General features: G+C 49.5%; 56 protein-coding genes (2 of these 56 running past the window's edge). 14 read left to right on the top strand and 42 right to left on the bottom strand.

Annotation, left to right across the window (positions count from 1 at the left end; translation table 11 throughout):
* The 26 genes from surE to rpsB form a co-directional block, all read right to left on the bottom strand.
* Window positions 1-566, bottom strand: partial view of a 5'/3'-nucleotidase SurE gene (gene surE / locus BTA35_RS03790; protein ID WP_077243063.1) — the 5' portion only. 205 nt of this gene lie to the left of the window's left edge; the window shows 566 of its 771 coding nt (coding positions 1-566); its start codon is at window positions 564-566; its stop codon lies off the left edge, out of view.
* Between the two features lie 88 nt (window positions 567-654).
* Complete coding sequence (truD, locus tag BTA35_RS03795; protein ID WP_077243064.1) at window positions 655-1797, bottom strand: tRNA pseudouridine(13) synthase TruD; 1143 nt, start codon at window positions 1795-1797, stop codon at window positions 655-657.
* 80 nt (window positions 1798-1877) lie between these two features.
* A complete protein-coding gene (gene ispF, locus BTA35_RS03800) occupies window positions 1878-2354 on the bottom strand; it encodes a 2-C-methyl-D-erythritol 2,4-cyclodiphosphate synthase (RefSeq protein ID WP_077243065.1) in 477 nt (158 codons plus the stop codon).
* Window positions 2355-2383: 29 nt separating this feature from the next.
* Entirely contained in the window at window positions 2384-3130 is a 747-nt protein-coding gene (gene ispD, locus BTA35_RS03805; protein ID WP_202931161.1) for a 2-C-methyl-D-erythritol 4-phosphate cytidylyltransferase, read from the bottom strand.
* Window positions 3131-3172: 42 nt separating this feature from the next.
* Entirely contained in the window at window positions 3173-3496 is a 324-nt protein-coding gene (gene ftsB, locus BTA35_RS03810; RefSeq protein WP_077243066.1) for a cell division protein FtsB, read from the bottom strand.
* Window positions 3497-3666: 170 nt separating this feature from the next.
* On the bottom strand, window positions 3667-4962 hold the full coding sequence (gene eno, locus BTA35_RS03815) for a phosphopyruvate hydratase (protein WP_077243067.1): 1296 nt from the start codon (window positions 4960-4962) through the stop codon (window positions 3667-3669).
* Between the two features lie 187 nt (window positions 4963-5149).
* A complete protein-coding gene (gene kdsA, locus BTA35_RS03820) occupies window positions 5150-6025 on the bottom strand; it encodes a 3-deoxy-8-phosphooctulonate synthase (protein ID WP_077243068.1) in 876 nt (291 codons plus the stop codon).
* A 120-nt stretch (window positions 6026-6145) separates the two neighbouring features.
* On the bottom strand, window positions 6146-7783 hold the full coding sequence (gene pyrG / locus BTA35_RS03825) for a CTP synthase (protein ID WP_077243069.1): 1638 nt from the start codon (window positions 7781-7783) through the stop codon (window positions 6146-6148).
* Between the two features lie 269 nt (window positions 7784-8052).
* Window positions 8053-9540 (bottom strand): tRNA lysidine(34) synthetase TilS, encoded by a 1488-nt coding sequence (gene tilS, locus BTA35_RS03830; protein WP_077243070.1) that lies wholly within the window; start codon window positions 9538-9540, stop codon window positions 8053-8055.
* 120 nt (window positions 9541-9660) lie between these two features.
* Window positions 9661-10632, bottom strand: coding sequence for an acetyl-CoA carboxylase carboxyl transferase subunit alpha (gene accA, locus BTA35_RS03835; RefSeq protein WP_077243071.1), 972 nt, complete (start codon window positions 10630-10632; stop codon window positions 9661-9663).
* Window positions 10633-11072: 440 nt separating this feature from the next.
* Window positions 11073-14555, bottom strand: coding sequence for a DNA polymerase III subunit alpha (dnaE, locus tag BTA35_RS03840; RefSeq protein ID WP_077243072.1), 3483 nt, complete (start codon window positions 14553-14555; stop codon window positions 11073-11075).
* 118 nt (window positions 14556-14673) lie between these two features.
* A complete protein-coding gene (gene rnhB, locus BTA35_RS03845) occupies window positions 14674-15279 on the bottom strand; it encodes a ribonuclease HII (RefSeq protein WP_077243073.1) in 606 nt (201 codons plus the stop codon).
* 7 nt (window positions 15280-15286) lie between these two features.
* On the bottom strand, window positions 15287-16498 hold the full coding sequence (gene lpxB / locus BTA35_RS03850) for a lipid-A-disaccharide synthase (RefSeq protein ID WP_077243074.1): 1212 nt from the start codon (window positions 16496-16498) through the stop codon (window positions 15287-15289).
* A gap of 102 nt (window positions 16499-16600) precedes the next feature.
* Window positions 16601-17368, bottom strand: a complete 768-nt coding sequence (gene lpxA / locus BTA35_RS03855) for an acyl-ACP--UDP-N-acetylglucosamine O-acyltransferase (RefSeq protein WP_077243378.1) — start codon at window positions 17366-17368, stop codon at window positions 16601-16603.
* A 2-nt stretch (window positions 17369-17370) separates the two neighbouring features.
* On the bottom strand, window positions 17371-17814 hold the full coding sequence (fabZ, locus tag BTA35_RS03860; RefSeq protein ID WP_077243075.1) for a 3-hydroxyacyl-ACP dehydratase FabZ: 444 nt from the start codon (window positions 17812-17814) through the stop codon (window positions 17371-17373).
* Window positions 17815-17883: 69 nt separating this feature from the next.
* On the bottom strand, window positions 17884-18954 hold the full coding sequence (gene lpxD / locus BTA35_RS03865; protein ID WP_077243076.1) for a UDP-3-O-(3-hydroxymyristoyl)glucosamine N-acyltransferase: 1071 nt from the start codon (window positions 18952-18954) through the stop codon (window positions 17884-17886).
* Between the two features lie 64 nt (window positions 18955-19018).
* Window positions 19019-19561 (bottom strand): OmpH/Skp family outer membrane protein, encoded by a 543-nt coding sequence (locus BTA35_RS03870; protein WP_077243077.1) that lies wholly within the window; start codon window positions 19559-19561, stop codon window positions 19019-19021.
* 25 nt (window positions 19562-19586) lie between these two features.
* Entirely contained in the window at window positions 19587-21899 is a 2313-nt protein-coding gene (gene bamA / locus BTA35_RS03875) for an outer membrane protein assembly factor BamA (RefSeq protein ID WP_103989710.1), read from the bottom strand.
* Window positions 21900-22031: 132 nt separating this feature from the next.
* Window positions 22032-23387, bottom strand: coding sequence for a sigma E protease regulator RseP (gene rseP, locus BTA35_RS03880; protein ID WP_077243078.1), 1356 nt, complete (start codon window positions 23385-23387; stop codon window positions 22032-22034).
* Between the two features lie 19 nt (window positions 23388-23406).
* Window positions 23407-24627, bottom strand: coding sequence for a 1-deoxy-D-xylulose-5-phosphate reductoisomerase (ispC, locus tag BTA35_RS03885; protein WP_077243079.1), 1221 nt, complete (start codon window positions 24625-24627; stop codon window positions 23407-23409).
* A complete protein-coding gene (locus tag BTA35_RS03890; RefSeq protein WP_077243080.1) occupies window positions 24624-25439 on the bottom strand; it encodes a phosphatidate cytidylyltransferase in 816 nt (271 codons plus the stop codon). Before BTA35_RS03890 ends, ispC begins: the two co-directional genes overlap by 4 nt.
* Window positions 25432-26178, bottom strand: a complete 747-nt coding sequence (gene uppS / locus BTA35_RS03895) for an undecaprenyl pyrophosphate synthase (RefSeq protein ID WP_077243081.1) — start codon at window positions 26176-26178, stop codon at window positions 25432-25434. The genes BTA35_RS03890 and uppS overlap by 8 nt, the downstream gene beginning before the upstream one ends.
* A gap of 49 nt (window positions 26179-26227) precedes the next feature.
* Complete coding sequence (frr, locus tag BTA35_RS03900; protein ID WP_077243380.1) at window positions 26228-26785, bottom strand: ribosome recycling factor; 558 nt, start codon at window positions 26783-26785, stop codon at window positions 26228-26230.
* A gap of 10 nt (window positions 26786-26795) precedes the next feature.
* Window positions 26796-27521 (bottom strand): UMP kinase, encoded by a 726-nt coding sequence (gene pyrH / locus BTA35_RS03905; protein ID WP_077243082.1) that lies wholly within the window; start codon window positions 27519-27521, stop codon window positions 26796-26798.
* Between the two features lie 106 nt (window positions 27522-27627).
* On the bottom strand, window positions 27628-28491 hold the full coding sequence (gene tsf, locus BTA35_RS03910) for a translation elongation factor Ts (protein ID WP_077243083.1): 864 nt from the start codon (window positions 28489-28491) through the stop codon (window positions 27628-27630).
* 138 nt (window positions 28492-28629) lie between these two features.
* Window positions 28630-29361: a 30S ribosomal protein S2 gene (rpsB, locus tag BTA35_RS03915; RefSeq protein ID WP_077243084.1), complete on the bottom strand. Its 732-nt coding sequence runs from the start codon at window positions 29359-29361 to the stop codon at window positions 28630-28632.
* A gap of 429 nt (window positions 29362-29790) precedes the next feature.
* Between rpsB and map the strand changes: the two genes are divergently transcribed.
* From map to BTA35_RS03960, 8 genes are all read left to right on the top strand, one after another.
* Window positions 29791-30564 carry a type I methionyl aminopeptidase gene (map, locus tag BTA35_RS03920; RefSeq protein ID WP_077243085.1) on the top strand — a complete coding sequence of 258 codons (774 nt, stop codon included), beginning with the start codon at window positions 29791-29793 and terminating at the stop codon, window positions 30562-30564.
* Between the two features lie 15 nt (window positions 30565-30579).
* The gene (locus BTA35_RS03925; RefSeq protein ID WP_077243086.1) at window positions 30580-33273 is read left to right on the top strand and encodes a [protein-PII] uridylyltransferase; all 2694 of its coding nucleotides are present in this window, start codon (window positions 30580-30582) and stop codon (window positions 33271-33273) included.
* Window positions 33274-33471: 198 nt separating this feature from the next.
* Entirely contained in the window at window positions 33472-34668 is a 1197-nt protein-coding gene (gene dapC, locus BTA35_RS03930; protein WP_077243087.1) for a succinyldiaminopimelate transaminase, read from the top strand.
* An 86-nt stretch (window positions 34669-34754) separates the two neighbouring features.
* Window positions 34755-35105, top strand: a complete 351-nt coding sequence (locus tag BTA35_RS03935) for an ArsC family reductase (RefSeq protein WP_077243088.1) — start codon at window positions 34755-34757, stop codon at window positions 35103-35105.
* A gap of 111 nt (window positions 35106-35216) precedes the next feature.
* Window positions 35217-36257: a 2,3,4,5-tetrahydropyridine-2,6-dicarboxylate N-succinyltransferase gene (dapD, locus tag BTA35_RS03940; protein WP_077243089.1), complete on the top strand. Its 1041-nt coding sequence runs from the start codon at window positions 35217-35219 to the stop codon at window positions 36255-36257.
* A gap of 443 nt (window positions 36258-36700) precedes the next feature.
* On the top strand, window positions 36701-37849 hold the full coding sequence (gene dapE / locus BTA35_RS03950; protein ID WP_077243091.1) for a succinyl-diaminopimelate desuccinylase: 1149 nt from the start codon (window positions 36701-36703) through the stop codon (window positions 37847-37849).
* Window positions 37850-37876: 27 nt separating this feature from the next.
* Window positions 37877-38188, top strand: a complete 312-nt coding sequence (locus BTA35_RS03955) for a hypothetical protein (protein ID WP_077243092.1) — start codon at window positions 37877-37879, stop codon at window positions 38186-38188.
* Window positions 38175-38564 (top strand): hypothetical protein, encoded by a 390-nt coding sequence (locus tag BTA35_RS03960; RefSeq protein WP_139363609.1) that lies wholly within the window; start codon window positions 38175-38177, stop codon window positions 38562-38564. Before BTA35_RS03955 ends, BTA35_RS03960 begins: the two co-directional genes overlap by 14 nt.
* A gap of 144 nt (window positions 38565-38708) precedes the next feature.
* On the opposite strand, the gene BTA35_RS03965 is transcribed toward BTA35_RS03960, so the two are convergent.
* Window positions 38709-39122: a hypothetical protein gene (locus BTA35_RS03965; RefSeq protein ID WP_202931162.1), complete on the bottom strand. Its 414-nt coding sequence runs from the start codon at window positions 39120-39122 to the stop codon at window positions 38709-38711.
* A gap of 140 nt (window positions 39123-39262) precedes the next feature.
* Window positions 39263-39694, bottom strand: a complete 432-nt coding sequence (locus BTA35_RS18670) for a cold-shock protein (protein WP_077243095.1) — start codon at window positions 39692-39694, stop codon at window positions 39263-39265.
* A gap of 257 nt (window positions 39695-39951) precedes the next feature.
* Here BTA35_RS18670 and BTA35_RS03975 point away from each other — a divergent pair, with 257 nt between their 5' ends.
* Entirely contained in the window at window positions 39952-40170 is a 219-nt protein-coding gene (locus tag BTA35_RS03975; RefSeq protein ID WP_077243096.1) for a SlyX family protein, read from the top strand.
* A 2-nt stretch (window positions 40171-40172) separates the two neighbouring features.
* On the opposite strand, the gene BTA35_RS03980 is transcribed toward BTA35_RS03975, so the two are convergent.
* The 4 genes from BTA35_RS03980 to BTA35_RS03995 all read right to left on the bottom strand — a co-directional run bounded on the left by BTA35_RS03980 (window position 40173) and on the right by BTA35_RS03995 (window position 45515).
* On the bottom strand, window positions 40173-40490 hold the full coding sequence (locus BTA35_RS03980; RefSeq protein WP_077243097.1) for a BolA family protein: 318 nt from the start codon (window positions 40488-40490) through the stop codon (window positions 40173-40175).
* Between the two features lie 149 nt (window positions 40491-40639).
* A complete protein-coding gene (locus BTA35_RS03985) occupies window positions 40640-42127 on the bottom strand; it encodes a DUF3422 family protein (protein WP_160055105.1) in 1488 nt (495 codons plus the stop codon).
* A gap of 90 nt (window positions 42128-42217) precedes the next feature.
* On the bottom strand, window positions 42218-44767 hold the full coding sequence (locus BTA35_RS03990) for an ABC transporter permease (protein WP_160055102.1): 2550 nt from the start codon (window positions 44765-44767) through the stop codon (window positions 42218-42220).
* Window position 44768: 1 nt separating this feature from the next.
* A complete protein-coding gene (locus tag BTA35_RS03995; RefSeq protein WP_238377475.1) occupies window positions 44769-45515 on the bottom strand; it encodes an ABC transporter ATP-binding protein in 747 nt (248 codons plus the stop codon).
* On the opposite strand from BTA35_RS03995, the gene BTA35_RS04000 reads away from it, so the two are divergent.
* Window positions 45514-46251 carry an arylesterase gene (locus tag BTA35_RS04000; RefSeq protein ID WP_077243100.1) on the top strand — a complete coding sequence of 246 codons (738 nt, stop codon included), beginning with the start codon at window positions 45514-45516 and terminating at the stop codon, window positions 46249-46251. The two genes, BTA35_RS03995 and BTA35_RS04000, sit on opposite strands and share 2 nt — an antisense overlap.
* 73 nt (window positions 46252-46324) lie before the next feature.
* Here BTA35_RS04000 and BTA35_RS04005 read toward each other — a convergent pair whose 3' ends face one another.
* On the bottom strand, window positions 46325-46579 hold the full coding sequence (locus tag BTA35_RS04005) for a DUF1653 domain-containing protein (protein ID WP_077243382.1): 255 nt from the start codon (window positions 46577-46579) through the stop codon (window positions 46325-46327).
* Window positions 46580-46616: 37 nt separating this feature from the next.
* Window positions 46617-47543 (bottom strand): DMT family transporter, encoded by a 927-nt coding sequence (locus BTA35_RS04010; RefSeq protein ID WP_077243101.1) that lies wholly within the window; start codon window positions 47541-47543, stop codon window positions 46617-46619.
* Window positions 47544-47708: 165 nt separating this feature from the next.
* Between BTA35_RS04010 and BTA35_RS04015 the strand changes: the two genes are divergently transcribed.
* The gene (locus BTA35_RS04015; protein WP_077243102.1) at window positions 47709-48227 is read left to right on the top strand and encodes a HugZ family pyridoxamine 5'-phosphate oxidase; all 519 of its coding nucleotides are present in this window, start codon (window positions 47709-47711) and stop codon (window positions 48225-48227) included.
* On the opposite strand, the gene BTA35_RS04020 is transcribed toward BTA35_RS04015, so the two are convergent.
* The 3 genes from BTA35_RS04020 to BTA35_RS04030 form a co-directional block, all read right to left on the bottom strand.
* Complete coding sequence (locus tag BTA35_RS04020; protein ID WP_202931163.1) at window positions 48224-48535, bottom strand: Rdx family protein; 312 nt, start codon at window positions 48533-48535, stop codon at window positions 48224-48226. The two genes, BTA35_RS04015 and BTA35_RS04020, sit on opposite strands and share 4 nt — an antisense overlap.
* A 150-nt stretch (window positions 48536-48685) precedes the next feature.
* Window positions 48686-49618: a DHH family phosphoesterase gene (locus tag BTA35_RS04025; RefSeq protein ID WP_077243103.1), complete on the bottom strand. Its 933-nt coding sequence runs from the start codon at window positions 49616-49618 to the stop codon at window positions 48686-48688.
* A gap of 236 nt (window positions 49619-49854) precedes the next feature.
* Window positions 49855-51021, bottom strand: coding sequence for an MFS transporter (locus BTA35_RS04030; protein ID WP_077243104.1), 1167 nt, complete (start codon window positions 51019-51021; stop codon window positions 49855-49857).
* A 227-nt stretch (window positions 51022-51248) separates the two neighbouring features.
* Here BTA35_RS04030 and BTA35_RS04035 point away from each other — a divergent pair, with 227 nt between their 5' ends.
* Window positions 51249-51719 (top strand): RrF2 family transcriptional regulator, encoded by a 471-nt coding sequence (locus BTA35_RS04035; RefSeq protein ID WP_077243105.1) that lies wholly within the window; start codon window positions 51249-51251, stop codon window positions 51717-51719.
* A 78-nt stretch (window positions 51720-51797) separates the two neighbouring features.
* On the opposite strand, the gene BTA35_RS04040 is transcribed toward BTA35_RS04035, so the two are convergent.
* Complete coding sequence (locus BTA35_RS04040; RefSeq protein ID WP_202931164.1) at window positions 51798-53057, bottom strand: MgtC/SapB family protein; 1260 nt, start codon at window positions 53055-53057, stop codon at window positions 51798-51800.
* Between the two features lie 281 nt (window positions 53058-53338).
* Here BTA35_RS04040 and BTA35_RS04045 point away from each other — a divergent pair, with 281 nt between their 5' ends.
* Together BTA35_RS04045 and BTA35_RS04050 are read left to right on the top strand one after the other, a co-directional pair.
* Window positions 53339-54151 carry a hypothetical protein gene (locus tag BTA35_RS04045; protein WP_077243107.1) on the top strand — a complete coding sequence of 271 codons (813 nt, stop codon included), beginning with the start codon at window positions 53339-53341 and terminating at the stop codon, window positions 54149-54151.
* Between the two features lie 156 nt (window positions 54152-54307).
* Window positions 54308-54517: a PA3496 family putative envelope integrity protein gene (locus BTA35_RS04050; protein ID WP_077243108.1), complete on the top strand. Its 210-nt coding sequence runs from the start codon at window positions 54308-54310 to the stop codon at window positions 54515-54517.
* A gap of 93 nt (window positions 54518-54610) precedes the next feature.
* Here BTA35_RS04050 and BTA35_RS04055 read toward each other — a convergent pair whose 3' ends face one another.
* The 4 genes from BTA35_RS04055 to lysS form a co-directional block, all read right to left on the bottom strand.
* Window positions 54611-55465: a potassium channel family protein gene (locus BTA35_RS04055; RefSeq protein ID WP_077243109.1), complete on the bottom strand. Its 855-nt coding sequence runs from the start codon at window positions 55463-55465 to the stop codon at window positions 54611-54613.
* Between the two features lie 8 nt (window positions 55466-55473).
* Window positions 55474-56364, bottom strand: coding sequence for a bile acid:sodium symporter family protein (locus BTA35_RS04060; RefSeq protein WP_077243110.1), 891 nt, complete (start codon window positions 56362-56364; stop codon window positions 55474-55476).
* 31 nt (window positions 56365-56395) lie between these two features.
* Complete coding sequence (locus tag BTA35_RS04065; protein WP_077243111.1) at window positions 56396-56764, bottom strand: hypothetical protein; 369 nt, start codon at window positions 56762-56764, stop codon at window positions 56396-56398.
* A 197-nt stretch (window positions 56765-56961) separates the two neighbouring features.
* On the bottom strand, window positions 56962-57671 hold the final stretch of the coding sequence (gene lysS / locus BTA35_RS04070; RefSeq protein WP_077243112.1) for a lysine--tRNA ligase. The gene runs 817 nt beyond the window's last position; 710 of the gene's 1527 nt are visible here — the last part of the coding sequence; the start codon falls outside the window, past its right edge; it ends in the stop codon at window positions 56962-56964.

Here is a 57671-nt window from a genome sequence, read left to right on the forward strand (position 1 = left end):
CAAACGGGCACAGGCTCACCAGCAGGATGGCGCTTTCCCAAACGGGTCAGACGAATACCCTTAACCTGATCATAGGGGAGATCAGGTACGTTAATATTAAGGATACTCCCCTCCGGTAAATCCAGCGTGTAGTAACCGCCTAATAACCGGGCAACAAATTCTGCCGCCGTTGCGAAGTATTTTTTTCCAGCCAGAGAAACGGCTATAGAGGGCACCCCCAGAAAACGGCCCTCCGTTGCAGCAGCTACAGTGCCGGAATAAAGCACATCATCACCCAGGTTTGCACCGTGATTAATGCCAGCAATAACCAGGTCGGCCTCAGACTGAAACAGTTGCGACAATCCCATATAGACACAATCCGTTGGTGTACCATCAATGCTGTGAAATCCACTTTCCATCGTCTCCGGGCAAAGAGGGTGGCTCAGGGTCAGTGAATTACTGGCACCGCTGCGATCACGGTCCGGTGCAACAACGGTAACCTTCTCAACATCGTGCTGCAGACGTTCTGCCAAAACCCGCAGGCCTTCAGCACGAACACCATCATCATTTGATAGCAGTAACTTCATTAGGTTATAGACCTCATCTGTGTACCGTTCTTTTTCAACACGGTACTGTCATTATACGGGGGTTACCTTAATCATTTTCAGATCAGACTCAGCGATCCTCTGCTTCTGTAAAATGGCTATCCCAGCGTGCCACTTCACGTAACATAGATGTTGCAAAGGTGCCCACCGGCAATAAAAAGCTCAGGAGCAGATCTGTTTGTCCCACTTCACGCTCGGTTTCCCAGTCCCAGTGCAGCTGCTCAGGTATCAGTCGCAGAGCTCGTCGCTCAGGGCTCAAGCCGGCACTTTCAATACCTTCTGCCAGAGCGGTATAGCGTCCGGCCACGTCTGCTTCAAGCTTACGGGCTACGGCTGTCACTTTCGGCTCTCCTGCTCCCCAAAGAGGGCCTGTCGGATGAATAACCCCATCCTGAAGCCGCTGCTGAATATCTGCATCACCAGGCTCAATCGCAAACTGGCTGCGACTACCCGAGAAAGTTGCCACATCACCTTCAAGCCAGGTTTGCCAGTTATTCTGTTCAATACGCTCAGCCAGTATTCGGTTAAATAACCAACTACGCAGGGCAGACAACATCATGGCGTGACCATCTTTATCACGTTTACTGAGTTTCAGAGGCTGTCCGGCTTCCACCCGGGCAACGGCTTTAGTCAGATTGTTCCCATTTCGGCCAAAACGCTGTTCGCCAAAATAATTCGGTACGCCCTGGGTGGCAATTTTATCCAGCAGGCTTTCTGCCGTTTGCTGATCCCCTCTGAAGCCTCTCAAACGAATTGAAAATTTGTTAGCCCGATGAACGCCTCGCTTGAGTTTTTTGCGGTGACGGATCGCCTTAAGAATCTCAACGCCCTCAACACAGAATGCGCTCCAGTCCGGTGATTCCAGCCCTGGAATGTGCACACTGAACCATTGCAGTGTCACCGCATGACGGTCTTTCATACCGGAATAAGAAACTGCGTTAAAACCAACATTGGCAAAGCGCGCCAGCTGACGGGCAACCCAGTCCGTATTATTGCCACGCTTGCGAATCCAGAGAAAGTGGTGCTCCCCTTCGCCTTCTGGCTCGAAGCCCAGAATCTCCTCCACCTGAAAATCTTCAGGCTCTGCGCGGAGCTGTGCTGTTGCTACAGGACCACCCCAGGCATAGGGAAACTCAAGTGATAACGGACACTTCAAAGTATCATCGTTGTAAAGATTACTTTCATTTGCTGATACGGGCACAGATTCAGACATTCAGGAAGTTCCAGTTAACAAGTTCACAATATTACAGTGGCATAAAGCAGTTTTCCGACAGAGTCTGGCCAGAAAAGCTATTAACCAACAGGCTGTAAAAGCACCACCGCATGGGCTGAAATACCCTCTTTGCGGCCGGTGAAGCCAAGCTTTTCTGTCGTCGTTGCTTTAACATTGACTGCCGATATATCAACATTCAGATCCTCGGCCAGATTCTTACGCATCACTGCAATATGCGGGGCCATCTTAGGGGCCTGGGCCACGAGAGTACTATCGATATTTCCGACAACCCAGCCTTCCCGATGAAGTAGCTTCATAACATGACGCAATAAATCACGGCTATCAGCCCCTTCAAACTCAGGGTCAGTATCCGGAAAGTGTTTACCGATATCCCCCAGGCCTGCAGCGCCCAAAAGTGCATCACACAGAGCATGGATCAGAACATCGCCATCAGAATGCGCCAGCAGCCCCTGTTCATACGGAATGCTCACCCCACCTAAAACAACATGATCTCCGGGGCCAAACTTATGTACATCAAAACCATGACCGACTCGCATGATCTCTCCTTGGATGAATAAAAATAAAACTACAGAGCTGATCCGGTCTTATCAGCTTCGCTCTGCTCCTGCTGAGCCCGGATAAAGAGTTCGGCAAAAGCCAGATCATCAGGGTGGGTTACCTTGATATTATCTCTGTGACCGGCAATCAGTTGAGGACAAAATCCAAGCCACTCCAGCGCAGAAGCTTCGTCAGTAATCGTTGCGCCCGCAGCCAGGCCTTCTTCCAATGCCTGATACAGCCTGCCAAAGCGGAACATCTGAGGAGTCAGTGCGTGCCAGAGTGCGGTGCGGTCAACGGTTTCAGAAATAGAACCATCCGGATGACTCCGTTTCATGGTATCCGCTACTGGCAACGCAAGAATGCCACCAATATCAGAGTCGTTAAGACCCATCACTAAATCTGTAATATCACTTGGCCGCACACAAGGACGAGCTACATCGTGTACCAAGACCCAATCATCTTCAGAAGCTTGACTGGCAATCATTTTCAGGCCGTTGAGCACAGAATCTGCCCGTTCTTTACCACCGGATACTTCACGCAGAGTAATACCTTCCGGCCGTTGAACTGATGGCCAGTATGGATCTTCCGGGTTGAGGCAGATCACAAACTCGGCATAGGGTAAAGCGATCGCCAGGCGCTCAAGGGTATGTTCGATAATAGGCCGACCGTTTAAGAGCAGGTACTGTTTAGAGCGATCCGCCTGCATTCGGGAACCTACACCCGCAGCCGGAATGATCAGCCACATTTTAGTCGCCACTTCAGGCTCAGTCATGATGTATTCTGTCTCTGTCTGCACTCACTGAGTAATCGCTTCCTACTGACTCAATCCAGCAGCCGGAGAAACTGCCTTAAGGCTCTGTTCGGGCTCATCGATTAGCAGAAAGAAGGTTTCATTGGGACGAACCATGCCCAATTCATAACGCGCCCGCTCTTCAATAGCATCAAGACCACGGCGAAGACCAGCAACTTCGGCTGCTAACGCTTCATTTCGCTTAGCCAGATCAGCATTTTCCAGCTTACGGGTTTCGATTCGGCTCTCCAGTTGCCAGGTTTCCGGCAAACTGCTTTCACCAAACCATAGGCGAACCTGCAAGAGAAGAATCAGTACAACCAAAATTAAATTCAGAAAACGAAACATGGTTTCGATCAGTGTCCCGATAGTTAGCCATCGAACCCGCAAGATACAAAAGCGCAGGCCGTTGAGAAAACAGGCATTATGAGTGAAAAAGCAGTGACAAAAAAGGGGAACCCGCAGGCTCCCCTCTTTTTATCGGCCCCGAAAGACCCATATCAGATCCGGTCAGTGAATTAAGCCTGACCTTTGATCTCTTTCAGACCGTTATAAACAGCCTTATCACCCAGCTCCGCTGCAATTTCCAGCAGACGGTTATACTTAGCGACACGGTCAGAACGGCAGAGAGATCCGGTCTTGATCTGACCGGCAGCAGTACCTACTGCCAGATCAGCAATGGTGGTATCTTCTGTTTCGCCGGAGCGATGGGAGATAACAGCAGTAAAGCCTGCGTCTTTCGCCATTTTGATCGCATCCAGAGTCTCAGAAAGAGAGCCAATCTGATTGAATTTGATCAGGATGGAGTTACCGATACTTTCTTCGATACCGCGGGACAGAATCTTGGTGTTGGTTACAAACAGGTCATCACCCACCAGCTGAACTTTGTCACCGATCTTACGGGTCAGGTAAGCCCAACCATCCCAGTCAGACTCGTCCAGACCGTCTTCGATGGAAACAATCGGATAGTTTTCAGTCAGGGCCGCCAGGTAATCACCGAAACCTTCTGCGTCGAACACTTTGCCTTCACCGGACAGGTCGTATTTGCCATCTTTGTAGAACTCAGATGCTGCGCAGTCCAGAGCCAGAGTAACGTCCTTGCCCAGCTCGTAACCTGCGTTGCTGATCGCTTCTTTGATCACAACCAGCGCTTCTTCATTAGAGGCCAGGTTAGGTGCAAAACCACCTTCGTCACCTACTGCAGTGTTCAGACCTTTTGCTTTCAGTACCGCTTTCAGCGCGTGGAAGATCTCAGTACCGCAACGCAGTGCTTCGTTGAAAGAGGTGAAGTTAACCGGCTGAACCATGAACTCCTGGATATCAACGTTGTTATCCGCATGCTCACCACCGTTCAGGATGTTCATCATAGGCACAGGCATAGAGAACTGACCCGCAGTACCATTGATCTCTGCGATGTGTGCGTACAGAGGCATGCCTTTGTCAGCTGCTGCTGCTTTAGCCGCTGCCAGAGAAACCGCCAGAATAGCGTTAGCGCCCAGAGTGGCTTTGTTTTCAGTGCCATCCAGTTCCAGCATCTTGTTGTCCAGCGCACGCTGGTCCGCAGCATCCATACCGATCAGTGCGGCACGGATTGTGGTGTTCACACCTTCAATGGCTTTCAGAACACCTTTACCCAGGTAACGGCTCTTGTCGCCATCACGCAGTTCCAGCGCTTCACGGGAACCGGTAGACGCACCGGAAGGAGCACAAGCGCGGGCGCTTACACCGGATTCCAGAATTACTTCGGCCTGTACCGTTGGGTTACCACGAGAATCAAGCACTTCAAGCGCTTTGATATCAACGATTGCTGTCATTTGGGTTTTTCTCCAGAAAATGTCATTTCTTAACTGAAACGATTTAGTTCTATGACTGAAAATGACCAGAGTATCCTTGATCAAAGGGGTCTGTTTAAAAGAACCTGATCAAACAACACACTGTTCAAAAAAAATAGGCCGGTAAGCTGCCTCTGCAAATCACCGGCGAACACCTTGATACCTGGGATTATCGGATATCCAGTGGGGCAAAGTCTTTAACCAGATCGTCGATGGCCTTCATCTGAGCCAGGAAAGGCTCCAGTTGCGCCAGCGGCAACGCCGACGGACCATCACACTTGGCGTTTTCAGGGGCCGGGTGTGCTTCCAGGAAAAGCCCGGCAAGCCCCAGTGCCATTCCTGCACGGCCCAGTTGAGCCACCTGATGACGGCGACCACCTGAAGCAGCTCCCATAGGATCACGGCATTGCAGGGCATGGGTCACATCAAAAATCAGTGGCGCGCCTTTGCAGGCTTTCTGCATCACATCAAAGCCCAGCATATCGACGACAAGGTTGTCGTAACCAAAGCTGGAGCCACGCTCACAGATCATCACTTTATCGTTACCGCACTCTTCAAACTTCTCCACCATATTGCCCATTTGAGCCGGGCTGGTGAATTGAGGTTTCTTAATATTGATCACAGCACCGGTCTGTGCCATAGCCTGAACCAGGTCCGTCTGACGGGCCAGAAACGCTGGCAATTGAATGACATCAGCAACCTCCGCCACCGGCTGAGCCTGATAGGGCTCATGCAGATCAGTAATCACCGGCACGTTAAACTGCTGCTTTATCTCTGCCAGAATCTCCAGACCTTTTTCCAGTCCAGGACCGCGGTAAGAATGAATTGAAGAACGGTTGGCTTTATCAAAAGACGCCTTAAAAACATAAGGAATGCCCAGACGCTGCGTCACTTCAACGTAGTGTTCGGCAATCTGCATCGCCATATCCCGGGACTCCAGAACATTCATGCCGCCATACAGCACAAAAGGCAGATTGTTTGCACACTGCAGACCGGCGAACTCAATAACCTTATTACTGTTCTGTGGTGAATCAGACTGTGACATGGTGCGCCTCTCTGTCAGATATCGATAAAACGGAGCGTTTCAGTTTGCTCAACCGATCAGGATAGGAGCAGCTGAAAGACAAAAGCCCTTAATTAAAAGGGCTTTTGCATCAGGTCACGATTAGCTGTCCTGTGAGGCAGCTTTTTTGGCAAGACCCGCTTCAACAAAACCGGTGAACAGCGGGTGGCCGTCACGAGGTGTTGAGGTAAATTCAGGGTGGAACTGGCACGCCACGAACCATGGGTGATCTTTCAGCTCGACCACTTCAACCAGAGACTCATCAGCGGAGCGGCCAGAGAAGATCAGACCAGCCTTTTCCAGATCACCAACAAACTGGTCGTTAACTTCATAACGGTGACGGTGACGTTCAAAAATCACATCCTGGCCGTAAACTTCACGGGCCTTGGAGCCTTTCAGCAGCTTACAATCCTGCGCACCCAGGCGCATGGTGCCGCCCAGGTCAGAGCTTTGATCGCGCTCTTCAATCTTGCCTTCAGGATTAACCCATTCAGTAATCAGACCAATAACTGGATGGGTTGTATCATGGGTAAACTCTGTAGAGTGTGCATCTGTCATTCCGGCAACGTTACGGGCATAGTCAATTACCGCAACCTGCATACCCAGGCAGATACCCAGATAAGGAATGTTATTTTCACGGGCAAACTGCGCAGTTGTAATCTTACCTTCCACACCACGCTCACCGAAGCCACCGGGAACCAAAATCGCATCTTTGTCCTTCAGACGGTCGGTTCCATTGTGCTCAATATCTTCAGAGTCAATATATTCAATATTCACTTTAGTTCGGGTTTTGATACCCGCGTGATCGATCGCTTCGATCAAAGACTTGTAGGCATCCAGTAACTCCATGTACTTACCAACCATGGCAATATTGATGCTCTTCAACGGATTCAGCTTGGCATCAGCCACGGCGACCCACTCAGACAGGTCGGCAGGAGGACACTGCAGGCCAAAGCGCTTAACAACGATCTCATCGAGGTTCTGACCATGCAGCATGCTCGGGATGCGGTAGATGGTGTCCGCATCCTCCAGAGAGATAACCGCTTTCTCATCCACGTTAGTAAACATGGAGATCTTGCGGCGCTCATTCGCCTCAATCGCAACTTCTGAACGGCATACCAGAATATCCGGCTGAATACCGATAGAGCGCAGCTCTTTTACAGAGTGCTGCGTCGGCTTGGTTTTTGTCTCACCGGCGGTCTTGATGTAAGGCACCAGCGTCAGATGCATAAACATTGCGCGGTCAGAACCCACTTCAACTTTCAGCTGACGAACCGCTTCCAGGAACGGCTGGGATTCAATATCACCCACAGTGCCACCGATCTCGACCAGTGCAACATCGCAGCCTTCAGCACCGGCAATCACACGATCTTTAATCTCATTGGTGATATGAGGAATAACCTGAACGGTCCCCCCCAGATAATCACCACGACGCTCTTTACGCAGTACGTGTTCATAAACACGACCGGTCGTAAAGTTATTACGCTGAGTCATCTTAGTGCGAATGAAACGCTCGTAGTGACCGAGGTCAAGGTCAGTCTCTGCGCCGTCTTCCGTCACAAAAACTTCACCGTGCTGGAAAGGGCTCATGGTGCCCGGATCAACGTTAATATACGGATCCAGCTTCAGCATGGTAACTTTCAGACCACGAGCCTCAAGAATAGCGGCCAGAGATGCGGAGGCAATGCCTTTCCCTAAAGAAGAAACAACACCACCTGTGACGAAGATATATCGCGTCATGGATAACCTGTTTTATGCTGCAAATAGAAAGAAGGGGGGTACTCATTCTTGTGCCTGACCCGTGTAAAATTACGCATCATAAGTACAAAAATAGATGGGAGTGCAGGATACCAGAAGGCCTTGGCTATCACAATTCAGAAGGCGCCAATTCATTAAGAAAAACCAGATCATTGCATAAAATAATATGTGCAGTTTTCAATACACCTGCCAGATAAGATCAGCAACATCGGTTATATGCCTGAACACCCCCTTGCAGAAGTTCAGAAAGCTTATTTGCGGCGGATAACGACCGGGTACGTATCACACTTGTCATCCGCTTCTAACATACTGATATCCCACCAGAAGATACCCGCCTTGTCCACCTGCGGTGACCAGGCACCAATCAGCTGACGCTCTCCCTCTTGGGTTTCCAGCCAGAACAGTCTGACCTGATCCCGCAACCAGGCCGGCACCCCGGTTTCCTGCAGAAGCTTCTTCAGTGCTTTACCGCCCCGGCGTGGCAGGCGGAGGGATTCCCCACCTTTGCGGGACTCTAAAACAACAGAAGACGACAGTGGCAACTGCAGAACCTCTGCATCCTTAACCGATTCACTGCCCGATTCAGATTCAGGGAGACAAGCTTCAACATGAAAAGGCTCAATGCGAAAAGCGACAGCCTCTTTTACAAGATCAGCGCCTCCGGCCTCCACAACATCGCGACAAATACTCACCGGCTCCGTATCATAAAGGGCATGTCCATCATCAGACGCCTCAGTATTGGTCAGCTGAAGCAGGAGCTGATCACGATACCGGCGAAGCGCGTACTGTGGCCGCTGAAAAAGCGGCTGGGCATCATTCTGCGCCAATACCAGCTCATCCAGAATGATCATAATCTGGCGATAGTCCGGTGACGGGATGCCCGCATTCTGCAACCAGAAGCGCAGCAGGTTGCGCTGCCGCGCTGGTGACAGCTCAAGCAACGCCGGGCAGGAAAGCGCATTCGCGGAAGCCGCTACGCTTTTCAGGTCGATCTCCGCCAGATCACGGTTTAGCTGATCGGCATCCGACAGCACCCGGGCGCTTCGCCCGGCCACCTTTGTCGCATTTGGCCACCGGGATTTAAGACGGGGAGTTATCTCATGGCGCAGATAATTACGATCAAACTCGACACCCAGGTTTGATTCATCCTCAACCCAGCTCAGTGCGTTCTCTGCGGCATAGGCTTCAAGCTCCGAACGCTCAAAGGCTAACAAGGGCCGATAAAGCCTGCCCTGCCCCAGTTCCCGCTCAACCGGCATACCGGATAAGCCCAGCGCACCGGCTCCGCGCATCAGCCTGAGCAGCAGGGTTTCCAGCTGATCATCGGCGTGGTGCGCCATCAGGATCAGATCACCCTCAACGAGATGATCTTTAAAAACCTGATAACGAGCCTTTCTGGCTTGCTCTTCAATAGATGAAATGCCGTTTAGCTGAACATGCTCGACCTGACAGTGAACCGACACAGAAAGGCCTTCCTGAACAGAGTGCTTTTCTTGAACAACGAGCCTTTCCTGATAGCACTGGCACACACTCAGGCAATGCTCGGCCCACTGATCCGCATTAGGGCTTAAGCCGTGATGAACATGGATAACCTTGAGCGACTTCTGACGAGACGCGCAATACTGCACCGTCAGATCCAGCAGAACAACAGAGTCTAATCCGCCGCTAAGTGCCAGCCAAAGCTGCTTGTGGGGAGGCAAATTCTGTAGCAGATCGGAAGTGATCACATCAGATTTCATATCGATACATCATCAGGCAGATAAAAAATAACCCCGATAAGCGATGCTTACCGGGGTTACTGATCAGCACCAGCCGTTAATCACGACTGCGCCGGTTATAACTGATACATTTAGGATAGCTTACCAGTTACCAAGTTCGGGGTTACCCGCATAGTAAGACATCAGACGCTCGTAACGGCGCTCTACCAACTGCTCCCGACTCATGCCATTAAGGCGATCCAGTGTCTCCAGTAACTGCAGTTTCAGATCTGCTGCAACTTTCTCGGCATTCCGGTGAGCGCCACCAAGAGGCTCTTCGATCAGGCGATCAACGAGACCCAGATGATGCAGGCGAGGCGCAGTAACACCCATTGATTCAGCGGCATCATTTGCGCGCTCTGCACTTTTCCACAGAATCGATGCACAACCTTCCGGTGAAATCACTGAGTAGATCGAGTTTTTCAGCATAATCAGTTCATCGCAAACACCAATGGCCAGCGCACCACCGGAGCCACCTTCACCGATAACCGTGGAGATGATCGGGGTCTCAAGCCGGGACATAACCGCCAGGTTATAAGCAATGGCTTCACTCTGACCGCGCTCCTCCGCATCAATGCCCGGGTATGCTCCCGGTGTATCGATAAACGTCAGGATTGGCATTTTAAAACGCTCAGCCATCTCCATTAGCCGGCAGGCTTTACGATAACCTTCAGGGCGTGGCATACCAAAATTACGATGCACTTTTTCTTTGACGGAGCGACCTTTCTGATGGCCGATAATCATCACAGGCTTGTCATCAAGGCGAGCAATACCACCGACCAGAGCCGCATCATCTGCAAAGTTACGATCACCATGCAGTTCATCGAAGTCGGTAAAAATATGATTCACATAGTCCAACGTGTAAGGACGCTGGGGATGACGAGACAATTGAACAACCTGAGCGGGGGTCAGATTAGAGAAGATATCTTCCATCAGTTTGAGGCTTTTTTCCTGCAAACGACCGATCTCTTCCGAAATGTTCAACTCGTTGTCATTGCCAACCAGACGTAGTTCATCAATTTTTGCTTCCAGCTCTGCAATAGGCTGTTCAAAGTCCAGATAGTTGGGGTTCATAGGTCCACGCTATTTAAAATTCTATGCTTACGATTAAAAGCACACAGCCGCCCTCTGAGCGCCTGTGAATAAGTCTTATCCTGCCCCGGCTGATACCGTTCACCGGTATTACACTTCATCGCTTTACAACCCAGCAAAGCATCGGTATTCGGGTGATTGCACCTTTAAGTACGCCTGAAGCCAAGGTTAAAAACAGCCAAGTTTAAAAACCGACAATACTCTTATATCTAAAACCGACAATACTACGGCAAAGATCGTCTAAAAAAAACCTTTGCCAGTGGCTAAAGCGTTTCTGAAAAGTCACGTTCTGTTACTTTAAGTCTGTTTTTCAGCCCTATAATGCTTGCCCCTGAATACCCAATGACAATTTTTCTGTTTCAAACAGAGGCACCAGCGCAAAGGCCTGTACCCAAAGGTTTAGAAAGGAAAAAACAAACAGATCAATCGCCATAGGAAAGACGGACACTTTTCAGGCCAAAGCCATCGTACAGGCTGTAAATCAATTCATCACTGGGCACGACCCGCCATTGATCAGAAAGGCGTACCCGGCCACAAACTTCCGGCTTGCTATAGGTTATTTCCACAACAACCCCTTCATCGGGGGATGTCACAGTAAAAGGTTTCAGCTTGTTGTGTAACAGATCCAGGTGTTTACGACCGACCTCTTTCTGCTGCCAGCTTAACTGTAAACTTTCACAATAACGAACGCGGGCAGCCAGCAGGCTGGTTACGCCTTTAGCCCTTACTCTCAGACTACCGGAATAGTCATCAAAGCTAACATCCCCTTCAATCACTACCAGCTGGTCTTTTTGTAACTCACTGCGATGCGCTTCAAACAGCTCCCCAAACACAGAAACTTCTATCCGCCCGGATCTGTCATCCAGCGTAATAAAGGCGATGGTATCACCACGCTTACTTTTCATAGTACGAATATCAATAATCAGCCCGGCCAGTTTCTGTGTCTCACGGCTGGCCTGCAGATCACTCAGTCTCATGCGGGCAAAGCGGCGCACTTCCGCTTCATATTCATCAAATGGATGGCCGGTCAGATAGATACCTAACGTATCTTTTTCACCCTTCAGGCGCCCTTTATCGGTCCACTGTCGTACCTGACGATGCTCTTCATAGGGGTCTGTATCCTGCTCGGCCTCAATTTCACCAAACATATCCATCATGCCAATATTGGCATTGACGTTACTCTGCTCCGCCGCTTTAAAAGCATCCTCAAGACTGGCAAACATCACCGCACGGTTCGGGCCTAGTTTATCCAACGCGCCACTACGAATCAGAGCCTCAACAGTCCGCTTATTTAATTTCCGGGAGTCGGTTCGGGCACAGAAATCAAACAGGTCAGTAAAAGGCCCGCCTTCGTTTCGCGCTGCGACGATGGAATCAATCGGGCCTTCACCAACCCCTTTAATGGCCCCCAGGCCATAAACAATTTCATTGTCATCATTAACGGTAAATTTAAAATCACCGGCATTTACATCTGGCGGAGTCAGGGGAAGCTTCATGTGGCGACACTCTTCCACCAGCGTCACCACTTTGTCCGTGTTCTGCATCTCAGTCGAAAGCACCGCAGCCATAAAGGCTTCCGGGTGATGACGCTTCAGGTACGCAGTTTGGTAAGAAACCAGTGCATAAGCAGCAGAGTGCGATTTGTTAAAACCGTAACCGGCAAACTTTTCCACAAGATCAAAAATATTACCCGCAAGATCCGCATCAATATTGTTGTTCTTACAGCCTTCCAGAAAAATAGAGCGCTGTTTGGCCATCTCCTCCGGCTTCTTCTTACCCATCGCACGGCGCAACATATCTGCGCCACCTAAGGTATATCCTGCCATCACCTGGGCGATCTGCATCACCTGCTCCTGATACAGAATAATGCCGTACGTGGGTTTAAGTACCGGCTCAAGACTGCTCAGCTGGTAATTAGGGTGTGGATAAGAAACTTCCTCTTCACCATGTTTACGCTTGATAAAATCATCAACCATGCCGGACTGAAGAGGCCCCGGACGGAACAGAGCTACAAGAGCAACAATATCTTCAAAACAGCTGGGGCGAAGGCGCTTAATCAGGTCTTTCATACCCCGGGATTCCAGCTGGAATACCGCCGTCGTCTCCCCTTGTTGCAACAGATCAAAGGTAGCTGCATCGTCCAGTGGAATTTTGGCAATATCAAAGTCGGTGTGGCCTTTGTCCTGCATTACCTTAATAGCCCAGTCGATAATGGTCAGGGTTCGCAGTCCCAGAAAGTCAAACTTCACAAGACCTGCAGATTCCACATCATCTTTATCAAACTGTGCCACAAGGCTTGAACCGCCCTCTTCACAGAAGATCGGGGAAAAATCAGTCAGCTTGGTCGGAGAGATAACCACGCCACCGGCATGTTTTCCGGTACCCCGAACGGTGCCTTCAAGCTTTAGGGCCATCTCCCAAATCTCACCGGCATCCTCATCGTGAGTTAGAAAATCCCTGAGTGGTTCTTCCTGCTCGTACGCTTTTTCAAGTGTCATGCCCACTTCAAAGGGGATCATTTTAGACAGCTTGTCCGCCAGGCCATAAGGTTTACCCTGAGCCCGGGCCACATCCCGTACAACCGCTTTCGCAGCCATGGTGCCAAAGGTGGCAATTTGAGATACAGCGTTTCGACCATAGGTGTCTGCAACATAATCGATGACCCGATCACGACCATCCATACAGAAATCGACATCAAAGTCGGGCATGGAGACACGCTCTGGGTTAAGAAAGCGCTCAAACAGAAGATCATATTCCAGAGGGTCAAGATCGGTAATTTTCTGGGCGTAAGCCACCAGCGAACCAGCACCGGAACCACGACCCGGCCCTACGGGTACACCGTTATTTTTTGACCATTGAATAAAGTCCATTACGATCAGAAAGTAGCCGGGGAATCCCATAGAAATAATGGTATCCAGCTCAAAATCCAGTCGCTCACGGTAGATCTTTTCTTTCCCGGGGAAGTCTTCAGCCGTGGTATCAAACAGCTGTTCCAGCCGTTCAGTCAGGCCTTCATGGGAAATTTTCCGAAAAAAATCATCCATGGTCATACCTTCAGGGATGGGATAATCCGGCAGAAAGTATTTACCCAGCTGTACATCAATCGTACAACGTTTCGCAATTTCGACACTATTCTGCAGTGCTTCAGGTATATCACTGAACAGCTCAGCCATCTCTTCCTGTGACTTCAGGTACTGCTCTTCTGAATAGCTTTTATTACGATGGGGGTCATCCAGCGCCCGGCCTTCACCGATACACACTCGGGTCTCATGTGCCCAGAAATCTTCCCGTTCAAGAAAGCGCACATCATTCGTCGCCACAACAGGGCACCGGCATTCATCTGCCAGCTTGACCGATTCATGAACGCAAAGTTCGTCATCCGGGCGGAAAGTACGCTGCAACTCAAGATAGAAGCGTCCGGGAAACAACTGCATCCATTTCTGCAAAGCAGTCCGGGCCTCGGGATAATGACCACCAACCAGTAGACGGCCAACCTCACCCTCTTTCGCTCCGGACAGTGCAATCAACCCATCAGACTGCTCCGCCAACCACTCGTCCTTAAGGATATTGCGCCCCTGATGCTGCCCTTCAAGATACCCCCGGGAAACAAGTTCGGTGATATTGCGATAACCGGTATTATTCATCGCTAACAGGGTCATGCGGTAAGGCTTAGCCGGGTCAGCGGTATTTTCCAACCAGATATCAGCTCCTGAGATCGGCTTAATACCAGCACCCTGCATCGTTTTATAAAACTTTACCAGCGCGAACATATTAGACTCGTCGGTAATACCCAGTGCAGGCATCTTAAGCTCTTCGAGCTTACCGGGCAGTTTTTTAATCTTGATCAGACCATCAACCAGAGAGAATTCCGTATGAATACGCAGGTGAACAAAAGAGGGCGTCATAAAAGATCTCATGTACGAACAGTAGCAGGTGACGAAAGGAGCTGCCTTTCAGATAACCTAAAGGACATTCTGAAAAAACAGCAAAATAAAAGTATAGGGTATCTGCCCGGTGAGCGAGCTACAGATCCAGCCGTTGTTGCACAGGTTTAAACGACCGACGGTGTTCAGGGATCGGGCCAAGTTTTTCCAGAGCAGCAAAGTGCTGTTTGGTAGGATAGCCTTTATGCTGAGCAAAACCATAACCAGGATATCTGGCCTCAAGCTCAACCATTTGCTGGTCCCGATAAACCTTAGCGAGAATTGAGGCCGCACTGATGGCCTCGTGGCGCAGATCACCTTTCACCACCGCCATAGCCGGGCAAGGCATATCAGGGCAACGGTTGCCATCAATCAACACAAACTCTGCGGCAGGCTTCAATCCTGCAACCGCACGCTGCATGGCCAACATAGTGGCGTGCAGAATATTCAACTGATCAATTTCAGCCACAGAACATTCAGCAATATGCCAGGCCAAAGCTTTGTCTCTGATCTCCTCAGAAAATGCTTCACGCTTTTTTTCGCTGAGCTTTTTAGAGTCGGTCAGACCTGAAATCGGCCGGTCAGGGTCAAGAATAACCGCCGCCGTCACAACAGATCCAACAAGAGGCCCGCGACCTACTTCATCAACACCGGCAAGCAATTTACCATGATAGGGAATATCCAGTTCAGGCCAGTCGTGTGCCATCTTAACCTCAGTGTTTGTGCTCAGCCGATGTATCAGAATGCGCTTGCTGCGCCATAAGCTCTGAAAGCGTTTTTGCAGCAACCTGACTGGCTTCACGCTTTAGCTTATGGTGCAACTGATAAAAACGTTCAACCAACCCCCGATAGTTATCAGGGTTCTGCAACCGATCCAGTAGCAGATCACTCAGGGAGCCAACGGTCGCTTTATCCTGAATCATCTCAGGCACCAGAGCTTCACCGGCTATCAGGTTTGGTAGGGAGATATGATCAACCTTAATCATGCGGCTGATGATGGCATGGCTCAACCAGGCCATTTTATAGGCTACCACCATCGGCTTCTTGAGCAACATCGCTTCCAGAGCCGCCGTACCAGATGCCAGTAAAACTGCATCAGAGGCACTCATGACTTCACGGGACATACCATCAAACAGATGAAAGCACTGGCGCAATTCAGGTTTAACAACGGCTAGCTGGTCTTCAATCTGTTGACGGCGTAATGCATTGGCACAGGGGATCGCTACCTGTAATTCCGGCATCACCTCGCAGCAGCGCAACGCTGTATCAATAAAGGTCTGCCCGAGATATTTTACTTCACTGCTGCGGCTACCGGGTAAGACAGCCAACACAGAGTGTTCTTTCGAGAGCCCCAGTTGATCACGACAGGCGTTCTGATCCACATCCATTGGTAGCTCGTCTGCCAACGGGTGCCCGACAAAAGTAACCGGAATATTCCTGCGATGATAAAAATCTGCTTCAAAGGGAAGCAGGGTGAGCATATGATCGACGCACCGTGCTATTTTTTTCAAACGTCCTTGCTTCCAGGCCCAGACCGATGGTGATACATAGTGCGCAACGGGAATGCCCGCATCATGCACCCAACCTTCTAATGTCAGATTAAAGTCTGGTGCATCAATACCCACAAACAGGTCAGGTTTTTCCTGCAGGCAAAAGTCACGAACCTCTTTACGGAGGTTGAGTAATTCCCGGAGCCGCCCAAAAACCTCCACAAAACCCATCACAGAAAGGCGATCCATCGGCCAGTGGCTGACAAAGCCTTCCTCCTGCATACGGGGACCGCCAATACCAAAAAACTCCGCCGTTGGGTGGAGTTTCTTTAATTCCCGGATCAGACCTGCCCCCAGAATATCCCCGGACAGTTCTCCGGCTACAATGACAATCCGCAGTGGCTTATTCGCCTGAATCAAACCCTGATCTGACATGCTTCCTTCCTGTAACCCTTGTAACAACGGGCGATAAACGAGCAACAACGGGCGATAAACGAGCTTCCCCGGAGACGGGTTTTCAGCATCAGCCGAGTCAGCTCAACGAATAATTCCGCGCCCCGAGCCCTTAAGGCTTTTAATAAAAACAGATAGCTCAGGACCAATAGTCTCTGCTTCAAGTACGCCGATAGCGGTGTCAAGGCGAAGACCTTTACGAAAAACAGTCTTATAAGCCTGACGAAGCTCGCTGATGGCTTCGGCGGAGAACCCCCGACGCTTCAAACCCTCAGCATTAATACTATGGGATTCAGCTGGATTACCACTGACCATCACATATGCAGGAATGTCCCTGGAGATATAACTGGCACCACCACACATGGCGTGCGGGCCAATATGACAAAACTGATGAATCGCTGAAGCGCCACCGATAATCGCCCAATCACCAACCTTAACATGGCCTGCTATGGATGCATCAGATGCAATAATCGTGTTATCACCAATCACCACATCATGCGCAATATGGACAGTGGTCATAATCAGATTGTTATTACCGATGCGGGTAATTCCCTCGTCCTGGATGGTACCCCGATGAATAGAGCAACCTTCACGAATTTCATTATTATCCCCGATAACCAGGCGGGTTGGCTCGCCAGCGTATTTTTTATCCTGACAATCCTCACCCACAGAAGCAAACTGATAAATCTTATTGCCTTTGCCAATAGAGGTTAGTTTCGTAATAACAACATGGGGGCCGATCCAGGTACCGGCTCCAATCTCGACATCCGGGCCAATAATGGAATAGGGCCCGATCTCAACATCAGCGGCAATTACCGCTGATGGATCAACAATAGCTGTTGGATGAATCAGACTCACAGCTCTCTCTCTGCACACAAAATTGAACCCTGACACGCGAGCTCACCATCAACTGTCGCCTTGCAATCAAAACGCCAGATACCACGGCGAGGAGTGCCCACAACAGTCGCCTCAAGCTTCAGCTGATCCCCGGGAATCACAGGGCGCTTAAAGCGTACTTTATCACTACCAACAAAATAGTAGATATGGCCATCAGCTGGTTTCTTTTCCATCGTCTTAAAACCAAGAATACCGGCAGCCTGCGCCATTGCCTCAATAATTAATACACCCGGCATTACAGGGTGATGAGGAAAGTGTCCATTAAAGAAAGGCTCATTCACCGATACATTTTTATAGGCAACAATAGATTCGCCCAGCTCCATTTCAACAACACGGTCAACCAGCAGAAAAGGATAACGGTGGGGTAGGTATTCTTTAATTTCGTTAATGTCCATGACCATTCATTCAACCTCAAAAGAAACCTGGCAGCCCTCTGGGCAGCAGGTGCGTATTATACGCTTCTGTCTATTTTAAGTTTTTTCTTTATTTGCGGCAGGTGACAAGCTTTTCTCAATCTTAACCACCCGTTTAGCCAGCTTGTCCAGCTGATTAAACCGCACCGCATTCTTACGCCAGGTACGCATATCAGACATACCTGTTCCGGATGAGTAATGGCCGGGCTCCCGAATATCACCGGTAACACTGGTGGTCATATTCAAGGTCACACCGTCGCAAATACTTAAATGTCCGGCAATATTACTCGAACCACCAATCAGGCAATGACGCCCAATTGAACTACTGCCAGCAATACCAACGCAGCCAGCGATAGCAGTACCATCACCGATTCTGACATTGTGGGCAACCTGAACCTGACTATCGATAATGACATCTGAACCAATAACAGTGTCATCAAGGGCCCCACGGTCAATATTGGTGTTAGCACCAACTTCCGTCCGATCACCTATGATAACACCACCCAGCTGAGCAATCTTTACCCAGCGGCCATTTTCAGGTGCGAATCCAAAACCATCACCACCGATGACACAGCTGCTGTGCAAGGTTACCTCGCAACCCAGAACAACATCGTGATATAGCGTGACATTGGGAAACAGTCGGCAACCGTTTCCAATGATCGTGTTTCGACCTATATGACAATGAGTACCAATAACAGCGCCATCCCCTACTTCAGCTCCTGCCTCAATAACAGCAAAAGCATCAATCTGAGCATTGGGTGAAACCCTGGCATCCGGGTGAATAACGGCCTGGGGATGTATACCGGGGGTGCACGGGGAAACGGAGTTAAACAACTGGGTCAGTCGTGCATAACCGGCGTAAGGATTATGGAGCAGAATACAGTTTACAGGGCACTGGCCTGACAGCTCTTCTCTGAGTAATACGACACCAGCCTGACAGTTTGCCAAATGCTTCTGATAAGCAGGGTTTGCCAGAAAACTGGCCTGAGTGGCATCAGCGCTCTGCAGCGTCGCTAACCCCTGCACAACAGCGGAAGCATCACCACGCAATTCACCTCCCAGTATCTCCGCAAGGTAGCCCAGTGTATATTCATGGCCAGCAGACGGAGCATCAGAAGGGTGTGTCATTTATGTATCCTTATACGTATCAAAGAAGCAGGTATGAAGAGCGCAGGCTGCCAGCCAATAGCGACTAGCGGCCAGCCTGCATTGTATTAAGCTGGGCAATCACATCAGGCGTAATATCCAAGCGACTGTGAACAAATGTCACCGCCTGTCGATCCAGTAAAAGATCAATCTTACGGGCTTCGATTACCTGACGAACCGCATCGTCCAACTGAGGCCGGACACTACGGATATAAGACTCCTGTCTTTGACGCTGCTCTTTCTGCAGGCGCTGACCAAGGAATTGGTATTCCTCTGCTTTTTCCTGAATATCTTTACTCAGCTGACGCTTTTCGTCAGCACTCAGGATTTCAGCATCTTTTTTAAGCTGCGCCTGTAACTGCTTTGCTTCATCAGCAAGAGTTTGGATCTCCTGCTGATCCTGACTTAAAGCTTCACGGATCGCCTTAAATGCATCCCGAGCCTGATCGGTACCCAGCAGGGCAGCCCGCCAGTCCAGTACAGCAATCCTGGTCGGAACAAAGTCACTATCAGTATCAGCATAGGTAGCACCAGAAACCATCATCACCAATGCAAGAAAGGTACTTAGTATGCGAGCAAAGCGAGTCATACAAACTCTCCTTTATTTTAGCACGTCAGAATGTCTGACCAATCGAGAACTGGAAGAACTCGGTGTCATCATCACTGGACGCATTTAATGCTTTAGAAATACTAAAATCCAAAGGCCCGATAGGAGATAACCATGTCAGACCAAGTCCTGCCGACCAACGCAGTTCTGACAGGTCAACACCCTCTGCGCAGTTTGTTGATACCCGGCTGCACTCCGTCATAAAGACATTACCGCCATCCAGGAAAACAACGGTTTGCAGGCTGCTTCTATCCTCAACAAACCACAGCGGATAGATCAGCTCAACACCGGTTTCCACCAGTACATTACCCCCAAATGCAGAGGGATCATCATCATCCGTTGGGGTACTTTTTGGCCCCAGAGAGTTACCGCTGTATCCACGCACTGACCCTAACCCACCGGCGAAGTAGTGCTCATAGAAAGGTAACAAGCTATCACTGCCGTAACCGTCGGCATACCCCAGATCCGTTCGGAATTTCACAGAATAGTCATCATTGATCGGGATAAAGTAACGGTTTTTATATTCCAAAGTGAAGAAAGTCATATCACTTCCGGGCACAGCAACCTCAGCGGATAATTTGTTATAGCTACCGTCCGTTGCCATGACGCCGCGGTTCAGCTGATTATCGCTAATATAGCCGCCAACTTTAAAGGCCGAATGGTTGTCGCCTTCATCTGCGATAAATGTAAGAACCTCCTCCACCGGGTCATCACCCGTGTAGATACGGGTATTATCAGCACCCAGCGTTAAACCGACCCGAGCTGTTTCTGTTATAGGATAACCAAAGCTGACTTTCATGCCGTATGAGTCTGTAGCAAAGCCACTGATATCCGAGTCTTCCAGATTACTTTCCTGATAGAAAACATTGATCCCGCGGCTGACTCCATCAAGAGTGTAATAAGGATCAAAAATAGAGAAGTCCAGCTTCTGTACCGTGTCACTGCGACTGACATTAAAGCCAACATTGGTTCCGCTTCCCAGGAAGTTTGCCTGCTGAACACCTGCACCAAAAATAATGCCGCTGTTTTGTGAATAACCAATAGAGGCACTCAGGCTACCAGAAGGTTGCTCTTCAACGGTGTAGTTAACATCGATCTGGTCATCGACACCGCTAACCCGAGGGGTATCAACCTGAACAAACTTAAAGTACCCCAGACGCTCAAGTCGTGTCTTAGAGTTTTTAATCGCATCGGTGGAAGCTGTTCCCGCCTCCATCTGGGTAATCTCCCGGCGAAGAACTTCATCTTTTGTTGTGACATTGCCGGAAAAATTGATGCGGCGAACATAAGTACGTCTACCGGGATCGACCATCAAAGTCAGAGTAACTGTCTGATCATCATGAAGCTCAGGCACAGCATTGATATTCGCGAAGGTAAACCCCTCCTCGCCAAGGCGCTTACGAATCGCTTCTGTCGTGTTGACCATTTTAGTGCGGGAGAAAGTGTCACCGGGACTCAGCTCAATCAGCTCTAGGATCTCATCCGGCTCAATTATCAGTTCACCACTCAGCTTAATTTCACGAATGCTGTAGGGTTCACCCTCGGTGACATTGACCGTTATATACACGTCCAGCCGGTCAGGGCTTATTGATACCTGCGTAGAATCAACATTGAATTTCAGGTAGCCCCGGCCCAGATACCAGTTGCGCAAGCGTTCAAGATCACCTTGCAGTTTGGGACGGGAGTACTGACTGCCGGATGAGAACAGTGACCAGTTCGGTTTAACCTCCAACTCGAAACGTTTTGCCAGAGTCTCGTTATCAAACCGGTCATTACCTGTAAAGTTGATATGACGGATCGTCGCTACATCACCTTCCCGAATTTTTACATTCAAATTAATCCGGTTCTCACCCACAGATTCAATTTCGGTCTTAATACTGGCACTGTATCGGCCAAGGCCGTGGTACATACGTTCAAGTTCAAGCTCAACCTGCTCCAGAGTGACCCGTTGCAGAATCTGACCCGCTTTCAGTCCTGACTGAGCCAACCCTTGCTCAAGTTGTTCCGTTTTAATTTTATCATTACCGGTAATCACAATTTTGTCGATCGCCGGGCGCTCCTGCACTACAACAATAAGCAAAGAGCCATCACGCTCAAGCCGAACATCATCGAATAAGCCCGTCTCAAACAAAGACTTACTCGCTTCAACCAAGTCCTGACTATCCACCTGCTGACGAAGCTCAATAGGGAAGGAGCTGAACACCCGGGATGCTGAAACCCGCTGCAAACCCTCAACACGAAGGTCATCAAAGACATATTGTGCAGCAACAGCCTGCGATCCTATACCAAGTCCAAGCAGTATCAGAGCCCCGGACAGCATGTGTTTTGCGGATAACAACCGTTTCAATATAAAAGCCTGCTCAGCACGGAGAAGCATGGCAAAGGGGCTGAACTTTTTTATACGGGTGATCATAAAATTCTACTATCCAGAAGAGACTGTTTAACTGAAAATTTAAAGGCGCATCAGGTCATTATAAAAAGCGATGATCATCAGACCCGCCAGCAGCATCATACCAAGTCGCAGACCAAACTGCTGAGCCTTTTCCGGTACAGGTCGCCCGGTAATAGCTTCAGCAAGATAGAACATCAAATGGCCGCCATCCAAAACGGGGATAGGCAACAGGTTCAGTACACCCAGACTAATGCTAATATAAGCCAAAAAGGTCAGGAAACTCTCAAAACCACCCTTTGCAGAGTCACTGGCAACTTGGGCAATTGTGATCGGACCACTAAGATTCTCGACCGAGATTAAACCGACAACCATTTTACCAATAGAGTCCAATGTCAGGACAATCATGTCTGCCGTTTTAGCCACCGCATGCGACACTGACTCTAAAACACCATAGCGGACTTCACGCACCATGCCTTCCGGCCAATGGGCAGGCTGCGCGGCAGCACCTATATAGCCAATCTCACGACCATCGTCCAAACGACGGAGGGCCGGCGTAATGACCAGAGAGTCCAGACGGCTCTGGCGCTCTATCTCAAGAGTCATTTGTTGATCAGGGGAAGACTGAACCAGAGTCACCCAGTGCATCCAGTCCACAACAGGCTCGCCATTAGCCGTCACAACCCTGTCACCAACTTTAAGCCCGGCTCTCTGAGCTGCGCCATCAGGCAAAACCCTGCCGATCACAGGTTCAAGATGGGGAGAAAAAGGCGTAATTCCAATGGCCGTTAACGGATTTGGCTCCTTTGTACCAGCCAGCCAACGGTCTACTGAAACAGTATGCTCTTGCTGACGATATCCTTGCCACTCCTGCGTGACAATACGAATCTGTCCTGTATCTCCAACCCGGCTTAACAGCTGCATTCCTGCATCCTGCCAGCTGAAGACAGCTTCGCCATCAATACTGATCAGTTCAGATTCAGGCTGCACACCTGCCTCATAGGCTGGAGAGTCTGGCTGAACCGCCCCAATAACAGGTGCTAGCGCACTGCTACCGGAAAAGAAAAGCACCCAGTATGCCAGTATGGCCAATATAAAATTTGCCACTGGCCCAGCCGCCACAATAGCAATTCGCTTCCAGACCGACTTCTGATTAAATGCGTAGGGCTTATCTTCCTCAGGAACAGTACCTTCACGCTCATCCAGCATGCTGACATAGCCACCAAGTGGAATCCAGGCAATCGCATATTCCGTACCGGTTTTATCAAACCAGCGATACAACGGCTTACCGAACCCGACAGAAAATTTCAGGACTTTCACACCACAGCGGCGAGCGACCCAAAAATGGCCATACTCATGCACTGTAACCAGAATTCCCAAAGTGACAATTAATGCCAATACCGTATGCAAAACACCCATGCACGCTCTCCGTTAATCTTCACTGCGCTTTGATGCGATGCATCGATAAATGTTCAAGATAGGGCTGACAAATTTCCCGGGCTTTACAATCACTGGCCAGAATAATATCCAATGACACTGCAGGCTCCACCGGCAGGCAATCCAAAGCATACCGGCAGAGCTCAGGAATTTGCTCAAAGCCAATGCGTTCATCAAGAAATGCCTGAACCGCCACTTCATTTGCTGCATTCAATATTGCAGGTGCCGTTCCCCCCAAAGAAAAAGCCTGGCGCGCTAACGCAAGGCAAGGGAATGCAACTTCATCAGCAGGCTCAAAGTCAAGCTGAGCAACCTGAAACAGATCCAAAGGCTTTACACCGGCATCGATACGATCTGGCCAGGCCAGGCCATAGGCGATCGGCGTGCGCATATCAGGGTTACCCATTTGCGCAATCACGGAACCATCGTTATAGGAAACCATGGAGTGAATAATGCTCTGCGGATGAACCACCACCTGGATCGCCTCCGGTTTAACCGAGAACAACCAACAGGCCTCAATCAGCTCCAGTCCTTTATTCATCAGGCTGGCGGAGTCCACAGAAATTTTTTGCCCCATGGACCAGTTAGGATGCGCCACCGCCTGCTCTGGTGTTACCCCCGCTAGCTGATCAGGGTTATAACCTCTGAACGGGCCTCCGGATGCCGTCAGCAGAATCTGGCGAACACCGGATGCAGGCAAAGAATCATCATCAAAGCAGGTTCCCTGAGCCGGGAGACACTGAAAAATAGCGTTGTGCTCGCTATCGATCGGTAAAAGCTCTGCACCGGATCGTCGGACCTCATCCATAAACAGCTGGCCTGACATCACCAATGCTTCTTTGTTGGCCAGAAGAATACGCTTACCCGCCTTTACCGCCGCCAACGCTGGCAGCAAGCCTGCTGCCCCCACGATAGCAGCGACCACAATATCAACCGGCTCAGCAGCGGCGACCTCTTCCAGAGCATCCGCCCCGACCAAAACAGTCGTATTCAGGTCTGCAGTTTCTGCTTCTAACTGATCTGCTGCATCCTGATCTGGAACCACCGCAAACACAGGCTCAAACTGACGGCAGATTTCGGCCAGCTCATGAACTCTCCGGTAGCCGGAAACGGCATATAAGCGATAAAGATCCGAGTGACGGGCTACTATATCAAGAGTACTGCCACCGATGGAGCCCGTGCCGCCCAATAGGGTAATGTTCTGTGGTTTTCGCTGACTCATAAACTTAATCCAGTCAGCTTAAGACCCAGAACGAAAACAGGTACGGCTGCTGTCAGGCTATCAATGCGATCCATCACACCGCCATGACCCGGCAGCAGCTGGCTGCTGTCCTTCATTCCCTGATGACGCTTAACCATACTCTCAAACAGGTCACCAAGAACAGATACCGCAGTTACCAATAAAGTTATCCCCAAAAGAGTCAGCATCTCTTTCTGATTCAACCCCCAGTACTGAGCACAAATAACGGCAAGAATGGCTGTTGCCAAAAGACCACCATAAACCCCAGCCCAGGATTTTCCGGGACTGACTTTAGGCGCCAGCTTGGCCTTACCAAAACGTCGGCCAGCAAAATAAGCACCAATATCGGCACACCAGACCAGTAACAAAATATAAAGCAGAGCTTCTTTGCCCAGCCAAAAGCTGGTGCGCAACTCAACAAAACCAACCCAGCAGGGTATCAGTACAGCAAAACCAATTAATAATCGGGCTGAAGTCGATTTCCAGATACTCTTCTTCGGATACTGAACCACAAACCAGAATGCAGCTAACCAAGCGGCGGCAGCACTGTACAGAATCATCTGATCAAGCCTTTCGGACCGGATATCGTTCAGAACAAGAAGCACCAGGGCCATAGACAGAGGGTAGATAAGGCTGCCGGACCTTGAGACACCGGAGAGATTAGACCACTCCCAGCTGGCAACCAAAACAATGGCAGAAACAAAAAGAATATAATAATCAACAGATAGGCCAAAGAGCCCCCACAGCGCAACCGGCGCCATAATCAAAGCGGTTAATACACGCTGTTTAAGCATCAGCTTTTCCTTCTATTTGTTCGCTGGTCTTACCGAATCGTCGTTGTCGTCCGGCAAAATCATCAATGGCTTCAGCCAATGCTTTTTCTTTAAAATCAGGCCATAGGAGTGGACTGTAATAAAACTCACTATACGCAAATTGCCACAGCAGATAGTTACTGATCCGCTGTTCACCGGCGGTGCGGATACACAGGTCCGGCGCAGGCAGATCGCCAAGGGAAATCGTTTGATTAAACAGCTGCTCAGTAATATCTTCAGGTTTTAATAAACCCTCAGCCACCTGGCGTGCCAGCTGCTGCGCAGTATGTACGATGTCCCAGCGGCCACCATAATTCGCCGCTATGTTCAGCTGCAGACCTCTATTATTTTCTGTCAGGGTTTCTGCCTCATCAATTGCCTGCTGAATATCATCCGAAAAACCAGACTTATCGCCAATAATACGCAGTCGAATATCATATTTGTGCAGCTTCCTGACCTCACGTCGCAGAGACACGAGAAACAGGTCCATCAGAGCATTAACTTCTTTTTGCGGGCGCTGCCAGTTCTCGCTACTGAAGGCAAACAGGGTCAGAACCTCAACCCCCTGATCCACACAGCCCCGGATCACGGCCCGAACGGCATCAGCACCTGCTTTATGTCCGGCAACTCCCGGAAGAAAGCGCTTTTTAGCCCAACGGTTATTACCGTCCATAATGATAGCGATATGACGGGGAATATTTTTCTGCTTTTTTGAATCCATGAATAGGCAACACAGTGGCACCCGCCTGAACGGCGGGTGCGGAGGAAAATCAGACCTGCATCAGATCTTTTTCTTTAGCAGCCAGAAGCGTATCAGCCTCAGCAACGTATTTATCAGTCAGTTTCTGAATATCGTCTTCTGCGCGACGTTCTTCATCCTCTGTAATCTCCTTTTCTTTCAGAAGATCTTTTACGGAGCCATTAGCATCACGACGGATATTGCGAATCGCAATCTTACCATTTTCCGCCTCAGAGCGAGCCTGCCGAATAAAGTTCTTACGGGTTTCTTCTGTCAGAGCCGGCATAGGGACGCGAATTACAGTACCAGCAGTACTTGGGTTCAGGCCCAGATCAGAGGTCATAATCGCCTTTTCGATCGCCTGAATCATGGAACGCTCCCAAGGCTGAATACTCAGAGTACGGGCATCCTCGACATTAACATTAGCAACCTGACTCAGCGGCGTTGGCGTACCATAATAATCAACAGATACACCATCCAGAATACTCGGGTGAGCCCGGCCGGTACGGATCTTGGCAAAAGCTGTGGTCAGGGACTCCAGGCTTTTTTTCATCCGCTGTTCTGCGTCAGTCTTAATTTCGTTGATCACGGAAGTTTCCTCAGTCAATTAGTGTTCCTTCGTCGCCACCTACAACCAGATTCAGCAGCGCACCAGGCTTATTCATATCAAATACACGAACCGGTTTATTGTGGTCACGCACCAGGCAGATAGCGGTCAGATCCATCACTTCAAGCTTCTGTTCAAGAACGCTGTCATAACCCAGATGATCGTATTTCACCGCATCGGAGAATTTCACCGGATCTTTATCATAAACCCCGTCCACTTTCGTCGCCTTAATCACGACATCAGCATCAACTTCAATACCGCGCAGGCAGGCGGCAGAATCTGTGGTAAAGAACGGGTTACCGGTTCCGGCACTAAAGATTACCACATCTCCGGTATTCAGATAACGGATAGCACTGCGACGATCATAATGTTCAACCACACCACTCATCGGAATCGCCGACATTACGCGAGTCCGGATATTTGCACGCTCAAGCGCATCCCGCATTGCCAGACCGTTCATCACGGTTGCCAACATTCCCATATGGTCACCGGTCACACGATCCAACCCGGCCTGACTCAGCGCCGCCCCCCGGAACAGGTTACCACCACCGATCACCAAACCTACCTGAACACCGATACCTACCAGCTGACCAATCTCCAGTGCCATACGATTCAGAACCGTAGGGTCAATACCGAAGTTCTGCTCACCCATCAGGGCTTCGCCGCTAAGCTTTAAAAGAATACGTTTGTACTGGGAAGGTTTTTCATTTACTGGCATGGGTCAGTCTCCGGCAAGAAAGGGTCTATAAAACAGGGGGTCAGATCGCACAATGGCGCGTGCAACTTTCGCTACACACGCCATTGTATTACATCAGAAATGCGAATTAAGCCAGTTGCTTACGCACTTCCTCAGCGAAGTCTTCTTCAACTTTCTCGATACCTTCACCCACTTCGAAACGGATGAAAGACTGTACTTCGCCGCCGCTATCTTTAACGAAAGCACCAACAGTCACAGAAGGATCTTTAACGAAAGCTTGTTCCACCAGGCTATTTTCAGCCAGGAACTTCTTAACACGACCAACAGCCATTTTCTCTTTGATTTCGTCAGGCTTACCTTCCATATCAGGTTGCGCCATGATGATCTCTTTCTCTTTCTGAAGTTCTGCTTCTGGCATATCTTCAGGACGAGCAACGCGAGGGTTAACAGCTGCAGTGTGCATAGCAACATCTTTAGCAACGTCTGCATTTGCACCCGTCAGTACAGACAGAACGCCAATACGGCCGCCATGTACATACTCACCAACGATGCCGCCAGCAGGTGCTTCTACGATTGCCGCGCGACGCACTGTGATGTTTTCGCCAATTTTCTGAACCAGAGCTTCACGCGCTGCTTCCAGATCACCAGCCATTACAGTAGCTATGTCAGTTTGTTTAGTTTCGAAAACTTTGTCCGCAACAGACTGAACAAAGCCTTTGAAGTTATCGTCACGAGCAACAAAGTCAGTCTCGGAGTTAACTTCCAGAACGATACCGTAGCTGCCATCTTCAGCAACTTTAGTCGCCACTGCACCATCTGCAGCAACACGGCTAGCTTTTTTAGCCGCCTTCATACCGCTGGATTTACGCAGATTTTCAATTGCCAGCTCGACATCGCCGCCTGTTTCTTTCAGAGCGCCTTTGCACTCCAGCACGCCTAAGCCAGTACGCTCACGCAGCTCTTTAACCATAGATGCGCTGATTGCAGCCATGATGAATAACCTCTTGATCTGATATGAAAAACCGGGGGTGCAAAAGGGGGCTTACGCCCCCTTTGCAGAGTTAACTGTCGCTACTGTTAAAACTAACAGCAGTATATGACGACTCAAAAAAAGAGCCGACACACTCAATTACTCTGCAGGCGCTTCGCTAACTTCTACGAATTCGCCTTCAGAAGCACTGCCTTCTTTGCCTTTCAGGCAAGCATTAGCAACACCCTGTGCATAGATCTGAATCGCACGGATTGCATCGTCGTTACCAGGAACAACGTAATCAACACCGTCTGGGTTGCTGTTAGTATCAACGATACCGATAACAGGGATACCCAGTTTGTTCGCTTCATTGATCGCGATACGCTCGTGGTCAACATCGATAACGAACAGAGCGTCTGGCAGACCACCCATATCTTTAATACCGCCGATAGAACGTTCCAGCTTAGCCATTTCGCGCTGATTCATCAGCACTTCTTTTTTGTTCAGCTTGTCGAACGTACCATCATTCTGCATCGACTCCAGATCACGGAAGCGACGGATAGACTGACGAATCGTCTTATAGTTAGTCAGCATACCACCTAACCAACGATGGTTTACATATGGCATACCAGCGCGTGATGCTTCTTCTTTAACAACTTTGCTCGCAGCACGTTTAGTACCAACAAACAGTACTTTATTTTTGCTGGAAGCCAGTTTTTCAACAAAAGACAGAGCTTCATTCATCGCCGGAACAGTGTGCTCCAGGTTGATGATATGAATTTTGTTACGAGCACCGAAAATGAACTTAGACATTTTCGGGTTCCAGTAACGGGTCTGGTGACCGAAGTGAGCACCTGCTTTCAGCAGATCACGCATAGAAACTTGAGACATTTTGACTCCTAGAAATTTAGGGTTAAACCTCCACACACCCCATAATCCAACCCTTCAGAGCAACCTGCGTTGATCTCATCGGAGCACCCAGAACTACGTGCCGGTGTGTGTGTGTCGTTTTTAATAAAATTAAGTGCGTTACAGGCAAAGGCGTCATTCAGCTACTCATTACTGAAACAGCAACAAGAATCGATAAGACACAGTTTGCATATAAGCGCGCGGCTTTATACCACATAACTGAAACAATAGAAAGAAATTGGACTAAATTACTCTTTTTTATGGTGGTAAAAACAAGCTATGAATTTATTTCCGACAAAAAAAGTCTATTTTTTAATTTTATCCCAATCAGCCACTCCCACCGCACAACAATAAGCGTTACCATTTCAGACTATTATTTATCCGCAAAAAGATGGCTGAAATAGATTCCATATGACTGTACTTATTAAAACTCCCGAAGAAATCGAAAAAATGCGTGTGGCTGGCCGCATGGCGGCAGAAGTTCTGGAGATGATCGAGCCTCACGTAAAAGCGGGTATCAGCACAGAAGAGCTGAACCGTATCTGCCATGAATATATCGTAAACGATCTGGATGCCATCCCAGCCCCTCTCAATTATCACGGCTTCCCTAAATCGATCTGCACTTCGGTGAATCAGGTGATCTGTCACGGTATTCCGAGTGATAGTAAGGTGCTGAAAAATGGCGATATCATCAATATCGATATCACTGTGATCAAAGATGGCTACCATGGCGACACCAGTAAGATGTTCATCATTGGAGAAGCCAAGATTCAGGCCCGACGTCTGTGCCAGGTGACCCAGGAGTGCCTGTACAAAGCACTACGTATTGTTAAACCCGGCACCACTCTGGGTGACATTGGTGAAATCATTCAGAAGCATGCCGAATCCAGTGGCTTCTCTGTTGTAAGAGAATACTGCGGTCATGGCATCGGCAAGGGCTTCCATGAAGATCCTCAGGTTGTTCACTATGGCAAAGCCGGAACCGGGATGGCTCTACAGGAAGGCATGACCTTCACTATCGAACCTATGATCAATGCCGGAAAACGTCACTGCAAAACTCTGAAAGATGAATGGACTGTGGTGACAAAAGATCGTAGTTTATCCGCTCAGTATGAGCACACCATTCTGGTTACCAAGGATGGCTGTGAAATTCTGACCCTGAGAAAAGAAGAAACCGATCTGTAACATACGGACACTCCCATGCCTCTGACACCCTATGAGTTTGAACCGGATCCATCACTGTTTAACAAACATACCTTTAAGCAGCAGCTGGCCGAGGCCAAATCCTCAATTAGCCTGTTTAAGCAAACCATTCAGGGTGTCCAGGATACATTAGACCAACGTTTTTTAGATGATGCAGATATAAGAGATCTGGTACATGGCCGAGCCTGGTTTATGGATCAGTTATTAAGTGTGGTCTGGGAACAGTTTGACTGGCCTGATAATAATATCAGCCTGATTGCCGTCGGCGGTTACGGCAGGGGTGAGCTGCACCCTCATTCTGATATCGACTTACTTATCCTGCTGCGCAATGACGACGACGCCCCTTATCGTGACAGCCTGGAGCGCTTAATCACCTTTATGTGGGATATCAGTCTAGATATCGGCCATAGCGTCCGGTCTCTCTCCGACTGTGAGCGGGAAGCCAGGGCCGATATCACCGTCGCCACCAACCTATTGGAAAACCGCACCATTGTCGGCCCGGATAACCTGCGGGAAGAAATGGTTCTCCGTCTTAACACGGAACATATGTGGAGCAGCAGCGAGTTTTTCGAAGCAAAATGGCAAGAGCAGATTAAGCGCCACTACAAGTACGACAACAACGAATACAACCTTGAACCCAACATCAAGTCATCACCGGGCGGTTTAAGGGATATTCAGATGATCGGCTGGGTGGCCAAACGCCATTTCGGTACACATACCCTGGAAGGCCTGATGCGGGAGGGGTTTCTCACCGAATCTGAAGTCCGCATTATGGAGCAGGGGCAGGCTTTCCTCTGGCAGGTGCGGTATGCCCTGCATATGACAGCGGGGCGTGCTGAGGATCGCCTCTTGTTTGATCATCAGAGAACACTGGCAGACCTTTTTGGCTACGCTGACAATGATGAACGCTTGGCGGTTGAACAGTTTATGCGCCGTTACTATCGGGTGGTGATGTCTTTGACTGAGCTGAACGATGTCCTGATGCAGCATTTCGACGATGCTATTTTACAATCCCGGCATGAAGCCAAAGTTGAGATTCTCAATAAGCGTTTCCAGATTGTAAATCATAAGATTGAAGCCACCCATAACAGAGTATTTGAAAACACCCCCTTTGCGCTGTTGGAAATCTTTCTGCTGATGGCCCAGAACCCTCAGATCGAAAGCGTGCGTGCTTCAACGATTCGCCTGCTGAGGGATAACCGCCACCTGATTGACGAAAGCTTCCGCCAGGATATCCGCCACTCCTCTCTGTTTATGGAGTTGCTGCGTAGTCCTGGTAACGTCGCCCGACAGCTTCGCCGTATGAGCCGCTACGGTATTCTTGGAAAATATTTGCCGGAGTTTGGTTACGCCATCGGCCTGATGCAGCACGACCTGTTCCACATTTACACCGTCGATGCCCATACCCTGCTTTTACTCAAGTTTATGCACCGCTTCCAGAAAGAAGAGGCCCGTAAAGCGTTTCCGTTTGCTGCTCAGATATTCCATCGCCTCCCCAAACGTGAACTGGCCTACATTGCCGGCCTCTATCACGATATAGGCAAAGGCCGGGGCGGAGATCACTCCGAGCTGGGTGCTAAAGATGTCCTCCAGTTCTGCGAGCGCCACCACCTGAGCAAACACGATGCCCGTCTGGTCAGCTGGCTGGTTGAACACCACCTTCTGATGTCGATGACCGCCCAGAAAAAGGACATCTCAGACCCGGAGGTCATTCAGGAGTTTGTTATGACGGTGCGGGATGAAACCCGGCTCGATTACCTTTACATCCTGACCGTAGCGGATATCAACGCCACCAACCCCAATCTTTGGAATAGCTGGCGGGCCACGCTGCTGCAACAACTTTATGTTGAAAGTAAACGCGCATTACGCCGAGGCCTTGAGAACCCCATTGACCGCCAGGAGTGGGTGGAAGAGACCCAGCAGGATGCATTGATCTTTCTGAAAAAATGGGGTGTGGAAGAAACCCGTATCTGGCCACTTTGGAATCTGCTCGGTGAAGAATACTTCCTGCAGGACAGCGCCAGAGAGATCGCCTTTCAGACCGAACAAATTCTGGATCACAAAGAACCTAATATGCCGTTGGTATTGGTGACCAATCCGAAAAAAGTGGAGCAGGTCGGCGGAACCAAGGTTTTTATTTACACGAAGGAGCAGGATCATCTGTTTGCTGCCACAGTAGCAGCCATGGAGCAACTGGGACTGAATATTCATGACTCCCGGATCAGCACCTCCAGCAATGGTTATTCCCTCGATACCTATATCGTACTTGAGAGTAATGACGAGCCGATCCGTGACGAAGCCCGTATTGAAGAGATCAAACACGTTCTGATTGAAGAGCTCGACGATCCTGCGGATTACAGCGAAATCATTCAGCGCCGGACCCCACGTCAATTGAAGCATTTTACAATGCCAACTCAGGTGATTATCAGTAACGACCCCATCAGTCAGCGTACAACACTGGAAGTGATTACACCGGATCGCCCCGGACTGCTGGCCCGAATCGGCCGTATCTTTGTGGAGATGGATATTAATATCCTGTCAGCAAAGATTATCACTTTGGGTGAACGGGTAGAGGATATATTTGTCATTACTGACCGGACACTAGGGCCAATCAGCGACCCCAATTTATGCGAGAAACTGCGCTACCGCATCTGCCATGACCTCGACGAACAGGTCAGCAATGGTCATTAAAATACACTGAGCTACCCTAAAGCGATCTTCGGATCGCTTTTTTATTACATACAGAAGCAGGGTTAACGCCTACAGTCGGTATAATCAAACCAAAAGCAGATATTATTCAACCTGTTAATCATTGCTGCGGGTTTGTTCGTCCAGACACCCTTGATTATAATGGTTAGCTAAATAAATGCCCTGATGACGGAAGCCGGTATGAATCCAGATCTGAACCGATTACAGCCCTACCCTTTTGAGAAGCTGACAGCCCTGAAAGCTCAGGTAACACCGCCATCTGAGCTGGAACATATCGCACTGTCCATCGGTGAACCCCGTCACCCGGCACCAGAGTTTGTCCTAAACACTCTGCGCCACAATATGAACCGTATCAGTAACTACCCAACCACCAAGGGTCTGCCTGAACTACGGGAAGCTATCGCACATTGGTGCCAACAACGCTTTATCCTAAAACCCGGAACGCTGACCGCAGATGACCATGTTCTACCGGTTAACGGCACCCGGGAAGCGATTTTTGCCTTTACCCAGGCACTGATCGAGCGTAAGCCCGGTGCCCTGATCGCATCACCAAATCCTTTTTATCAGATCTATGAAGGGGCAGCTTATCTGGCAGGCGCTGAACCCTACTTTATGCCCTGCCTTGAAGAGAACGGCTTTATTCCTGACTTCGATGCCGTGCCTGCAGACGTTTGGGAAAATACGCAACTTCTGTTTCTGTGCACTCCGGGTAATCCAACCGGTGCAGTTATGGGTTTGGATGTACTTAAAAAGCTGATCACCTTGTCGGATCAGTACGATTTCGTCATCGCGTCTGACGAGTGTTACTCCGAGATCTATTTTGACGAACAGACACCACCACCAGGTCTGCTGCAGGCCTGTGCAGAGTTGGGGCGAGATGACTACAAAAACTGTGTTGTTTTCCACAGTCTGTCCAAGCGTTCAAACCTCCCCGGGTTACGCTCAGGCTTTATCGCCGGTGAAGCAGAGCTAATGCAGAAATTTCTGCTCTATCGCACCTACCACGGCTGCTCCATGCCTGTTCAGCACCAGCTTGCCAGCATTGAAGCCTGGGGCGATGAAGATCACACCATCGCAAACCGTGCCGTCTATACGGAAAAGTTTGAGCGTGCTGGAGAGATCCTGAAGCCCGTGCTGAACTTTGAACTGCCGGAAGCCAGCTTCTATCTATGGCCCGAAACACCGATCAACGAAGAAGACTTCGCTCAGAAACTGTTTGAGCAACAGAATGTCACTGTACTACCCGGCAGCTATCTGTCACGCACACTCGATGGCCAAAACCCCGGTAACAACCGTGTCCGTATGACACTGGTCGCCACCATGGATGAGTGTGTTGAAGCGGCTCAGCGTATTCGCCGCTTCGTAGAATCACTCTGATTTAAAATATGGAACTATTCCATTATGCCGCCTCAAGGGCGGCAGCCTCTCAAGGCGAACGACACCATTGATCAACGAGGTCTGCAATGTCCCTGATACTGTACGGTATCCCTAACTGCGATACGGTAAAAAAAGCCCGTAACTGGCTGGATGCAAACCAGCAGGATTACCGCTTCCATGATTTCCGCAAAGATGGTCTGAGCGAAGCAGATCTCAATCTATGGTGTAACGCCCTCGGTTGGGAGCAGGTACTGAACAAACGCAGCACCAGTTGGCGCGCGCTGGATGCCGCTGATAAAGAAGATCTGGATCAGGCGAAAGCGATCAAACTGATGCTGACCAGCCCAACGCTGGTGAAACGCCCTGTTCTGGCTAAAGACGACCAGTTTAAAACCGGGTTTAAGGATGCGGACTATCAGGCATTTTTTGACCTGTAAACGATCGCACCAACGACCCTTTGATTCTCTGAATCAGATAAAACCCTATACCTTTTCATCATAAATTTTATATAAGGCAGCCCTGCTGTCTCGACCTCTTCGGGAGTTAACATGTCTGCATCACCTTTTTTCAGCTTTGGCTTTGGCGTTGGTACTCAGAACAGTAAAGGCGAATGGCTGGAAGTGTTTTACGCACAACCTCTGCTTAGCCCGGCTGTTAGCCTGGTCGAAGCGATTATCGATACCCTGGGCTATCAGGGTGGCAACCAAGCCATTGAATTTACTGTCGACAAAGCAGCTCCTCTTGCGGAAGCCCTGAAGGCCGCAGGTGAAGCAGAGCAAGCGGCTCTGGTTGCTTCTCTGGCTGACAGCAAGCGCCCACTGATTGCGACCTTTATCGAAGAAGATACCGACCCGAAGTCTGTTGCCGAGGTTTACCTGAAACTGCACCTGCTGTCGCATCGCAAGGTTAAGCCCCACGGTACAAATCTGACCGGCATGTTTGGCCTGCTGCCAAACGTTGCCTGGACAAGCGAAGGTGCTATCGACCTTGCAGAACTACCACAACGCCAGTTACAGGCACGCCTGAATGGCCGGACGATCTCCGTAGACTGTGTGGATAAATTCCCGAAAATGACCGACTACGTCGTTCCTGCCGGCGTTCGTGTTGCAGACACCGCCCGTGTCCGTCTGGGCGCCTACCTGGGCGAGGGCACCACGATCATGCATGAAGGTTTCGTAAACTTTAATGCTGGCACTGAAGGTCCGGGCATGATCGAAGGTCGTATCTCAGCTGGCGTTATGGTCGGTAAAGGCTCTGACCTGGGTGGTGGCTGCTCCACCATGGGTACTTTATCCGGTGGCGGCAACATTATTATCTCCGTGGGCGAAGGCTGCCTGCTGGGTGCAAACGCCGGTATTGGTATTCCTCTGGGCAACCGCTGCACCGTTGAAGCGGGACTTTATATCACCGCTGGTTCAAAGGTGAATGTACTGGAGGGTAATGGAGAGCTGGTAGAAGTGGCCCGTGCCCGTGATCTGGCAAACAAAGACGACTTGCTGTTCCGTCGCAACTCTCAGACTGGTGCCGTTGAGTGCCTGACCAATAAGACTGCAATAGAACTGAACGAAGCCTTGCATGCAAATAACTAGAAACACTGCATGCAAATCGCTGAGCGAGTGCTGAAGCGACTTCGATTTAAGAATGGCGCCCGTTAAAAGGCGCCGTTTTTATATTTATTTCCCGGCTCTGACAATTCAAGACAAAAACTTACCCACAATCCTGTTGAGAATCACTGTGGATAAACTGGAGATAACCTGACGAACTGTCGTATTTATGCCACATACAGAAGTTTGGTTGTTTTTTGAACAGGCCGCTTTTCCAGCAATCGGGCAGAATCAAGGTCAGGCATACTTTCAGGAAATAAGCATTCACTCTGCTCTATCCACCGCCTCTTTGTCTGCGCAAAATACTTGCTATTGGCCGTGTGCACAGGCTGCCTCATTACAAGACCATCGCTTTCCGGTATCATGGCGGGCTGATTATAAGCACCAGAAAAACCCTATTGTTTAGCCAGCCACAGGAACAGCCACCCATGTCCCAGACCGAAGCGTTGACGCCAACACTACAACTCGCTTTCGACCTTATCAGCCGCCACTCGGTTACGCCGGAAGATGCCGGATGTCAGGAATTGATGATTGAGCGCCTGGAAGCAATTGGCTTCACCGTTGAGCGCCTGCGCTTTGGCAATGTGGATAACTTTTGGGCCCGGCGTGGTACTGAAGCTCCTGTGTTAGCCTTTGCCGGTCATACGGATGTAGTTCCCACCGGCCCTGAAGCCAACTGGAAACACGCCCCCTTTGAGCCCGTCATCGATGACAAGGGCATGCTCTATGGCCGCGGTGCGGCGGATATGAAAGGTAGCCTGGCATCGATGGTTGTCGCCTGTGAAGAGTTTGTCGCTGCAAACCCAAATCACAAAGGCTCTATCGCTTTTCTGATCACGTCCGATGAAGAGGGCCCCGCTGTTAACGGTACAGTAAAGGTGGTTGAACACCTTGAAGCCCGCAATGAAAAAATGACCTGGTGTATCGTCGGTGAACCATCCAGTACTCACCATACCGGCGATATCATCAAGAATGGCCGGCGCGGCTCGCTGGGTGCCAAGCTGCTGGTCAAAGGTGTTCAGGGCCATGTTGCCTACCCACACCTGGCCCGTAACCCCATTCATCAGGTTGCCCCGGCTCTGGCTGAGCTTTCTGCAGAGCATTGGGATGCAGGTAACGAGTACTTTCCGGCCACCAGCTTTCAGATTTCCAATATCAATGGCGGCACCGGTGCTACTAACGTCATTCCCGGTGATGTTGAGGTTGTGTTTAACTTTCGCTTCTCGACAGAACTAACCGCCGACCAGATCAAGCAACGGGTTCATGGTATTTTGGATAAGCATGAACTGGAATATGATCTGCAATGGACCCTGAATGGCCTGCCATTTCTGACACCTGAGGGAGACCTGGTTGATGCCTGCCGCAGTGCCATTCTGGAAGCAACCCACATCACCACAGAACTATCAACCTCCGGGGGTACCTCCGATGGTCGCTTTATTGCTCCAACCGGAACACAGGTGGTTGAATTAGGCCCTTGTAACGCCACCATTCACAAGGTAAACGAGCATATTCTGGCAGATGACCTGAACAAGCTGACGGGTATCTACCAGGGTGTTATGGCTCGCTTGCTGACCTGATCAGCCACTGCAGACAAGCCAGCCGCTATGAGCCTGAAACAACGCCTGATTAAGATGTCACAGGATACCCGCCTGAACCTACGGCGGGTGACCATAGGCACCATCATCTTTTTTGTCGGTGCGGGTATGCTGATGTGGGCTGAGGGCGCCACCCACCTGGAGCCATTGCGACGTGAACTGGTAGCCTTGCTCTCTCTGATCACCATGGGAATAGGTGCGATGTTGGGACTGCTGGGGTACCTTGGTTTAAGCGCTTTTCGTATTTATCGATTTCTGAGCACGGATGTTGATAGCACACCACGCACAGGAAAAAGAACGGATCAAAATGATGACAACTGAAGCTTTTCCCGATATTGAAATCTACGTGCAGGACCCGGACCTGGAAAGCATCGAGAACTGGTTTAAAGAACTCTTCGCCAGCTATTCCGAGCCCAAACGCCTGGATAAACGCACTCTGCTCTATCAGGCGCTAAAAGCCGACGGCACTGAAGTACCTGTCCATGTGGTAGAAAAAGCTGCCGGTAAATACTGGAGCATCTGGTTCGACAGCCCGGAAAGTGGCTGGGCAACCGATATAGAGTGCGCAAGAGCGGCCTTTGCGTTCTTTAATCGCACCATTCGTTGTTCAGTGGGCTCCTGGGAACCGGATCAACCCATAGACCTCTGGTGGCAAATCAGCAAGAAAGGTGAAGGCGAGATCAGCTGGCCAGACTAAAAACCGGTGACAGATCAGAGTTCTTGCAGCTTAAAAACAAAGGCCGAAGCCAATCTGCTTCGGCTTTTTCTCAAAGCCCCGTACAACCTCTATGTCGATAAGCCTCATTACGGAAGACGATAAACGACTTTCAGGCGAGAAGTATCACAACCCCCGAAAGAGATCGAAACTATCGAGCAGGCGATACAATATTTTAGGTTTATCGCTCAGACAGCGACGTATCGCAGCTGGAATCTTTTTTTGCGTTTTTCGACATAAGCCCAGCTGCTCCTGAAAAGTTATCCTCAAACCCCGGACACTGCGAACTTCGGTATAGCCTGGTGTAATTTCCAACCTGATCCCCAGCTGCTCATTCATCAGATGCAGCATTTTCTGCAGGTCATCAAAATCGCAGACAGCTTCCAGTCGATCGATTAATCGCTTCTCTTCCATCAGAGTAAGACGAAGAATCCGGATATCACCGGTACCACTCTCCAGCAACGCCCGATGGCCACAAATGCAGATCCCCTGGGGACAGGGCCTGCGCACAGGAAAAGGAATATTAGGAAGGGGTGCCACCGCGAACAACCTCCTGCAACAAAATAAAACCAGGCTCCTGACAGCATAGCCAACTTACTGAAAAACAGGCAAAAAAATACCCGGTCACTTCATGTTAATGGGAAGTGCCGGGTATCTTCAAAGCCAGGTTACGCCAGGTATCAGCTAATAACGGTTACATCCTCAGCCTGCATACCTTTGTCACTCTGGATAATGGCAAAACGAACGCGCTGACCCTCGGCCAGCGAACGATGCCCTGTACCACGGATCGAACGAAAGTGAACAAATACATCACCTCCGGAGTCACGGGTAATAAAGCCAAAGCCTTTGGAAACGTTAAACCATTTAACGGTACCCATTTCACGATCATCGTTCTCATCATTAGCAATATTTGCCAATTGAGGCGTCAGGTAATTCAGAACCGCAGTGCCTAAGAAGGTGGTCAGAAAAAAGATAACGGCCGCCGGTACATAATGTCCGCTAGCACGCAATCCCTGTTCACCGGCCTGAGTTGCCAGGTCGAGAATAAACGGCCCTACAATGGCCATCACCACACTGATTAACACACAACGAACAAAGGAATTTTTGCTCATACTTACTCTCTCATAAACAATTAGTTATTATTAATAATTCACTTAAAAAACAAAGAACTAACACTCCAGCCAGTCTTTAACGAGTGCTTTCCCATGGTTCTTCAAAGCAATAAAATGAAGTAAAAACCAGCTGGGCTGTGGTATAGAAGGCTGGTTATAGAAGACTTCATCTTGTCGCTACTATGCAATGCTCTATTATACAGAGCATCCCTGGCACTTGAAGTGCCTGAGTCCCAACCCTTGTCAGGAATCAAAACATGCCAGAAGACAGAATCGACGAACTGGAAATCAAGCTCGCCTTTCAGGACGATACCATAGAAGCGCTGAATAAAGTAATCACCGAACAGGATAAGAGGATTCAACTACTGGAAGAGTCGATCCGACAGGTCTATAACGAGCTGAAAGAAAAAGGGGATCAGGACAGTGCCGGAATTGAAAACTTCGATCCGGCAAGAGAGTTACCTCCCCATTATTAAGCCTATGGCTTATCGTGCTTACTGCCACCCAGACAGTTCGGAGAAGCGGGCACATCTTCGCCCCGGCTTTGCCATTCTTCCGGCGTGTAAGCATGGATCGCCAGAGCATGAACACCTGCTTCCAGCTCTGCACTCAAAACACCATATACTTTCTGGTGGCGCTGTACCGGACGCAAACCCGTGAATACATCAGAAACCAGTGTCAGCTTAAAATGCGAGTTCTCACCGCGACTGTGTTTATGGCTTTCATTTTCTACAAGGATAACCTGAGGTGACAGCTGCTCTGCCAGCTTGCTTTCAATCGAGGTTTGTACAGACATAAAAAGGTCCTGTTTAAGGTAAGCGGGTGAGACTCAAAAACGACTGACAATAATTAAGGCCAGCATTAGCTGGCCTCACTTTAACGTTAACAGAGCAAAAATCAATCCCCAGTACAACACTTGGTTTTAGTGATAAACGAAGTATCCGGTCAGATATCCGGCTCTGAATCATTAGCCTTCATAATCGCTTTTTTCACTCTGTGGGTCAGCCACCAGACCAAACCGACAATCACAGGCACGGACAGCCCCGTAATCAAGTCTTTATTAACGGGCAGCCCGGCACTATAGGCGGCCCCCACAAGAATCTTCACCAGGCTCACCATGTAATAGCTGATCGCTGCAATGGAAAGACCTTCCACCGTTTCCTGCAGCCGCATCTGCAACTTACCACGCCGGTCCATGGATGAAAGCAAACTCTGATTCTGGGCCTCAATCGTAAGGTCAACACGGGTTTGCAGCAGATCTCCGGCACGCTCAATACGGCGCGCAAGATCTTCCAGGCGCTCGCTGATCGATTCGCAGGTATTAAAAGCCGGAGTCAGGCGACGCTCAAGAAAAGAACCAATGGTGAAGTAGTTCTCCACCTGCTGCTCACGCAACTCATCCATACGCTTCATAACAAGGGAGTAATAAGCTCGCATGGCAGAAAAGCGATAATTAGTATTCGTACGCCAGCGCTCCACCTGAGCGGCTAATTGCGACAGGTCCGTCAGCATTTTACGTTCGTCAGCATGATCCTTCATGTCCGCTGCACTGGCAATAATCGCCGCAAGTTTCCGATCAACCTCCTGCAGAGAAGGACCTAAACGGCGGGCTTCAGGCAAAGCCAGAAGAGCCATCAGCCGATAAGTCTCCATCTCAACCAACCGCTGCAGCAGCCGGCCTGCCTGATTATTATTTAGCCCGTGGTTATGGATCAAAAAGCGGCCAAAACCATCACCATGCAGCCGGAAGGCACTCCAAACAGTCGCATCACCATCCATCAGGCTACCGCTGATCAGGCGCTGGCCTTCAAAACAGGTCTTTAGCTGCTCCCGGTTCAGTGCCGATTGAGCGGTGTCCAGCATCTCAATGTGAAACGCTGCCACCACTTCCCCCGGCAAGTTACGTAACCAGTCCTGAGGTATCAGCTCCAGGGCAGTGGACGTAAACGGCTGATCACCGCTGTCCGGGCGAATAAAGGTATAGGTCACAAACTCCATATGGCGGCCACAACGAAACTGAAAACTGCCAAAGTCCGCCTGATAAAAGCTGCAGTTTTCCGCAGGCATATTCACACCATAGCGCTGACAGAGGTTCTGCAGATGGGCAAATTCCCGCTGGCGATCTGCTTCAGGAACCAGCACCGCCAATCGGGAGACTCTGGCGGGTGTCTGCACCACAGGGAATGGCCGGGCATGTAGTTCGTTATACAGCTCCTCACGGCGCGGATGCACTCTGAAAGGAAGCCCAGTTACAGATTCCGGGAATCCCTCGCCACTGGATGGAAAACGACCGTCCAGCTCCGTACTATCGAATGCTTCTTCCGAATCTGCCTCCGGCTGAGCAGTCTGTGTATCCGGCAGCTCACTCTCAGCAGATGTCGAGCTTGTTTGTAACGCAATTTCCGATGAATGGGGGCGTGCCTCTGCGCTCATGGCCTGTAGTATCCTTGTATTTTTTATCTTACTAAACACTAAATGCAGGGTATGCAAAAAAGACTCCAGCCTCACGGGCATAAAAGTCTGCTATCCGGCACGTAAGACCTGAAGCGGCGGCTGCCTGACGACAAATCGTGTCCCCCAAAGGCCTGCTAAGGTAATAATGACCGCACCGGATAACGGTAGAACCAGCCAATGAGTAAAACTTAGACTATAGTCCAAGTCAAACAGGTTACGGTACAGCAGATACGCCGTCAGCTCAGACCCCATCAGCGCCAGCAAACCGGCAACCACACCCAGCAACACAAACTCATAACGCTGGATACTTCGAATCATGGCTCCGGAAGCACCCAGGGTTCGGTAAAGCGCTCCCTCACGCAGGCGTTCATCCAGGCTGTTTTTTACAGCCGCCAAAAGTAGCACTAAGCCACTGAGTAGGGTAAACCCCAGCATGACTTCAATAGCCAATGTGACCTGAACCAGAATCTGACGTACCTGAGCCAGAATCTGACTGATATCCAGCAAGGAAACCGCCGGAAACGCCTTGACCAGATCAGGTACAATACGCCGTTGCTCATCCGAGAGGAAGAAGCTTGCCAGCAATGTCTGGGGCATGTTTTCCAACACGCCAGGGGGGGCAATCACATAAAAATTAGGCTGGAAATTATCCCAGTTTACCTGACGAATATTGGTCACTTCGCCGGTTACTATCTGCCCGGCAAGATCAAAGCTCAGCGTGTCGCCCAAGCCCAGGTTCAGACGCTCAGCCATACCGGCTTCCAGTGACAGAGGAATCATAGCTCCGGGCTGTACCCTAAAGTCATCACGCCACCAGCGACCAGAGATAATCTGATTATCCTCCGGCAGATCAGAGCGCCAGGTCAGGTTCAGCTCACGGTGCAATGCATTATCTTCTTTCGCATTATCAGGCACAGCATCACGGGCTGGCTGGCCATTAATTCCTGATAGTCGCCCCCGAACAATCGGGTACAGCGGCGAGCGCTTGACCGCAGCCTGATCTAGCCTTGCTGCAAAATCCTGACGCTCAAAAGGTTGAATATTAATTGCAAAATAGTTCGGTGCCGTTTGCGGCAGCTGCTGCTGCCAGCTGGCCAACAGGTCATTACGGATTAAAGCGACCAGGGCAACAACCATCAACACCAGACCAAAAGCCATGACCTGGGGTAGTGCTGTCTGTTTATGGCTATAGAGGCTGCGCACTGCCAGGCGAGGGCGCATCGGCAGTTTAGGGCCAACCAGCTTCAGCAAGCGGAACAAGCCTAACGTCAGTATCGCCGACAATCCCATAACAGCCACTAACCCCAGAGTCAGCCATAGCGTCAGTCGGGCATCAGCGCTGTACCAATAGATCATCACCACTAGAGCGAACAGCGCCAGGCCATAAACCATCACAGAGGATGGCGAAGCCAGCTCCAGATCCCGCCGGAATACCCTCAGAGGTGACACATTACGCAACTGACGTAACGGCGCGCCTGCAAATCCCATCAATAACAAAATACCGGTACCAACCGATAAGCCCCAGGGCTGCCAACCAGCCGGTGGTAAATGAACCGGCAGCAGATCAGCCACCATGTATGTACCTATCATCTGCAGGATAAAGCCAAGCAATGCACCACACAAAGCGGCAGCAATCCCTAACAGCAGTAACAGTCTCAGGTAAATACCGCCCATAACCGGAGCGGCAAAACCAAAGCTCGCCATCACGGCTACGGTATCCTGTCGACGACGGGCAAAACGGCCAGCAGCCATTGCAACAGCAACACCAGACAGAATCACCGCTCCGATACTCGCCAGCTGCAGATACCGCTGCGCTCGATCCAGAGCCGAACCAACAGAAGGCCGGTCTTCACGAATATCCAGTAAGCGATGAGACGGTTTCAGGCGAGGCGCAAGCCAGTCTTTGAACGCATCGATGGCGGGCAAATCACCAGCGAACATGTAGCGAAAGCGAACACGGCTACCGGGCTGAACAACACCTGTTTCCGCCACATCAGAAAAGTTAATCAGTGACCGAGGGTTCAGGCTCATAAATCCGCCGCTGCGATCCGGCTCTTTATGGATAATGCGGGTAATGGTGAACAGTTTCTGACCAATCTCCACTTCACCACCAATAGCGGCATTCAGCGCCGTCAGTAACCGCCGGTCGACCCAAACCTCACCGGAGGCAGGTAGCTTACCAGCGCTGTCTGCATAATCTGCTGACACATCCTGGAGTTGTGTCCTAGGGTCTTTTTCCAGCTCCAAACCACCTTTTAGCGGATAGCCACTTGCAACGGCTTTTACCGCCGATAGCTGAAAACCGCTATCACCGGCTACCATGCTGGCAAACTCTAACGTTGGTACCGCCTGAAGCCCTCGGTCACGGGCCTCCTGTAACCACTGTGCATCAATTTCACGGGGACTGCGCAGAACCAGGTCACCACCCATTAACTGGGCTGCCTGCTGCTCCATACCCCGTTGCAGACGGTCTGCGATAAAACCGGTGAGCGCAACCGTCATTACAGCCAATACCAGTGCAATAAACAAAAGGTTCAGATCACCGGAGCGCCACTCCCTTGCCAGTAGCTTGAAAGCCATCGGCCATCGTGCCACCTTGTGTTTTATCCTCTGAGTCATTTCAGGCCTCCCCAGTAACAGCAACAGCTTGCTCTTCGTGCAATAAGCCATCCTGCAGCGTTAATCTTCGCTGACAGTGCCGGGCCAGATTTGCATCATGGGTAACAAGAATCAGCGTTGTCTGATTTTCTTTGTTCAGGGTAAACAGCAGATCAATAATCGACTGACCGGTAACACTGTCCAGATTGCCGGTAGGCTCGTCCGCAAACAGCACCAAAGGATCACCCGCAAAAGCCCGCGCGATAGCAACCCGCTGCTGCTCGCCCCCGGAGAGCTGGCGTGGATAATGTTTGATGCGCTGTCCCAGGCCAACACGTTCCAACCATTTTTGAGCGATAGCCTGATAGTTTTTTTCTCCGGCCAGCTCCAGCGGTAACATGACATTTTCCAGTGCGGTAAGATGTTCCAGCAGCTGAAATGACTGAAAAACAAAACCCACCTGCTGACGCATCCGGGCCCGCCCCTCTTCATTCAGTCCACTCAAAGGCTGGTCGTTAAGCCAAATTTCACCATCCGTTGACTGATCGAGTCCCGCTAATAAACCCAGTAAAGTTGATTTACCCGCACCGGAACTTCCCAGAATAGCCACACTCTCACCAGCATAGATCTGACAGTCAATTCCCTGCAGAATATGCAGTGCCTGGCCGTCTGCATCCGTGACTGTTCTGGCAAGCTGTTCAGTCCGTATAACGGATTTCATCTCTGTGTTAGCATTTTTCTCACGACGTTCGGAAGCGGGAGCATTCATGTCGATTCAACATCCTTTCACTGTTTATTGGGCAAGCGTCTGTCAGCGATTCGCTAATCGTTCTACGCATAGGCTGCTGATCAGTTTACTTTCAGTTCTTACGCTACTTTTTTCTACTCTGACTTTAGCGGCTGATAACAATAAGACAGAGCCTCACGGTGTCATTCTGGTCCTGGGTGACAGTATCAGCGCAGGATATGGGCTGCGCCAGGGTGAAGGCTGGGTCAACTTGCTGGAAAAGCGCCTCCAAACGCAGAGCTATCCTTATCGGGTTATCAATGCCAGCATCAGTGGCGAAACAACTCAAGGAGGGCTGGCACGCCTACCGGAACTACTCCGACAACACCAACCCGATCTGGTTCTGCTTGAACTGGGCGGTAATGATGGTTTGAGGGGCCTGCCTCTGCATCTGATGCAAAACAATCTTAGTCGCATGATTGATATAAGCCGTCAGGCCAGTGCACAACCATTACTGCTGGGCATACAGTTACCACCTAATTATGGTCGGCGTTATACCACAGCATTTGCGGCAACCTACCCTCAATTGGCTGAACAGAAAAAAATCCCCGTCGTACCCTTTATTCTGGAGAAAATCGCTATCTACCCCGATCTGATGCAAAGCGATGGTGTCCACCCAAAGGCTGAGGCACAACGACAACTACTGGATAATATCTGGCCGGCTCTTGAAGCTCTGCTAAAACAGTCCAGTGAAGCTCTGCTAAAACAGCCCGGCTAAGCCACAAACCAGCACAGCACACCACTGATTGCCGACAAAATGGCTTATTTCGGGCCATTTCTGTCGCGCACTTCTAAATCTGCTCTGGTGCGTCAACTCCTGCCATCAGATTATCTCTGGCTTCAATCAGCTCGAAGCGCGGCTTTATCTCACCAGCAACCTCAACCTGCTCACTAAACATACTGACAGGTCGAACCCACAATCCCCGTTCACCATAAAGAGCACGGTAAAGTACCAGGATTTCCTCGGTTTCACTGTGCCTTACTTCGCCCACCACCAAATATTTTGAGCCCTTATAATGTTGATAAATACCACTCTGAATTGCCATTTCCACTCCGTTTAATGATTGAACACCCTGCATGTTTTTACGAACTTAACGCTTTGAGTGCTGCTTTCTGTGCTGCCGTTTTATACTGCTGAATAAGTAACCCACTAATAATAAAACCAAGGCCTACCAGAGTGGACGGGTAGATCTCTTCTCCCAACAGAAAATAAATCAGAATCAGTGAGATAAAAGGTGATAAAAAAATCAGATTACTGATTTTGGCAGTTTGCGATGTGAGTCGCATCGCCGTTAACCAACAAGCAAACGCCAGCCCCATCTCAAAAATACCGATATACGCAGCCGCTGCAAGACTCTGATAGCTAGGTAGAAGCAGTAACCCCTGATAGCTATTAATGAATAGCAAGATAGGTAATGCCATAATAAAGTTCAGCATTAAGCCGACCACTGGCTCCCGCTGATCTTTTGTATTCACAATCCAGTATCCTGCCCAGATAAGTGTACTGAACAGAGCAAGACCCACACCCGGCAGGTGACTGAACTCCAACCCCAAAGGATTACCACGCGTGGCAATGACCAGTACACCACCATAACAAACACAGCCGGCCAGCAGGTCCTGAGCCCTTAGCTTCTGCCCTAAAAAAGGTACTGACAAAAATGCCAGAGTCAGCGCCCAGGAGTAGTTCAAAGCCTGAGCTTCCTGTGCTGGCAACAGATCATAAGCCGCAAACAGCACCACATAGTAAAGAACAGGATTTAAAGCACCGTATAAAACCGATGCCCGCCACTGAGCAGCTGTCAGCATCCTGACATGGAACCATTTTTTCTGTACCGTCACCGTCAGCATCAGGGTCATAATCGAAAACATAGCGGCCCATAACAATAACTGTACAGGTGCCAGCTCGCGCAGTCCTACCTTAAAAGCAATGGCCACAGTCGACCACATCAGAACAGCAGTCAACGCGAAGATGTATGCACGTTTATCCTGTGCCTGCTGGCTATTAGACATAAAAACTCCTGATAAAAAATCCGCCAGAGGACTGGCGTTAGCAAAAAGGTAATATTGGGGTAAACACAGCCAGATGCTATAGTCCGTACCCTACTTACAGTGCTATTGATGGTCTTTCGACCTACGTTTGAACCAACAGAACCTCTAACAACAGCGGAGATTTTAATGGCAACATCAGCACCTAAAAGCGCCCTGACTCTGAGCGATATCCAGGCTGAACAACATGAATTCCGCCAAAGCTGTAAAACACTTGTTCTAGCAACAATGAATGATGAACAATGGCCTGAAGCCAGCTATGCCCCCTTTATTGAAGATGAGGCGGGCAATCACTATATCTTCGTCAGCGAACTGGCAGCCCACACTCAACACCTTGTTGATAATAAAAAGGTTTCCTGGATGCTCATCAGCGATGAGCAAAATACCCGACAATTTTTTGCCCGTCAGCGTTTTACCTGTATGGGTCATGCTGAAGTGATCGCCAGAAACGCTGCAGAATTTGAAGTCAGACTGGAGCAGATGCAAGAGCGCTTTGGGGAAATTATTGATCTGCTGAAAGGTTTAGGCGATTTTCAACTGCTTAAACTGGTCCCAAAACGTGCGAGCTATGTGCGTGGCTTTGGGCAGGCCTACACTCTCTCGGGCGAAGGCCTTAATCAGATAGAACATCTGAAGCGGGAAGCCTAGCTCTGCTCTTCATCTGCCCGGGAAGCCACAGGGGTATCGGAGTGCCCCAGAGAACGTTCCGGATCAATTGCATCTCTGATGCGCTGCTTAATCTCTTTTGCTTCCGGAAAGCCGGCATCAGCTTTACGCTCCCATAGCAAAATATCATCCAGCCAGATTTCGTACCGACCTCCGGTTGACGGTGCCAAAGCCACTTCAGCAAGATCATCGCTAAAAGTATGCAGAATCTCTTGGGCAATCCAGGCTGCACGTAGCATCCAGTTGCATTGTGTGCAGTAAAAGATCGTGATTTTAGCTTTTGTCAGCATAGAAAAGGCTCCACATCAAACAACGAACATCTGAAAAAAACAGGCATGGCGTAATCATTAATATTATTGACTGGCGGAAACAACAAACCCCCGGCTCAGAAAACCGGGGGTTTACGCAACAACTCTGAGGCTGCTCACACAGAAACAATATTATCCGTCAGTGTTAATTTTACTCACAATCGCTTCCAGTGACTCAGCTGCTTTACCATTATCAACCTGGCAGGTACCAGCATTCATATGTCCGCCGCCGCCATACTCCAGACAAAGCTCACCGACATTGGTAGAAGAGCTTCGGTCCAGAATTGACTTACCGACTGCAAATACGGTGTTCTGTTGCTTAAGGCCCCATAAAACATGAATCGAAATATTACACTCAGGGTACAGAGCATAAATCATAAAACGGTTAGTAGCCCAAATGGTTTCCTCATCACGCAGATCCAGAACCACCAGATTACCGTGAACCGTGCTGCAGCGTTTAATCTGCTCGACCGCTTTTGCTTCCTGCTCAAAGTAGAGCTCAACGCGCTCTTTAACATCTTCAAGCTTCAGAATGTCATCAATCGTGTGGTTTGCACAGTAGTCAATCAGCTGCATCATTAACTGATAGTTAGAGATCCGAAACTCGCGGAAACGCCCTAAACCAGTACGGGCATCCATCAGGAAGTTCATCAGAACCCAACCTTCCGGTTTCAAAATCTCATCACGACTGAACTGAGCAGCATCGCCTTTATCCACAGCTGCCATCATATCATTCCAGGAAGCCGGGAATTTCTCTGCGCCACCATAGTAATCATAAACAACACGGGCAGCGGAAGGCGCATCAGGGTCGATAATATGATTATCAATACTGCTGTCGTTACGCAAGGTCTCGCTTAGATGGTGATCAAAGGCAATATGACAGCCCTTAACATAGGGCAGGTTGGTGGTGATATCCGAACCTGTAATTTCAATTTTCCCATCCTGCATATCTTTGGGATGCACAAACAAAATATCGTCAATCATATCCAGATGCTTTAGAAGCACCGCACATACCAGACCGTCAAAATCACTGCGCGTAACCAGTCGGAACTTTTGACCAGACATCAGCCTCTCCTGTCTCTTTGTCGGGCACGCTCAAACGGCGTACCTCCCCTGTTTCTGTTCTGAAGCTAAACATATCATTTATCAGCACCTCAGAGAATAAAACGCACTGATTAAAAACAATAGCCGTTCGGATAATACTCATATTAGCGCAAAAAAAGATGGTGCATATTATGACCATCCCAAAAAAAGCATTAGAGTATACTCAGTCCGCTCTATACCTTGCTGCAACCTCACCTCTATCCCGCCTGGCGTCTTGCCAACCAAAAAAGCGAAATCAGCATGATAATCAGTAGCGGTATAGGCAGTAGATTCACCCATTGCCACCCCAGACCGTGGATAACCTGACCGGCGTATAAAGAAGCCATCGCCTGAAGACCGAAAACAGCAAAATCGTTTACCGCCTGAGCCTTATAACGTTCTTTGTGATCGTAGTAGCGTGTCAGTAATGTTGTCGAACCGACGAATAAAAAGTTCCAACCAACGCCCAACAACACCAGGGCCCACCAGTAGTGCATCAAGCCATGGCCACTCAACGCAACAACACTGCATCCCAGCAGTAATACAGTGCCTGCCCCCATAACCCGGGTAACACCCAGTGCACCGATAATCAATCCTGTCAGAAGGGATGGAAGATACATAGCAGCGACATGGCTTTGAATAACCCGTGCAGTGGCTTCCAGTGAGTGGCCATCCATAACATGCATACTGATCGGTGTCGCTGTCATAATAAAACTCATCACAGCATAAGCTGTTACACCTCCGGATACTGCAATGAGAAAGCCCGGGCGCTGCAACAATTCCACCACCGAAGGCCTGTGATGTTCATCGGACTCTGCCTGAAAATCCTGCACAGGCTTTATGCTCAACAAAAGCAGTAATGCAAGCGCAATCAACAAGGCTAAAACAACGAAAGAACCAACAAATTGCTGTTCAAACCAGTGTGCCGCAACCTGGGCAAGCTCGGGACCAATAAAAGCGGCGACAACACCACCAACCAAAACAAAGGAAATCGCCTTACCTGCTTGCTCCGGCGACGCACTCTCGGCAGCGGCAAAGCGATACTGCTGGACGAAAGCTAAATGGAAACCAACCAACCCAGTTGCTGTCACAAACAGTGGAAAAGACTGAATACTCAAAGCAAACGCCGCCAGCAAATTAGCCAATACGCCACCTGAGGCCCCTAGAATAAAGCCCTTTTTGCGCCCTAAACGCTGCATAATCATCGCGGCAGGTATGGTACTAAGGGCTGTCCCAATAACCATAAAGGCAACAGGCAGAGTGGCAAGGCGTGGATTTGATGATAAGTCACCGCCAATAAGGCCACCAATAAAGATAACAACCGGGGCTGCAGACATCGCCAGCGATGACGCTAATGCCAGCAGCAATACGTTACGAAGGTTCACAAAAGCCCCTTTTGCTAATTAAATTAGAATGTTAGCTTGATTTTTTGTTAAATAGACCGCATTTTGCCGACAAGTTGTACATAAAAAGCTGCATTTGATTGCAAAGATATACAATGCACACAGCAATAAGCATGTTAGGATTGTCGTCAACAGAGTGAGTAATACTGCAGGGATTTGCAGGCTAATACCACAGGGTTTAAATTTAGAATGAAAGGGGATTGTGCATCATGCAACTTACCCGTCAAACAGATTATGCCATCCGGGTTCTTATGTTCCTTGGTGTACAGCAATCTGACGAACTGGTAACAATCAGTGATATCGCGCACCATTTTGAAATTTCGCGCAATCATCTGATGAAGATTGTTCACAAGCTTGGTCAGCTGGGTTATATCCAGACTGTCCGAGGTAAGTATGGCGGCATGCGTATCAATATGGAAGCAGAAGAGATTTCCATTGGCAGGATGATTCGTGACTTTGAGACATCCCTGGAAATTGTCGACTGTGAAAAGCTCATATGCCCATTAACCGGCTCATGTGATATGAAGCCTATGCTGAAGAAAGCGCGTGATGCTTTTCTGGGTGTTGTCGACGAGTACACATTGCGTGATTTGCTTAAGAACCCAGCGGATATACGCACGCTACTGGGCTTGGATCTGAAAGAAGGCGAACTGCCGGTACAGGTAATGGCAGCCTCCTGATCTGAAAATAGATAAGTAATATCTGAAAAGGCGCTATAGCAAGTTCAAGCTATGGCGCTTTTTTTTACCTAGCTTCCATCAGATAACGGCAACCATCCCTCCCAGAATAGCTGCAACCCATAAAGGTACAGCAGCCTGAAGTGCCAGAGTTTTCCCGCCAATTACAGCAGTCATCGCCCCCTTCAGGATCGAATTAACAATCGCAGCGATCACAATACCCAGCATGGCAGTATTCAACATCAGCCCATCCCGACTCATACCTGATAGAGACAGATTGATTGGATCAACATCCGCAATACCACTGGCAGCTGCCAGAATCAGAATCCCTGTATCACCGACATTTTCTTTTAAAGCGCTGCTAAGCAGCAGAATCAGAGCCAATAGCGCACCAAAGCCTAACGCGGATGCCAGAGACAGAGGTTTCGATGGCGGCGTCACATCATTGGGTACCACTTTGTTGCCCTGATAAAGCAGAAACAGAGCCGGAAGATAAACCACAACACTCATGACCAGTACCGGTAACAGCAGATGAGGCACCAACTCGGGATTAATGACCCCTGCAACCAAGAGCACCCGGGGAAACATGGTGCCACAGGCAAATAAAATTCCTGCAGCTAATAGCGGAGTTGCTTCTTTCGAGTCCCGGGCCATTCTGGAAAACTGAAGAGTTAGCGCCGTAGAAGAAACCAGCCCTGCAAACAGAGCCGTCAGCATAATCCCCTTACGGGCACCGATAATCTTCATGGCGAAATAGCCCACAAAAGAGATACTTGAAATCAGCACGACCATCCACCAGATCTCGTAGGGGTTCAGCGCCTGCCAAGGGCCCATTGTGGTATTCGGTAGAATCGGCAGAACAACCACGGAGATGATCAGTAGCTCTAATGCCGCCCAAAGCTCTTTTTTCTCCAGCAACCAAAGCCATCGGTGCAATACGCTTTTCAGGCTTAATAGCAGAGTCGTCACCACTGTTGCCGCTGACGCTTCTACCGGATACCCCCGCATCACCAAAGCACCAAAACTAAAAGCCAGCAGTGCAGAGATCAGAGAGGTCAGCGAGACATCATTTCCGGGCTTACTCTGATGTTGAATATAAGATGCAGTCAAAGCCCCGGTGAGGCCCAGAAAAAAAATCCCCAGAAGATAACCATCAGCACCTTCAGATAACATAGAGCCTACGGCCCCCAGGAGGGCAATCAAACCATAGGTTCTCAATCCGGCAACACGGGAGCCGTCCTGCATCTCACGGGTTCGCCAACCCCGTTCAACTCCGATCAGCAACCCCAAAGAAAGTGCAATGGCCATCAACCCCATGGAGTGCGTATCACTTATCTGCACAAAAAAGACTCCTGTAGCTCCCACTGAAACCCGGTGAAGGCTATCACCGCAAATCCTGAGTATAGAATTGCATACCAGCTTACTAAAGTACGCTATTTCCCGCTTAAGTATATTGGCTATTTACAGTAACATACACTGAGTTCAGGCATTACCCAGAGTCATTCGGCTTGCTCCAAATCGTTCTAATGAGATGCAAACACGTTTCAGTTTAAGCAAATATCGGTACAAGGATTTTCTACCGGCATTTCATTGCGTTACATATTCAAGGATTAGTTAGCTTTATGAAAATTCGTACTTTTTTTGCCCATTTGGGTGCAGCATTAACACTCAGCTTCAGCTCACTGGCTCAGGCTGATATCAGCCTGACATATCAGTCCCAGGCCAACCCTGAGCACCGTAGTACTATTCTGGTCAGCGAGGACTTTATTCGCTTTGAAAACCCCATGGCACCTGAGTTTTTTATGCTATTTGATGCTAAACGACAGCATATGACACTGGTGGACAGCGACAAGCGCAGCTACAGCATTCTTGATCGCGAAACGCTGGAAAGCCTGTCCGAGCAGATAGAGGTAACCCGCCGCGCCATAATGGCAGAATTGAAAGCGGGAATGAAAGTTGCCAATGCAGAAGAAAAAGAGCAAATGGCAATGATTCTGGAGCAGATTCAACAGCTGGCTCAGGCACCTAAAAAACAGCTTGTTGAATATCAGCCCATGAATAAAGAGCAAGAGATTAACGGCTACACCTGTCAAATGATTGAAGCTCTGGTCAATGGTGAGACCCAGGCCAGGTTATGTGTTACCAAATCGTCAGATGTTGGCATCCCTGACAGCGCGATGAGCACTCTTGAGTCCTTTCATAACTTTTCCAGCGGCGTACACCAGCAGCTCAACCCTGGCGATACCACCGAGCTGCTTTTTGTGATGAATAGCAAGAATCAACTGCCAGTCTCTATTGAGCGCACTTACCCCATCAGTGCTGCAGACGAATACCGGCTCACGGATGTACAAACTTTAACTATTCCGGCATCTGCCTTTAAGGTTCCTGAAGCCTTTGAAGCGAAAGATATCGAAGATGCCTTTATTGTGGAATAACACTTTTATTGTGGGGTAGTACTGTTATTGTGAAATAGTACTTTCACAGCAGGAATTCAGCCTTTTTTATCCCGGCTTTAATTTTTTCTTTACCAGAAATAATTTTCCGTCTATATAAGCATGGAAAATCAACCTTTTTTCTGGAGAGACTTATCAATGGGCCGTGAAGACGTATCCTTTGATGATACCGATGATATTTTTGATGACACTGACGATGCTATTTCAAAGGATGATGAAGAAAGGGAACTCAGTATGCATGCAACGTCGCAAGATAAACGCCGCATCATCGAAGACCGCCTTGAGCAAAAAATGCTACAGCGAAATATTAGTGACTACTACGATTTTGACGATTTAGACGGTGATTAAATAGAGATAGAAAGAGATCCCTTTATGGGCCGGACAATCAGGTAACCGCCTGATTACCTGGGGTTTACCGGTGTTAAGCTGTTAAACCCCCGGTTATTCTAATGGCTTTTTCGCACTCTTTTCACGCTCGTACTCATGCAAAATCTGACGCTGAAACTCCATCATACGACTGATATTTCCCTCAAGGCGCTCCAGCCGGACTTCGACACGATCAATCCTGCCCAATAGTTCCGATTCCTTATCAGCAACCTCTTCCTCTTCTCTGGACAAAAAGTAGACGGAAAAACTGGCTGTCAGTAAAGAGAAAAGACCAATTCCCAGAAGAATCAGAAATGCTCCCACCAACTTGCCCGCCGGACTGATAGGCACAATATCACCATACCCTACTGTTGTGATCGTCACTAAAGCCCACCAGATACCATTCCAGGGAGTATCAATGGCAGGGTCAATAATTGAGATCAGGGTACCGGAAAGGCCAACAAAAACGGCACTGACCAAAAGCGTCGTTCCCAGGTTGTTACGAGCCAGTATAGTATGGACTGTTGACCCCATGGGCATGAGCAAAGACAAAATCAGGACAATCCTCAGCATTCTGAGAATACTGATCATAGAGCTGTCACCCCAAAGAATGGGTAGCCCCAGTACCAGAATCACCAGGTTCATCCAGTTTGTTCTCAGATAGCGTAACTTACGGTCGGCTAAAAGGGTTAATAGCGTTGTCTCTGCTAAAAAAAACAACCAGATGATAATGTCGCTGATATGATGAAGACGTGGGTTGATCTCTTCTCTCAGGCTTAAGTACCAAGTGATCAGCATCCACAGGGCAAGAAATAACATCGGCCATTCCAGCCGTTGCGCCCAGCGTTTTGCTTTCTCATTTTCATCGCCGGCAATACCTGCCAGCCCCAGCCAGCGGCCAAGTGAGGATGAAGACTTCAAAGCAGTCATCGAACTAGCTACCCTTGCTCCGCTGCAGTCCCGGAGGCACTCAGTATTCTTTTACCCCACCAAAGACCAAACAACATACTCGGACCCCACATCAGAATACCGTAAATTACCGGCGGTACAGACATCATACTGCTGCCCAGAATCGTCCCTGTAACCAATAGGGCCGTCCCTCCATTCTGAACACCCACTTCAATACCAATCGTCAGCTGCTGAGGTACATTCAGACCATTAACCCGAGCAAAAAAATACCCAAAGCCTAAGGCCAGACTATTTAATATAATCACCGGCCAACCTACAGCCATCAGAAAATCCGGCATCTGGCTCCAGTGCTTTGCCACAATCCCAATAATCACCATCATCAGAAAACTAATCGAAAGTGGCTTCACTACTTTCGCCAGTCGACGACTCAGCTCAGGCTTTTTAGCATGCAGCCACATACCTATAGATACAGGTACAACGGTGATGACGAACAGGCGGAGCATAGTCTGGGCAACCGGTAAATCAATGGCTTCGGATGAGCCCAACCAGTAGTTCAGAGACAACTGAGTCAGAAGAGGCATCGTGAAAGGTGTCATCACGGAGGCAAAAGCGGTCAGAGTAATCGAAAGGGCGACATCTCCCCGACTCAGGAAGGTCATCATATTGGAAGTTGCTCCGCCCGGCGCAAAAGAAAGCACCATCAGGCCCACCGCCAGCTCCGGCGGTAGCCGGAACAGAGTCACCACACCAAAAGCAAGCAGAGGCACAAACAGCATCTGGCCGGTTAAGCCTGTCAGCACCGCACGAGGAAAGGTAAAAACACGGCCAAAATCAGCAGGCCGCAAAGTCATCCCCATTCCCAGCATGATAATAAAAAGGGCGGCTGGCAGAACCAGCCCTAACAGTATTCCGTTGGACATGGTTTTAGCTCCCTCTAACTGTCAGACTGGACTAACCCGCAGTATCTTCCAGGTCATCGATACTGGCGGACTTCAGCCCGTTTTCATAGTCCAGGTCAAACACCATGACAGCCGGTGACAGGTCAATAAACTGCTCAAACAGTTCCTCTGTCAGCTCTGGCCATGAGGATTCATCATCTTCCCAGGATTTCAGTTCATTCTCCAGAATATTCAGCCAGAATTCCTGAGTCATCTCACGCAGCTGCTCTTCATCCTCAATCTCAGGAATCAGGTAAACCGTTGCTTCTTCGTTAACATCTGACAGGGTCAGAGGCTCACTGCCATCATCAAGATTGTTAATCCAGTCAACAAACTCCTGAGTCAGTTTTACAGTCATTGCAGAACGATTCAGCATTTTCATTGTGTATCTCCAGACAGTTCATACGAACCTGAAAAAATCATTCAGCCGCACTTAGCTAAAATAAGCGGGCTCAAAATAAACCGAAAGACTTATCTTTCCGGTAACGCCCCGACCTTCCAGGGATAAATAAAATAAGAAATAGATAAAAAAGAGATAAATAAAACCCCGGTAACCAGAGAAGATACCGGGGTTAGGAATTACTTAGAATCCGCTTCTGGTCGCATATGCGGGAACAGGAGTACATCACGGATCGATGGTGCATTGGTGAACAGCATCACCAAACGGTCAATACCGATACCTTCACCGGCCGTTGGTGGCAGACCATACTCCAGTGCACGAATATAATCCTGATCATAATACATCGCTTCATCATCACCAGCATCTTTCTCAGCAACCTGCTGTTCAAAACGCTCGGCCTGGTCTTCCGCATCATTAAGCTCCGAAAAACCATTAGCAATCTCACGACCACCAACAAAGAACTCAAAACGATCCGTCACAAATTCGTTATGGTCACTACGGCGCGCCAGGGGAGAAACCTCAGCCGGGTACTCCGTAATGAAGGTCGGCTGCATCAGCTTGTGTTCAGCTACTTCTTCAAAGATCTCGGTGTGCAGCTTACCCAACCCCCAGATCGGTTTAACGTCGATCTTCAGAGACTCTGCAACCTGCTTGGCAGACTCCAGATCCTGCAGGCTTTCTTCGGTGATCTGAGGGGCATGCTTCAGGATCGCTTCGATCATGGTCATGCGCTCAAACGGTTTACCGAAGTCGTAGGTATCTTCCTGATACTGAACCACGGTATCACCCAGTACATCCTGAGCGATGGTGCGCAGCATATCTTCGGTCAGGTCCATCAGGTCCTTATAGTCCGCGTATGCCTGGTAGAACTCCAGCATAGTGAACTCAG

Origin of the sequence: Oceanospirillum linum, assembly GCF_001995095.2 — a bacterium.
GTDB lineage: Bacteria > Pseudomonadota > Gammaproteobacteria > Pseudomonadales > Halomonadaceae > Oceanospirillum > Oceanospirillum linum.

Excerpts from the sequence above, each read along its gene's own strand:
- BTA35_RS18670 (WP_077243095.1), bottom strand. The coding sequence starts at position 39,694 with ATGAGCAAAAATTCCTTTGTTCGTTGTGTGTTAATCAGTGTGGTGATG.
- ispD (WP_202931161.1), bottom strand. The coding sequence starts at position 3,130 with ATGACTGAGCCTGAAGTGGCGACTAAAATGTGGCTGATCATTCCGGCT.
- dnaE (WP_077243072.1), bottom strand. The coding sequence starts at position 14,555 with ATGACGCCCTCTTTTGTTCACCTGCGTATTCATACGGAATTCTCTCTG.
- BTA35_RS03990 (WP_160055102.1), bottom strand. The coding sequence starts at position 44,767 with ATGACTCAGAGGATAAAACACAAGGTGGCACGATGGCCGATGGCTTTC.
- BTA35_RS03995 (WP_238377475.1), bottom strand. The coding sequence starts at position 45,515 with ATGAATGCTCCCGCTTCCGAACGTCGTGAGAAAAATGCTAACACAGAG.
- BTA35_RS04020 (WP_202931163.1), bottom strand. The coding sequence starts at position 48,535 with ATGCTGACAAAAGCTAAAATCACGATCTTTTACTGCACACAATGCAAC.
- BTA35_RS03925 (WP_077243086.1), top strand. The coding sequence starts at position 30,580 with ATGCCTCTGACACCCTATGAGTTTGAACCGGATCCATCACTGTTTAAC.
- ispF (WP_077243065.1), bottom strand. The coding sequence starts at position 2,354 with ATGCGAGTCGGTCATGGTTTTGATGTACATAAGTTTGGCCCCGGAGAT.
- BTA35_RS04045 (WP_077243107.1), top strand. The coding sequence starts at position 53,339 with ATGAAAATTCGTACTTTTTTTGCCCATTTGGGTGCAGCATTAACACTC.
- BTA35_RS03955 (WP_077243092.1), top strand. The coding sequence starts at position 37,877 with ATGAGCCTGAAACAACGCCTGATTAAGATGTCACAGGATACCCGCCTG.
- BTA35_RS03985 (WP_160055105.1), bottom strand. The coding sequence starts at position 42,127 with ATGAGCGCAGAGGCACGCCCCCATTCATCGGAAATTGCGTTACAAACA.
- uppS (WP_077243081.1), bottom strand. The coding sequence starts at position 26,178 with ATGGATTCAAAAAAGCAGAAAAATATTCCCCGTCATATCGCTATCATT.
- rseP (WP_077243078.1), bottom strand. The coding sequence starts at position 23,387 with ATGGGTGTTTTGCATACGGTATTGGCATTAATTGTCACTTTGGGAATT.
- dapC (WP_077243087.1), top strand. The coding sequence starts at position 33,472 with ATGAATCCAGATCTGAACCGATTACAGCCCTACCCTTTTGAGAAGCTG.
- BTA35_RS03935 (WP_077243088.1), top strand. The coding sequence starts at position 34,755 with ATGTCCCTGATACTGTACGGTATCCCTAACTGCGATACGGTAAAAAAA.
- ispC (WP_077243079.1), bottom strand. The coding sequence starts at position 24,627 with ATGAGTCAGCGAAAACCACAGAACATTACCCTATTGGGCGGCACGGGC.
- BTA35_RS04060 (WP_077243110.1), bottom strand. The coding sequence starts at position 56,364 with ATGTCCAACGGAATACTGTTAGGGCTGGTTCTGCCAGCCGCCCTTTTT.
- rpsB (WP_077243084.1), bottom strand. The coding sequence starts at position 29,361 with ATGTCTCAAGTTTCTATGCGTGATCTGCTGAAAGCAGGTGCTCACTTC.
- BTA35_RS04000 (WP_077243100.1), top strand. The coding sequence starts at position 45,514 with ATGTCGATTCAACATCCTTTCACTGTTTATTGGGCAAGCGTCTGTCAG.
- rnhB (WP_077243073.1), bottom strand. The coding sequence starts at position 15,279 with ATGGCACACGACTGGCCTGAACTGGATATTCCCTATCATGGTAAATTG.
- BTA35_RS04010 (WP_077243101.1), bottom strand. The coding sequence starts at position 47,543 with ATGTCTAATAGCCAGCAGGCACAGGATAAACGTGCATACATCTTCGCG.
- lpxD (WP_077243076.1), bottom strand. The coding sequence starts at position 18,954 with ATGACACACCCTTCTGATGCTCCGTCTGCTGGCCATGAATATACACTG.
- tsf (WP_077243083.1), bottom strand. The coding sequence starts at position 28,491 with ATGGCTGCAATCAGCGCATCTATGGTTAAAGAGCTGCGTGAGCGTACT.
- dapD (WP_077243089.1), top strand. The coding sequence starts at position 35,217 with ATGTCTGCATCACCTTTTTTCAGCTTTGGCTTTGGCGTTGGTACTCAG.
- BTA35_RS03960 (WP_139363609.1), top strand. The coding sequence starts at position 38,175 with ATGATGACAACTGAAGCTTTTCCCGATATTGAAATCTACGTGCAGGAC.
- fabZ (WP_077243075.1), bottom strand. The coding sequence starts at position 17,814 with ATGGTCATGGACATTAACGAAATTAAAGAATACCTACCCCACCGTTAT.
- tilS (WP_077243070.1), bottom strand. The coding sequence starts at position 9,540 with ATGAAATCTGATGTGATCACTTCCGATCTGCTACAGAATTTGCCTCCC.
- dapE (WP_077243091.1), top strand. The coding sequence starts at position 36,701 with ATGTCCCAGACCGAAGCGTTGACGCCAACACTACAACTCGCTTTCGAC.
- BTA35_RS03870 (WP_077243077.1), bottom strand. The coding sequence starts at position 19,561 with ATGACTCGCTTTGCTCGCATACTAAGTACCTTTCTTGCATTGGTGATG.
- map (WP_077243085.1), top strand. The coding sequence starts at position 29,791 with ATGACTGTACTTATTAAAACTCCCGAAGAAATCGAAAAAATGCGTGTG.
- BTA35_RS04050 (WP_077243108.1), top strand. The coding sequence starts at position 54,308 with ATGGGCCGTGAAGACGTATCCTTTGATGATACCGATGATATTTTTGAT.
- BTA35_RS03980 (WP_077243097.1), bottom strand. The coding sequence starts at position 40,490 with ATGTCTGTACAAACCTCGATTGAAAGCAAGCTGGCAGAGCAGCTGTCA.
- ftsB (WP_077243066.1), bottom strand. The coding sequence starts at position 3,496 with ATGTTTCGTTTTCTGAATTTAATTTTGGTTGTACTGATTCTTCTCTTG.
- BTA35_RS03975 (WP_077243096.1), top strand. The coding sequence starts at position 39,952 with ATGCCAGAAGACAGAATCGACGAACTGGAAATCAAGCTCGCCTTTCAG.
- eno (WP_077243067.1), bottom strand. The coding sequence starts at position 4,962 with ATGACAGCAATCGTTGATATCAAAGCGCTTGAAGTGCTTGATTCTCGT.
- BTA35_RS04015 (WP_077243102.1), top strand. The coding sequence starts at position 47,709 with ATGGCAACATCAGCACCTAAAAGCGCCCTGACTCTGAGCGATATCCAG.
- BTA35_RS03890 (WP_077243080.1), bottom strand. The coding sequence starts at position 25,439 with ATGCTTAAACAGCGTGTATTAACCGCTTTGATTATGGCGCCGGTTGCG.
- BTA35_RS04025 (WP_077243103.1), bottom strand. The coding sequence starts at position 49,618 with ATGTCTGGTCAAAAGTTCCGACTGGTTACGCGCAGTGATTTTGACGGT.
- accA (WP_077243071.1), bottom strand. The coding sequence starts at position 10,632 with ATGAACCCCAACTATCTGGACTTTGAACAGCCTATTGCAGAGCTGGAA.
- pyrH (WP_077243082.1), bottom strand. The coding sequence starts at position 27,521 with ATGCCAGTAAATGAAAAACCTTCCCAGTACAAACGTATTCTTTTAAAG.
- BTA35_RS04055 (WP_077243109.1), bottom strand. The coding sequence starts at position 55,465 with ATGACTGCTTTGAAGTCTTCATCCTCACTTGGCCGCTGGCTGGGGCTG.
- kdsA (WP_077243068.1), bottom strand. The coding sequence starts at position 6,025 with ATGTCACAGTCTGATTCACCACAGAACAGTAATAAGGTTATTGAGTTC.
- lpxB (WP_077243074.1), bottom strand. The coding sequence starts at position 16,498 with ATGTCAGATCAGGGTTTGATTCAGGCGAATAAGCCACTGCGGATTGTC.
- pyrG (WP_077243069.1), bottom strand. The coding sequence starts at position 7,783 with ATGACGCGATATATCTTCGTCACAGGTGGTGTTGTTTCTTCTTTAGGG.
- bamA (WP_103989710.1), bottom strand. The coding sequence starts at position 21,899 with ATGCTGTCCGGGGCTCTGATACTGCTTGGACTTGGTATAGGATCGCAG.
- BTA35_RS04065 (WP_077243111.1), bottom strand. The coding sequence starts at position 56,764 with ATGAAAATGCTGAATCGTTCTGCAATGACTGTAAAACTGACTCAGGAG.
- BTA35_RS04035 (WP_077243105.1), top strand. The coding sequence starts at position 51,249 with ATGCAACTTACCCGTCAAACAGATTATGCCATCCGGGTTCTTATGTTC.
- truD (WP_077243064.1), bottom strand. The coding sequence starts at position 1,797 with ATGTCTGAATCTGTGCCCGTATCAGCAAATGAAAGTAATCTTTACAAC.
- BTA35_RS04005 (WP_077243382.1), bottom strand. The coding sequence starts at position 46,579 with ATGGCAATTCAGAGTGGTATTTATCAACATTATAAGGGCTCAAAATAT.